We start from the raw sequence: 57,671 nt of genomic DNA on the forward strand, positions 1-57,671 counted from the left end.
GCTTTTATTTCGAACAAAACTTAACCAGCAAAGATCAACAGGCCCTATGAATTCGCTATTTTTGACAATGTTTGATCTGCTTTGGCATAACTGAGGCGGGCTAATCTTTCAGTAACATGATAACTATCAAGCCCTGATATTGCAGTAGTATTAAGCGCTTCAATATCGATATAACCATCAGCTTTTACCGCTTTATCATCCACTAAAACCTGGGTCACTTCCCCGATAATTAATATCGTGTTGTTAATTTTTAGCGGCGTGATTTCTCTTACCGATAATGAAAATTTAAGCTGACTTTCTAACACAAAGGGAGCAGCGACATCGTCTAAGTAACTTTCTGTCAGACCAACAGCATCAAATTCTGAAACCTCAGCATCATATCGCGCTGAAGTTTGGTGCGCTTGTTGGTATATATCTACACATACATGATTAAGAGTATAAACTCCTGTTTGCTCAATATTGGCTAAAGTATCCCTTGGAACAGATTGAGGATGAGTTGCTGTTTGCGCCTGTTCTTTAACCTGAACAGCTGTGGGCCTGATGATCATGCCCAACAACGCGGGCGATGCACCAATATGAAACACCGAGCTCACTATCGACACATTGGTAACCCCTTTATTATCGATAGTGCCAACCAAATTTGCACTTTTAAACCCTGACAAACTATTAATAAAGCGCGCTCGCTGTCGTGACTCTAACTCGCCTATTGCCTTTGTGCTGAAATGTTTCATTGTCATCTGTTTAACTCACTGCTTTTGATATAACTGTTTGGATTAATTGATGTATGTGACTTATCGTCCCAATTAAAGCGCGTCTAGATTAGCTAATAACCCTTGAGCATGTTCTAGAATACGAGCCTTATCAGCCTGTGGCTTTTTAAGCCAGTTGGCATACACCATTCTTGTTCGCGGATTACCATTAAAACTGTGTTGATGTTTGTCCATAAAGTGCCAATATAAAGAATTTAGCGGGCATGCATCATCAGTATCGATTTTATTGACTTTGTAATGGCAACTTGAGCAATAGTCGCTCATTTTATTGATGTAGTTACCACTGGCAGCATAGGCTTTTGAGCCAACAATACCGCCATCAGCGAACTGGCTCATGCCTCTAGTATTAGGCATTTCAACCCATTCAATGGCATCGATATAAATACCTAAATACCAATCATCGACTTCATCAGGGTTAATGCCAGTAATTAGACAAAAATTACCCGTGACCATCAACCGCTGAATATGATGGGCATAAGCATAATCAAGGGATTGTTTGACCGTATGATGCTGGCAGTTCATTTTGGTATTAGCATCCCAAAACCATTGAGGTAAATTGCGTGTAGCATCCAAATGATTTAGTTGACCATATACAGGCATATTGGCCCAATAAATCCCCCGAACAAATTCACGCCATCCCAAAATTTGCCTAACAAAGCCTTCAATTTGCGCGAGAGAAATGGGATTGTCGCCATGCAGGCTTTGCTGATAAAAACCAATAGCGGTATCAATAACTCGCTGTGGACTGAGTATTTTGCTGTTCAACGCAAACGATAGCCTGCTGTGATATAAGCTCCATTGACGCTGTGCTAACAAGGTATCTGCTTTTGAGGTCATTGCATCTTGAAACGTTCCGAAACGAATTAAGCAATTACGGCAAAAATGCTCTAGTAATTGAATCGATTGCTGGCGTGTTACAGGCCATAGTAAGCGAGATGACATCCGCCCTATTATTTTGATGTTATGCCGCGTTATCCTGTCGATAATCGCACTAACATCATTCTCGAAAATAAGCGGCTCAGGAATATCAGGCAAGTCATTTGATTTAAGTTTTTGGCGGTTATCCGCATCAAAATTCCATTTACCTCCCGCTGGCTCCTGCCCTTCCATTAATAAGTTAAACCGTTTCCTCATTTTGCGATAAAAGTGCTCCATCCTATGCTTTGTTGATGCTTTAAAATCATGACTTAATTCAGCATCAGACAGATAAAAATGTTCGCTTTCATAGGCCAAACTTTCAATTGCATGACTTGCACAAAAACAACGCAGTTGCTCCCTTAAGCGATACTCATCTGGCAACTGATATTCAAATTGCTTGATACCATATTGAATAAATAACCTATTGAGTAACTCCACAAGATCTGAATACAAAGCGGTATCATCTAAGGTCAAGTGCAATACCTGATGCCCAGCTTGCCTAAGCGCTTGTGCAAATTGTTCCATGGCTGCAAAAAATGCGCAGATTTTTTGTCCGTGATGACGAGTATAGTTTGCCTCTTGCTTTAGCTCAGCGATGAGATAAACAGTGTCAGGGTGTTTATCTGCAAACCACGAATGTGAAGCATTAAGCTGATCGCCAAGAATAAGACGTAAACGTTTCGCTTTAATCATGTTTACTCCTGTTACGCTCACCAGCACATCGCTTAGAGCAGTACTTCACATTAGCCCAGTCTTTGTGCCACTTTTTACGCCAGCTAAATGGTCGCAAACAGACAGGGCAAGTCTTATCAGTAAACGACGTTCTGCTCGCAGAGTTTTCACGACAGGCCCTATTCATGGAGAAAATCACGCTTATTTAACTTGCTCTTACTATGCGACTTTTTATCCACTAGAACATCTTCTATAGGCCTGTGTTTAATAAGCTTGGAATCAATAGGCTTGGAATCAATAAGCTTGGAATCAATAGGCTCGCAATCAATAGGCCAGTCATCAATATTTACTGAATCCAGAAGTGTTTTATCAAGGCTGCAATCATTGGGTGACGAACACCAATGAGCAATAAAATCACCGTTTGGATCATATTGCTGAGTCTGTTTTTCGATATTGAAGTGCCGCCCTCCACGAGGATCTACGCCAACTCCTGCAATGTATTGCCAATTGCCCCAATTGGATGCCACATCATAATCAATCAGCTGTTGCTCAAAGTAGGCTGCGCCAAAACGCCAATCAACACCCAGTTCATTGACTAAACAACTGGCCACAATTTGCCTGCCTCGATTTGATATATATCCAGTACCATTCAGTTGCTTCATGCAGGCATTCACTAATGGATAAGGAGTGCTACCTAAACACCATTTGCTAAATCGCTCTGGAAAAAAGCTGGTTAATGGCGGCTTAGCCGCTTGGCCTTTAAAGCGATAAAGTTGAGTTCCGTGTTGCAATGCTAACCAATGAAAATACTCACGCCATAACAATTCAAATCCTATCCAATAAGTGGAATCGTTAGCACCATGAATTTGCTCATATTGTTTAAGCTGCGCCCATATTTGCCGTGCTGATATATTTCCCATAGCGAGGAAAGGGCTAAATTTAGTCGAGTTTTCAATACCGTCTAATTCATTACGAGTCTGTTTATACTCGCTGGGATAAGATTTTGAAAAGTAGTGTGATACATGCTGTTGAGCCGCTTGCTCACCACCAGAAAACAACGCCGACTTCGTTGCTTGAAATTGGCTTAAATCGGTTACTGCACCGCTAACCAACGATAAAGACTGCGTACTAATACCATTAAATGTGTTGCAAGGTTGCTCGACTGATAGCCCTGTTTTTTCAACTTTTCGGCGAAATTGCGAGAAGCTCGTCATCGCATTTACATAAGGGGTAATTTGCTGTTGGTTGAATAATCCATTATTCCATTCTGATATTAACCGTAATTGAGGTTGTCGCTTAGCGACTTGTTGCCATATTTGCCTTTCATCCCAGCCCACTTGTTTACTGTACCCTAGGGTTTTGATGCTATTTTGCTGCACTAAATCGCTAATAACAGTAACAGGGTCGCCAATGCATAAATGCAGCTTGTGCCCTAATGATTCAAGTTGCTGCTGCAAGTCTGCTAACGATTGCAGCAAAAATGCCAGCTTATGCTGTCCCATGGATTGTTGCTGGTATCGAATGGATTTGAACCAGCGTTCATCGAACACATAAGCAAACGCTACGGGTAATTCAGTTTTCCGCTGAGACTCTGATGCTAAGATATCGACCAATAACGCATTTAGCGCCAAATTATCCTGCAAGCGGAGATCTTGAGTAAAAACAAATAAGGAGCGTTCTTCTGACAAAATATACCCAAAGATGATTCAAACATATCTTTGATACGAACCAGAAAGGGGAAAGGTTTACTTAGATGATTTAGGTTGGGCTTGGGACGTTTTATCTTGCTGTGAAATTGCAGACTCAAGTTCACGCTGATGATTTTCGTGATTAACCAGTAGCAAGGTTAAATACATTTTCGTCGGCAGTGATAACACCATACCAAAGGCAACACACATGGCGCTGAGGATAATGCCTTTAATGCCCATCAGCTCGACAGTATGATTAAAGTTATGCAGGTAAATACCGAGTAAGATAAGACTGATACCACAGCAAATACTGATCCTGAGCATTACAATCAGTGTTGATGCTTTTATCATCGCTGATTATTCCTCATTCTTATTCAGTATTGAACTTTGGTTATTATATTAGCTCAATTAATAATAAAACGATTAACTTTAATCAGCTGCTACTTAGCAGCTGATATGCAACGGTTGCTCTACTTACCCCAAGGGTTAGACGGGTCTTGTGATGGTGCAGGGCGATTGCCTTTAGGTTTGTTTTGCGCGTAACCATCCTGTGCTCTCGGCTTATCTTTGCCGTACTGCTTAGGGCGATCATTATTATTACGCTTCATTTCTTCATAGTCAGCAGTGGCTTTTTCACGCATTTCTGCAATCAACTCAACGGTTAATTCTTGTGGTTTGCGAGGCACAATACCGTCAGCAAAACCACGTTCGCGAGGCTTTAATTCAAACTGAGCCGCACTACCTTTAGGCATACTTTTAAAACGATATAAGTAAAAGCTTTCAACACGTTCTCTCGCCCATTCAGTTTTCTTTAAAAACTTAAGGCATGATTCCATGCTAGGATTATTGTTAAAACACTCTAAACGCAGCGCTGCGTACAAAATCTTCCAATCATAAAAGTCCACTAGCTCTGACACCATGGTTTCTGACTTTAAACCATGTAGTGGGTTATTTTGCTGTAATTCAATCATGAAAGATCCTATTAACTGCCAATTTGCTATCAATCGTTCGATTTAAATAATGCTAATAAGCATTGAGTAAGATAGCAATGATAGCAAGCAACTACCTAGCATAGCTATCATCAACCTATGTTTATCCTAAAAAGCCTCATCTCAACCAAAGTTAGCCTTTTAAGGCTATTCTACTGATTGAGCATTCCATCTACTCGCTATTTACGGTATAACGGCGCAATGAAAATCCCCAAACGAATCCAACCTCTGGTTGAAGAAGGCTTAGTCGACGACGTCCTGCGCCAATTAATGAGCGGCAAGGAAGCCAGTGTATATGTAGTGCGCTGCGGCGATGATATTCGCTGCGCAAAAGTCTACAAAGATGTTGATAAGCGCAGCTTTAAACAAGCTGTTCAATACCAAGAGGGAAGAAAGGTCCGCAATAGCCGCCGTGCCAGAGCCATGGAAAAAGGCTCTAAATTCGGCCGTGACCAGCAAGAAGAAGCTTGGCAAAATGCCGAAGTGGATGCCCTGTATAAGCTTGCCGCAGCAGGCGTTCGTGTACCTGAACCCTACGGCTGTTTTTCAGGCGTGTTGCTAATGGAGCTGGTTACCGACACTGACGGTTTTGTGGCTCCTAGATTAAACGATGTGGTGTTTTCTCATGAAGACGCTGTGCGCGATCATGCCAGTATGATCGAGTATGCCAAACTGATGCTGTGTGCGGGGTTGATCCACGGCGATCTGTCTGAATTTAATGTATTAGTTGATGACAAAGGCCCTGTGATTATCGACTTACCTCAGGCTGTCGATGCCGCTGCAAACAACAACGCTGTATGGATGTTCGCCCGAGATGTGAACAACATGACTCAGTATTACAGCCAATTTGCGCCGGAACTTGCCAAGACTCAATATGCCAAAGAAATGTGGGCGCTTTTTGAAGCCGGTGAACTTACGCCAGAGTCGGTACTCACAGGCGAATTTACTGAAAGTGAACATGTAGCTGATGTGGATTCAGTGCTTGAAGAAATCAATGCAGCTAAAGAGGAAGAGCAAGAAAGATTACAGCGCATTGTTGAGGCAAATGAAGAGTTTTAACTAGCTTTAGCTATTAATAATATAGCGAGGCCCTCTGATGCGTTAATAAGCAATGCCCTTATTAACGCATCCATTCAAGCTTGTTATTAAAGGTTTCAAATAAACAACGCTAAAAAGAATTCCTAACAGATTAAAATCAAAATACCAGACTGTTTCAATTGTTAATCCAAGGTTAGTGATATAGCTCAATTACTTTGCATACTTATTGGTTATTTTTTCGAGCTGATTCACATCCTTAATCAAACCAACGAACTAGCACCAGCGCTCTGCACTCTCATTAGTATTCACACTTTTTAGAAATCAGCATATGAGCACGATCGAATCAATCACCTTGGTATTAGCCTTGGTATACAGCATCAGTTTACTGTATTGGAGTAAACAAAAATGGGGCGCAGCTTTGTGTGGCGCACTGTTAATGGCAGCTCTAGTTATCAGCTTGCATTGGCCACTATTTGTCGGCCTAGGTTTATCTTTACTCTTACTACCCTTATTCAATAAGTTTCAGCCTGCGCTTGCCCAAGGCGGTGTCATTGACGGTCAACGCGTTAAAGGCAATAAAGCCAATCAATTAAAAGAAATGATCAGGCATGCCCTCGCCCTGTCGATGATGCTTGTTGGGATTCAATTTGCCATCAATGCCGCATTGTTAAAGGCTGAAATAACCCCTTGGTTAGTACGCCCTGATATTGGTGATGCCTTTTTGCCTATTGCTGGCGGTATTGAGCTTAAAGCCATTTTAGGTCTAGGGCTGTGGGATCAAAATCATCCAGCAGCTGCAGTCATGCTAGTCGTGGTATTACTGACAGGGTTATTATGCAAACGTGCATTTTGTGGCTGGGCCTGCCCGCTTGGGTTAGCGGGCGATTACTTATATAGCTTAAGAAAGCGCTTTATCAAACAGGAGCTTGCACCACCCGCTTGGTTAGACTGGATACTACGCATGATAAAGTACTTGCTATTGGCAGCACTGGTTTTGTTAGTGTTCACTATGCCACTAGCCAGCATTCCACATTACTTAGATGGTTATTATCACAAGGTTGCCGACCTTAAGATGGCGCTGTTTTTCTTAAGTCCCACTGCAATAAGCTTAATGTGTTTTAGTTTAATTCTGGCAATAGCGGCTTGGAAGCGACAGGGGTTCTGTCGTTATATCTGTCCTTATGGCGCACTGCTTGGACTGGTTAGTTTTTTAAGCCCATTTAAAATTCGCCGCACAACTGAGCAATGCCTTATTGAAGGTAAAGGCATGAAATGTGACAAGTGCACCCGCGCATGTCCCGCTAATATTATCGTGCATACCCAAACCACCATTCGCAGTGATGAGTGCCAAGCCTGCATGAACTGTATCTCAGCTTGCCCTAAAAAAGAGGCGCTACATTTTAGTACTCGATGGGGAATGGTAATGTCATATAGAGGCTTAGCAGTCCTAGTCTTGATGCTGTTATTTATGATCCCACTTTGGGCGTATGTCGGCGGATTTTGGCATAGTGAAACTCCAACAGAGATCCGAATGATGTTAATCCAACACCTCAATAGTATTGGCCACTGATTATCAAAAATAAATTGTCTAGAACAAGCTGACATAAAAAATGCCGCTAACCATTAAGTTAGCGGCATTTTATTATCAGCGGAAAAATCTAAATTGCAGTGCTTATTTACCTGCGAGTGCAGCGGCTTCAGCTTGGCTAGCTAAGTATTCATCAAAGCTGCCGTGGAAGCTGACGAGTTGTTGATCTCTTACATCAATAATGTGCGTCGCCAATGATGATACAAACTCACGGTCATGACTGACGAATATTAACGTACCTTCAAACAACTTAAGTGCATTGTTCAACGCTTCAATGGCTTCCATGTCCATGTGGTTAGTCGGTTCATCCATGACTAACACGTTGATATCTTGCATCATTAACTTGCCGTATAACAGACGGTTTTTCTCACCACCTGAACAATTTTTTGCTTTCTTGTTGGCGTCATCTTCAGTAAATAACAAACGACCTAACATACCACGTACCATAAGGTCGTTATGTTTAGGGGTACGCCACTGCGACATCCAATCAAATAGCGATAAATCATTATCAAAGTCTTTGCTGCTATCTTGCGGGCAATAACCAATTGCAGCGTTTTCAGACCACTTAATCGTGCCGTGATTATTCGCTAGCTCATTGACTAAACAACGCAGCAATGTGGTTTTACCCACACCGTTTTCACCGATAACCGCAAGCTTAGCGCCCGCTTCTAAAATTAAATCACCACCAGCAAATAACGGTTCGCCATCAAAGCCATGGCCTAATTCTTCAATCACTAATGCTTGGCGATGCATTTTTTTACTTTCATCAAAGCGCAATGATGGTGTCATACGGCTTGACGATTTCACTTCATCTAAACTGATTTTATCTAGTTTTTTAGCACGTGAGCTTGCTTGTTTCGCTTTAGATGCATTGGCACCAAAACGGTTAACAAAGTCTTGCAGCTCTGCCATTTCAGCACTCTTTTTAGCATTGCCTGCCAATAGCTGCTCTTGAATAAGACCAGACGCTTCAAGGAAGTATTCGTAGTTACCCGGATAAACACGCAGCTCACCATAATCGATATCAGCCATATGAGTACAAACTGAATTCAAGAAATGTCTATCATGTGAAATGATAATCATGGTGCACTTACGCTTGTTAAGCTCGCCTGCTAACCAAGAAATGGTATGAATATCCAAGTTGTTGGTCGGTTCATCAAGTAGCAAAATATCTGGGTTTGAGAATAATGCTTGCGCCAGTAACACCCTGAGTTTCCAGCCTGGTGCAACTTGTTGCATCAAGCCAAAATGAAAGCTTTCTTCAATACCCGCTTCTAATAGAATTTCACCAGCACGAGATTCTGCGCTGTAGCCATCCATTTCAGCAAACTCACTTTCAAGATCGGCCACTTTCATGCCGTCTTCTTCGCTCATTTCTGGCAGAGAGTAAATACGATCACGCTCTTGCTTCACTTCCCACAGTTTTGCATCGCCCATGATCACAGTATCAACCACACTGTATTGCTCAAAAGCAAACTGGTCTTGGCTCAAGGTACCGACTTTTAAGCCCGGTGTAATTGAGACATTGCCAGAGCTTGGTGCTAACGCACCACTGAGGATTTTCATGAAGGTGGATTTACCACAACCATTTGCGCCGATCAGACCGTAGCGGTTGCCGTGGCCAAATTTAGCAGAAATGTTTTCAAACAATGGCTCAGCGCCAAACTGCATGGTGATGTTGTTTGTACTAATGATAACGGCAATCCTCGGGGTAAATAGTCGAATAAATGAGCTTTAAAAGCAGCGCGGCAGTATACAGAGTATGCAGTTTTTTAGATAGAGCTAATCCCACATAGATAGCTATAGATAATGATAAAGTCTAGGTCGGGGCATTATTTAATAAGCTGAATGTGATGCAAAACACGTGTTTTATGGAAGTTAGTTAAGCTCCCTCTGTTACTCTAAGCGGGCAGCCAATTAAATCTGATTCTGCCTTCACCAAGTATCTGCATCAAATCTTGCAGTTCTTGCTTCAGCTTCAATGCACTGAGTTAACTGAATAAGTACTGATAAAGTGATATTGGGAGGTTCAGTAATTAACCGTATTAGTTTATCGACATGCTCGACCAATTGAACATCCTTAGCCTTTAAAAATGAATTTATCCTGGACGTTAGCTACCTTGAACGTTTCTATTATTGCTTTAAATAAAAGCGCATTCCCATTACAAGGAATGCGCTATAGATTACGTAACCATTTATTATCGTTAAATAGTTAAGCCTTTGGTCGCCAAAATCAGGTTTTTAGCTGCTTTAAAGTAACGCACATATCCAGTACAACGACAGACATGCTCTCCTAAGGTATCTTCAATCACCCGCTCTACTTGGTCTTTCGCGATGGGTTTTTGTTTCAGTTTTTCAATCAATGCCACTGTTTCATTAGTAAAACCAGGGGCGCACCAACCACATTGAAACGCAAAGTTTTTGATAAAAGCATCTTGCACAGGATGCAGGGCGATAATTTCACCCACGTTATTTTTGGTTGCATGGCCTTCAATGGTTCTAATATTCAGGTTATTAAAAAGCATGACATTTGCAATACAAGTCCGCCTAGTGCTTGAGGTGCCATCATCATTATCTACAATCACCACACAAGCATGACAAATACCTTCGCCACAGCCAAATTTAGTCCCAGTAAGGTTAAGGTACTCATGTAAAAAGTTGACCATTGGCATGCCTGGGTCTATCTCAAGTGGCCCATATTGCTTACCATTGATGGTTAAGTTTAACGTGCTCATGCATTGGCCTCCGAAATATCTTTAGCTGTAATAGGTAAATGGTAGAAACGTTTTTCAGTGGCTTGATAAATCGCCTCAACAACCGCGGGAACAATTGGGATCATCACCACTTCAGCTAAGCCTTTTGATTCATCACTTCCATCAATAGTCGGTAGGAGCGTGTAGTCAAGAGTCCACACACCATTGTCTTTGGCAAACGGGACTTTATAGCGGTCAATGTTCCACTCCCCATTACCCGCGCCAGTATTATCTTGTGGTAATGCTTCATGAAGTACATGGCCTATCCCCATGGTAAGCCCACCTTCAATTTGTCCTTCAACTAATTCCCGTACATGCACTTTTCCAGGTTCTATCCATGTGTGCGTTCTAAGAATGTCAACTTCGCCAGAGACCTTGTGAACAGCAAGTTCTACCATAGTTAAACAAGGAGTGTAATAACGTACCATCGCGCTATTGAGCTTTACTTCTGGATAATTGACAGCTTGTCTTTCTTGCACCACAAAGCCCTGTTTATTTTGCTTAGCTTTTACTGCGTCATTGGCGCCGATGCCGTATTCCAATGCGATGGCATCTAGTGGGTATTCTTTTTGCTGCTGATTAAGTTCAAATTTTGCTGTTGCCCATTGCCAACGATTAAAACCATGGGTCATGACACCCGTTATCATGCCTTCGGCGTGCGCTTTCTTACATATGATAGACAGTGATAAAGGCTCAGCATCTTTAGCATGCAATTGGCCACCTTGCCAGCTCACATCGGTAATGGTGATACCGCTAGAACCTTGCTTTTCCCATATCGCTTTTGCGGCCATAAACAATGACTCTTCAAATAAAATTTTGGCTGCATATTTAGTCGAATGACTTTGAAAAAAAGCTGATTGGCTTGCAGACGATGCTGATACGACCATAGGGGTCCAACGTGGGTTTTTAGCCATTTTGTCTTGATGTTCTTGGCTCATTATATACGGGCTAGCATCATCAAAAATCTCCAATGCATCAAACACTTCTATTTGTGCAATATCAAGGTTATCTGCTGCTGAGCCCAAGTATTCTGAAATTAAGCTGGCCTGAGAAGTATCAGTACCTGTACCCATTTCAACAGAGAACACTTTAACCACCACTTTTCCATCTGGCGTTACACCAACATAGGAGGACGGAGCATTAGAGCCAGTGCCGTAATCTTTACTGACAAAACCAAAACCAACGCCCATTGATTTATCTGGATTGGCTTGGTCAAACTTGGTTTTATTGGCTTGCCTGTTTTGCCACATTTCATGTTTTTCAGCCAAATCGAGCATTTCTTGGTAGCGAATATTTTCAAGTGGCACTGAACCTTGGGTATTTTTGTCACCATTAACCATGGCATTGACGCGGCGAAGTTTGAAAGGATCCACCTTCATTTCATCTGCTGCTTCGTTAAACATCATTTCTATAGATGCCATTGATTGCAAAGAACCGTAACCTCGCATTGAACCAGCCGTCGGCAAATATGATGGTAAACAGGTCGCCACAATATCATTTCTGGGAATGTAATAAATGCCTTGAATAGCACTCGCTCCCACCATGGCAACTGATGAGGAAAAATTCTCTCTACCACCACCATCTAAGTTCATACCTGCCACTAAACCTTTGAGTTTAAGGCTCGACTTATCAAATGCTAACTGATTAGTAAAATGGAACGGGTGGCGCTTAAGTCCTGACTGAAATTGCTCAAATCGATTATTTGCCAGTCTTACCGGAGCATCTGCAAAAATCGATGCAATCATGCCGTAATACGGAAAAATAGTATGGTCTTTACCGCCAAATCCGCCTCCAATATAAGGAGAATGAACCACAAGATTTTTAATCGATTGGGTTAATGGGCTTTCACTGAGTACCTTGCCAGCTTGAAGATAAAAATCTTGGGGGGACTGTGTCGTTATTACCACGTGTAAAGTTTGGCTTTTTTTATCGAAAAAGCCGTTGTAGGCTTCTGGCTCTAACATCATAGGTTCAATCGATTGTGTTTTGTATTGTTTATTTAATACAAACCAATCATCGTTAGATGTCATCTCTTGACGAAGAGTCTGCGCAAGATACATCCCTCGCTCGCCAATATCATCACTGTCTTTTACTGGGTTAGGCCAAAGCAATTTTTGCCCCTCATATTTAGGGAAAAATTGCCCCGAATGATATGTACTGTAGATATCATCATCTTGGGAGCCTTTAGTTGACTCTTCACGGACAATCCGCCAGCCAGCATAAGGTTGTTTTGAGGCAGCATTATAAGGCACGGTTTCAGGGCCATATTGCACAAAATGCTCATGAAATTGCAGCATCATTTTGGCTTTTAAAAACTGAGCAAAATCATTAAATAATAAAATGGCCACTTCATGGCCTAAATAATCAGGCGCGCTGCCTTTTTTAAGCAGCATATTATCACCGTAAAAAGGCGGTAACTTTAGATCATTACTCTCTAAATCTTCAGCTGTAATAATTTTGTAGGGCGTCAGATCTTTAGGAATAACACTGAGGTCGAGGCCTTGATACACTTTATCGGCAATGTGAGCTCGCACAATAAAAGCATGATGCTGAGTGTCTGGCCAAGACGGGATATCTTTTGCGCGATAATCACGGCCGTAAATTTTCTCGCCAGTGATTTTTTCTATCGCATCAAATCGAAATGCAGGCTTGCCATCTTGATACCAAGTTTCAGCCAGTGAAGAAGCAACACCTTTAGCCATTGCACTTTGCTGTTGCAATAACATCGGTGCACTATAAACAGTTACCCCACCGATAACGCACTTTTTCATGAAGTCCCGTCGGGATAATTCCCACTGTTTCATACCTAACTCTCCTAAAGTTACCTGATGAGTAAATATCGTTAACATTCATTTTCAAATAAAGAAATGAGCCTAAGAGAAGCAAATTACCTAAGTCCAAAATACCTAAGTCCAAAATACAAAACCAAGCAAAATAATGGCTCGTAAGCAAGTATAGACAGCTATTGAGCAACTGATTCAAATCTATTGTGATTTAAATTAGAGATGCACGATATACCTGGGAATAATGGTGATACTAAAGACATTGTCGACACACAAAGGAATAAGCATCAGGCTTAGCTTTGATGATAAATAGCCTAATTGATGCCATTCAATAAACGTAATGAACAACCAGTGACAGATGGGTTAACAACAGGCGTTATTGGGAATAATAAATGGGAGTGAAAATTCAAATAAGTGGTTCATGTTAAAGAAAAAGGTCTGTACAAGTACATATATAACAACACTTAATAATCTGATTAATCATCATATCTACCAAATATCAGTCTCAAATCGCGCTGTGCGGGCTTCAACTTCTGTACAATCGGTTAATTGCATCAATTCTGCTAGGGTAATATTAGGCGTTTGAGTAATAAGCCGTTGTAATTTTTGCGTTAAGGTTTCCAGTTTATCTTCATGGCCAATTAAACCAATATCGATTTTCTTAATCAGATAAGCAAAAGTAATTGAATCATTGGTTTTAAGCGACACTCCTATGGTTTGCACATTGATAGCATCGCCTACAAGCGTCCAGTTTCTGGAGCGCCTTACTCGTTTAAGTTCACATTGATATTGAGCGCAAATGACTTTCGCTTGATTAACACTGTCCCGTCCTATTCGGTGAATAAGTGACGGTAAAGCAATGGTAATGTGTTGAACCTTCAAAATGAGATATCGCATTGATAAGAGGTAAGTCTATTTTACTGATTTAGCCCACTGATGATAGCGCTATTAACGACTTCAATGGCCAAGCGAATCTTTATGCACATCGCGTATGGTATACATTGCGTATGATGCACATTGCGTATGATGCACATTGCGAATAATAAACATTCTCCAATAAGGTTTTACTTATAAAAAATGCCAGTCGATGAACATCGACTGGCATTTTGCTGCCACAGTGACAGATTTGAACGGTGATAGTGGAGAGTCTATTTATTCAAATCGCACTGATTCATTAAAGCGTCAGTAACTGAATTACTTAAGCTCTACTGGCCATTCTTTTTCTACACGCTTTTCAATGAATAGCTCTTTTGACGCTTTCATTGCTTCAAGGTCTAAACCAACAAGAGGCTGAACTTTCGCTTTAGTATCGTATTTAGTGGCATCGTACTTGTATTCTGGTGCGTACTTTTTCAGTAATGCATCAGCTTCAGTAATTGCAGCATCTAAAATATCGTTAGATTTCTCTAACAAACGGATGGCTTCTGCAGGGTTATGAGCATGGATACCATGTGAAGCTGTTGCACTATCCCAGAACCACTGTGCATTTCTCACTTTGGTCAATAAGCTGTTCATTTCGCCAGATAGTACTGATTTAGCTTTCAATGCGGCTTCGTAGTTACCTTTCGCCACTGCAATGCCTTTACCAGCTTCTAAACCTTCAATACCATTCGCTGACCAGATTGCTTGCGCTTTAAAGTGCACTTCAGTCAAACGTGGATCTGTGCCGTCAGCTTCAAAACGTAGCTTATTGATTTCAGCTTTACGCTCATCAAGGATTTCTTTGAAGTCTTCTGCTTCATGACAGCTTTGGCAGCTTGATGGTAATGTTTCAGCTTCAAACGTCACTTTATGATTAGAGTACTTGCCGCCCTTTTCATTTTCAGCTTTAGGCATATGACAAGTTGTACAACCAAACTCTAAATGGCTATCCATTGCATGCTCAGTACGATCAAGCATGTTTTCAAACTCTGGGTGTTGCGCTTTAATCATTGGTGCACCAGAAACAGCATTGGTCCAATCTTTAAAGCCGCGCTTATCAAAGTAAGCCAGTTGTGCTTCAGCAGCAAAACCTTCATATAAACCGTCAGTTCCTTTGTAGCCTACAAACTCTTTATAGTCTGTATTAACACCAGGTACCCAGTAATCCATTGGGTATTTAACTTTCTTCTCATCGGTTCCGTCGAAGTAGTATTCAACGTGACACTGAGCACATGTCTGACTGGCCTGCATTGTGGCGTCTTGTTTATCGAAGTCTTTACCAATCGATTTCATAGCGCGGTCGGTGTATGGACGACTTAAACGAATCTCTTCTTTGCCTAATTCATGACAATCAGCACAACCGATGGTGTTAGACATCTCGTGGCCCCAAGTTGACCATGCATTGTCTGAAAACTTGCCTTCGCCGACTTCGTCATACATGCGAGCGACATCAGGTGTTTTACAAGACCAACAGCTTGCCGCCATTGCTTCACCAACCATCTTACCGTCATGGCCTACCATTGGGTGACCAACGCGTAATGTTTTAACGATATCAGTTAATGCAAAGTGATGACCACGAGCACGATTGTAGTCTTTAGCGAAACCATAACCTGCCCAAGCGCTGACTAAGTTAGGGTTGCTTGCTAATAGATCATCTAATTCACCTGAAGCTGGTGTAGTTTCTTCAGTTTCGGCCCAAGTTTTATATTGCTCAGGGAAAGTTTTTTGCCAATTTTCACTTTTATATAAATCGACTTCGCCCGCCACACTGTAACCGGTAAAAGCAGTTGTTAGCATTACTGCGACAGCTATTTTTCTTAATTTCATCATCATTCCTCAATGGGATTATTATTATTTATAATTTGATAAATACATCTGTTCATCTCACTTACCAAATACATCAATCAAACTTTCAAAATTAAAAAATCTAATTAATTTAAAACAATTAATATCACAACAAGTTAATCACGACAGGGCTTTACAGTATTAATGTGACCATAACCAAAGCAAAGCTAATTACTTGTCACACTTCAAATTTTCATCTACAAAAGACATACCTCCTAAGGGGTATTAAATTGATTTTATTTAGATGAAATAGCGCATTAATCCATCTAACTAAAGCAGGAATATTTATACAACCAGCCACAAAAAACACATAAAGTTAAAAAAAACACATGTATACAGATAGTTAGGTTGACATCAACATTAATAAAAAACATTAATACTAACCTTAATTTAATAACAACCAGCATCGAGCAAGCTCACACTTATCTAAAAAACCAAATAAACATCAAATCAAACCCTTATTTACACTTCTATTTTTCAGTACGAAATCTATTACCTACAAGGTAAAACTTAAAACAACATTAATTTACACTTAACTTGTTAAACATCACAATAAACTTATAAAAATAAATACACTCACAAAAAAGAAATAACTAAATTAGACATAGCAACATTATTATTAAAATGAAAACCTGAAGAATGAATATACAAACACATTCATACACAAAAACTAATTAAATAGAAGATAATCAAACAGCAGCTAATTTAGAACGAATTAATTTAAAAGATACCTATATACGCTAGTAATCAAAGTTAGTAATCAAAATTAATCTCACAAGCTTTAAAAATTAAATCATTGGCTATTAAGCCTATTTAACATTAGCTATAAGCTTCAACTTCATCATTTGTATTAATTATTCTGAAAATTGAAATTCATTAAACCCTCTTCAACTGATTATATGAGTTACAACCTCATTGCCTGTGCCCATGCTATCGACTTATGCCATGCAGCCATCACTTAGACACAGCTAACAAAGCCATCGGGATAGATTTCCAATATAATCAACAAGATAGACAATCAACAAAATCAGCAAGATAGACAATCAACATAATCAGCAGGATAAATTACCAAACAACAATATACTTTGTGTAAGTCAGCTTAGAAAAATTATCAAGATTCCTGTTAACCTCCTCCTGTAAATAAAACAAAAATTTAAACAAATAAGATTCGACAGACAAATTATTTAACAAATATTTACGCTGAGGTACAAGGATGGGCATTAATTAATGAAGCTAGATTTAATGAAGTGCTAATCTATCGTTGAATTACGGAATAACGACTTGCTGATCTTTCAATTTAACAACACTTTACTCTGCTTAGAGGAGATACAATGTTTGATGTAATGCTTTCTATTTGGCATCAAGATTTTGATGTCTTATTGGAAACAGTCACAATCTATCACCTAATGTTGATATTAGCGCTCATTTTGTTTCTTGAATCTAGCTTTGTCTTTTTACCTCTTCCCGGTGATGGACTCGTGTTATTTGTAGGTAGCTTAGTGGGTTTAGGCGTTGTAGAACTTCAGCATGCCTTTCTATTATTAACCTTTAGTGCCGGGTTAGGATCTTGCATCGCCTATATTCAAGGAAGGTGGCTGTCTCATCACCCCATTGTGACTAAAATTGAAAACGGTCTGCCAGACAATACACTACAAAGAGCGTCTAACTTATTAGAAAAGTACGGCTTTTTAGCCCTGTTTATCTCGCGTTTTATCCCGTTTGTTAGAGTGTTAACGCCTATGCTGATGGGTATTAGAGAGCTTGGCGTTAAACGCACAGTGTTGATGAGTTTTACCAGCGCAATGATCTGGAGCGCGGTGCTGTTATTTATAGGTCAATGGGTGATGAATAACCCGATGCTGAGTAATCATCAGGAAACATTAAATAAAGCCTTTTTAGTCGTGAGCTTAAGTTTAATGCTCTCTGCAACGATTGCGATGTTGTTTCGGTTTTCTAGAAAATCAAAACAACAAAGTGCAAAGCAGCAGTCACCACGCTAAATATCAGAGTTTTAGTTAGAGTTTTAGCTTAAGCACTAAAACTCTGACTAAAATACCTACCGATATAATTCAATGACTTACTTGTAAAATAAGCTTTTAGCTCTGTCTGATGCCAATCTTAACCTCCTAGTACATCGATTAGTTTGCCAATAATGTCGATCTACGATTTCTGGTCAAATAAGTCCTAAATAACTCAAGTAAAACAAGCCCTTCATTAGCATTAATAATGAGACTTTCATCACACTTAGTTGTTGATTGTGCTAAGCTAAATTCGATAACAATACACTTATGTCACTCAATCCCAATGAATTTACCTTTCATTGACTGAATCGTTGTCACTAACGAGATAATGTTTGTTAGCCCTAAGGCAAGAATCCCTTATATGCAGGAGGCATAATGCAAGATTACGTAGATCAAATCGATATCAATCAATACCTACCATTAATTATAGATGTTGGCATCAATGTACTACTCGCCGCATTAATACTGATCGTTGGCCTTTATATCGCGAATAAAGCCAGTGCAATCATTAATAAAATTGGTGAAAAGTACGATAAGCTCGATAATACTTTATTCCGTTTTTTAGGCAGTGTTGCTAAATACATCATTCTCGCGTTTGTTGCGATTGCGGTACTAAATCGCTTTGGTGTGCAAACCGCTTCAATCGTTGCCTTGTTGGGTGCTGCTGGCTTAGCGGTTGGTTTAGCGTTACAAGGAACATTATCTAACCTTGCTGCTGGTGTAATGCTATTGCTATTCCGTCCTTATAAAGTCGGTGATTTTATTAGTGCAGCGGATCGTTTTGGTAATGTGCAAGAGATTGACCTATTCACTACCATTCTTAGAACTTTCGATAATCAGCATATTATTGTACCGAACAGCCAAATTTGGGGCGCACAAATCGTCAATCACTCATTCCATGATATTCGCGGTGTGGATATGCATTTTGGTGTGGCTTACAAAGAAAACACCGATGAAGTAAGAAAAGTGATTGATGCTGTACTTGCCGCTCATCCGCATATTTTGAAAGATCCGGCGCCATTTGTAGAAGTTGAAACCTTAAATGACAGCTCAGTGGATTTCTTAGTCCGTCCATTCTGTCATGGCGAGCATTACTTCGACATCCTGTATTCAATCCCTGAGCAAATCAAGAAAGCACTGGATGAAGCAGGTATTGAAATTCCTTTCCCACACAGAAAACTGATCATCGAAAAAGAGTAACAATCTTGGGATTTTGATGAAAACAGCGAGCAAGTGCCTTTGGCCTTGCTCGTTTTACCTTTAGCAATACTAAAAAATCACACATCATTAATATCAAATAGCGACTCAACTCCAATTCCATCTCTTCAGACATACTAGTCGAGTTTAGTGCTATTTTAGCGTTATAATCGCTGCGCAAAATACCAGATAACGATTTAACCCATTTTTTAAAGAAGCAGAATTAACCCCATGACGCCAGAACGTTTAGCCCGCATCAACGAAATGCTTGATAATCGCCAAGTCGACCTCACGGTTTGTCTCGATAAAGTCCATAAAACCAATAATATTGCTGCTACAGTACGTACTGCCGATAGTGTTGGTATTCATCAAGTTCATGCGGTTATGCCTGAAGAAACCCTATGGGTATCAGGTAATACCTCATCAGGAAGTCATCGTTGGGTTAACACTATAAAGCATCAAACGTTTACTGAAGCTCACGAACAATTTAAAGCTAAGGGAATGCAAATTCTTGCGACGACTTTTTCTGATACTGCGGTAGATTTTCGTGAAGTGGATTACACCAAACCCACAGTGATTGTGCTCGGTAATGAACGTGATGGTGTCAGTCCTGAAGCTATTGCTGCTGCCGATCAACACATTATTATTCCGATGGTGGGTATGGTGCAATCATTGAATGTTTCGGTTGCTGGCGCATTAATCATGTACGAAGCACAAAGACAACGTGAACAAGCCGGTATGTATAACAACAGACAACTTGATCACCAATACTGCCAAACTAAGTTGTTTGAACAAGGCCATCCTATATACGCCAAAGCTTGTCGTAGAAAACAAATCCCTTATCCAGCTATCGATGAGAACGGCCAAATTGAAGCTGATAGTGAATGGTGGGATCGCATGCGAGCGCCCGATCCTGATGCACAATCTGAAAAGGCATGAGTTAGCAGGCTTAAGTTAAACTGGCTTAAGCTAAACAAGCTTACGCATCAAGTGATATCGCACTGAAAAGCCCGCTTGCCTCCCACTGTAAAACAATAAAGCGAACCCAAGAGTTCGCTTTATTCAATCATCACTATCTATACCACTAATACTGATTAGCGATGAATCAACTTCGAAGTATCTTCAATAATATTCAGTGCCTGATCAATCTGTGTATTTGTCACATAAGGCGCAGGACCAAACCTTAGTTGGTTACCTCGACTATCACAAAGAAAGTGACTCTCACCTAACTGTTTAACCCAATCACCAGCTTTGCCTGTAGTCAAAGATAAAAATCCACCATTGGCTTGCACATCGTGAGACGGTAATCTCAGACCTAATTTGTCTTCACCTATCGCTGCAATACCTTGCCATAAACGTTTAATTTGAGCTTGATTAATCTCTCTTAAAACTTGGTCAGTTAACTGCTTCTGTTTAAAAAAATCAAACACAGCAACGGCGCGATAATGGCTGACAGGATCATATGTCGAACCAGCAAAAGCAGATTGCCCCAGACCATACCCCACTTTACCAGGTGCTTGGTCTAACACATCGAACTCAGCGTACCACCCTGTAATAATTGGACTACCTTGATAACTAGCAGGGATCCGCATCATGCAATTACCTTCACCCGCTTGGCAGTATTTGTAACCACCACCGACCACAAATGCTGATTCAATCTGCCAGTGTTGTAAATTAAATGGCACCACATTTAATGCATGATAGGCATCCACTAGGCAAGGCACGTTTAATGATTCAGCCGCTTTAGCGACTAAACCAACGTCATAGAAAATCTCACTGGTGTTAAAGAAAACTGCCGATAACATCACTGCATCGGTATCAGCATCTATCTTATCAATCACTCTTTGCGCTAACGTCTCACTTGGATGAACAGGCACGACTTCAATGGTGCAATTAAGCTCTTGTAAACGTTGTAGTTGGCGTCTTAAAGAATGAAACTCTCCATCTGTGGTGACGATTTTTAACGGTCTATTTTGCTTGGTTTTAACGTAGTTAAGATCCGATAAAAATCGTAAAATCAGTTCATGAGTTGATGAGCCTAAGGCTATTTGGCCATCTGGCTCCCCCATCAAGCTGCGATAAAAATCTCTGACGCTGTCAGCTTTCGCTAATGCTATGCCCCACTTATCATCTATGTGTTTTGCCGCATCGTCATAGCACTCTAACATGCCTTGTTTGGCCACATCTGGCCACGCTTGATGTGAATGACCAGACAGTAAAATACGCTTAGCTACATTAAATGCACAATAATGAGCTTGTAGGTTTTCGGCTAAATGCGTTGTCATAACGTTAATCTCTTAAATCAAATAATGGGCGCAGAAGATGGCAACTTCCTATAAGTGAGTGCGTAACTCAAACAACTCAGGGAAAAAACTGATATCCAATGACTTTTTCAAGAACTCAACTCCTGAAGAACCACCAGTTCCGGCTTTGTTACCAATAATTCGCTGTACTGTGTACATATGTTTAAAGCGCCATTGCTGAAAACTATCTTCAATATCCACCAGCTTTTCAGCTAACTCGTATAGTTCAAAATGCTCATCTGCATCTTGGTAAACATTAATCCATGCTTGTAGAACAGCTTGATGACTTTGATAAGGTTGGCTGACATCTCTAGCTAGCACAGACTCATCATCAATTAGGCCTTTCTGATGTAATACCTTAATGCTGACATCGTATAAGCTCGGTGCGTGTAACAGCTGATTTAACTCACTGTAAACTGCTGGATTTGCTTTATGAACCTCCAGTAAATCAGCATTTTTATTACCTAGTAAAAACTCAATTTTACGGTAACCGTAAGACTGAAAACCCGATGAGTGGCCTAATGCATCACGAAATTTAAGGTAATCAACAGGGGTTAATGTGGCGAGAATATTCCATGATTGAGTGAGTTGATTCAGAATTTGTTTAACCCGAGAAATCACTTTAAAGGCATGACCAAAATCGCCAGTGTTAATATTATCAATAGCACAACTTAACTCATGTCCCGCAAGCTTAAGCCAAAGCTCACTGGCTTGATGAATAACAATAAATAGCATCTCATCATGTTGATCAGATAGTGGTTGCTGCGCCGATAAAATCTTCTCAAGATTCAGGTAATCGCCATAGGACATATCATCTTTAAAATCAGTATGAATACTATCTTCTAGCTCTCTAAAGTTAGCTTTGGTCTCATTGTTATTATCCGCCTGACTCGCAGACTTATGACCAAGTGGGCACCCCATGTAAAACTCCTTTGGTGAGTGACTTGTGTTTAATATCAGTGAAATGCCGCTAAAGTTCGTAAATTAAGCGACAGATAAATAACCTATCACGTAGGTTAAAGACTGACTAACAAGGCCTCAATTATAGCGTCAGTTTTAATTTACATTTACAGAAAATGACTCAGAGTTGAAGGTGTACTTTTTGAAGAACAAGAGAGTTCAAACAACTCATTTTAAAGAGATACTTTAATGAGGTGCTTTAAAGAGATGCTTTAAACGGCCAGCTTGAATAAATTGGATTGATAAAAAATGACATGATTAAAATACCGCTCAGGCTGAAGGCTCACTTACCCTCAACCTGAAACACAATTTAGCAACTAAATTTAGCAACTAGAAAGTCACTTCAACTCTGCGGCCAGCTTCTGTTGACATCACTTCATATCCCCAACCGTATTGCCTTACTAACTTTTCAGTGAGTTCGAGTCCTAACCCAAAACCAAGATCATCAGACTCACTTTGATCATCCACATCAAGATTATGGTTAGTGATCGATATATGATCGTTAGTTTGCACAATCACGACTTCACCATTAAAGGTGTGCTGAAACGCATTGCGGATAAGGTTGGTAATAATAATCCGGTACAAGCCCTCTGATAACGTTAATTTTTTATCGTCCGTTTTCATACTCACTTTAACGGTTTTACCTTGTAATAAGTAATGTAGCTCTGAGCTAATCAGTGTCACTAACTCACCCACAGCCACTTCACTTGTTGGCAGTGACTTACCTTCTTGGCGATTAAGCCATAGTAAGGTTTCGGTTAAGTCTGTCATGGTGAGGCCTGCTCGCTCGATTCTATCAAGCACAGCTAATTGTTTTTCTGCAGGTAACTGTTTAAGGATCATCTTTCGCAATAATTCAGCATTAGTGCGAGTCACCGCAATTGGCGTGCGCAGTTCATGACTGGCATACCCTAAGAAGCGTTTCTCTCTGTCCAAAGTATCTTGTACTGAGCTTAAACTCGACTGGACGATTTCGGCTAAGGTATTGAGTTCGCTGTAATGAAAGTTTGGAACTGGCTTAGACAGTTGCTCTTCATCAAGGGATTTAGCCCACTCTCTGAGTTTCTCAACTGGAGAGGCAACTTTGCGCAGCACCAATAGCAATACGATGCCGAACAGTGTCATAGCGACAAAAGCCACCAACAGAATATACACAAACTGCGGCGGTTTATTATCCAATTTCACTTTGTCTTTTTTATCTAAAATTACCCCTGCGTAACGCACCTTGTTACCTGTAACTACCTTCATGGCAAAAAAGGCTCGCTTAGGATGATCGATGATGGGCACACCTTCAATTTTTTTGATCATCTGGTTAGGTTCAAGATTTTCTTTATTAAGGTTTTTTTGAATAAGAAAAGGGAGTTTCTCCCAACTAGTTGCTACCGTTAGCTCGCCGATAGTGACTGGGTTATCACCATCTAAAGCTATTTCCGATGCTTGAGAGCGAACAAAATTAGTCATAGCAACATCAAGACCCGAGAAGAAATAACTCACCGCCACAGCAGACATACCCACAATGGTGACTGTGCCGGTCAAAAACATTGCAAGTAAGAAATAAATTTTTATGCTGGGTCTTATCTTCATGATATCGGATTCCTGAGTCATTCCCCTTCGGAATGCGTTGCTGTATCAGAAATAGATTTAAGCGAAAAACCACGACCTGTAATGGTATGGATAAGCTTATCTTGCTCCTCACTATTTCCATCAACGATTTTACGTAAGTTGAACATGTGCACTTTCAAGCTATTACTGTCTGGCTGCTCGTCGCCCCAAACGTTTTGCATTAATTTTTCTCTCGAAACCACATTAGGGGTTTCGCGCATTAGGCATTCAAGTATTTTTATAGCAGTGGGAGATAATTTCAGCATTTCGCCTGCGCGAGTGGCCGTTTTACTTTGCAAGTCCATGGATAAATCTTCTACCATCAACTTAGTGACTTCACCACTTCGGCGCCGAGATAGCACTTGGGTGCGAACAATCAACTCTTCCATAGCAAAAGGCTTTATCAAATAATCATCAGCGCCCTTTGAAAACCCCACCAGCTTATCGTCCAACGTGTCACGCGCCGTTAGCATCAGTATTGGTACATCAATCCCTTGGCTACGAATACGCTCGCAAACTTCCAGGCCACTCATTTTGGGTAGGTTTAAATCCAGCACCACCACATCGTATTGGTTGGCTTCAATTAAGTTAAGACCTACTGCGCCATTAGCCGCATGATCGCACTGAATATCTTCAAGTTCGAGGTAATCAATAATCGCTGTGGCAAGGTCAATATCATCCTCGACCAACAATAATTGCAAATTATCCGACATTATTTTTCCCTTTAACACGATGGCTATTAGCAACAGGCTTAATTAGGTTAACGGTTAATACTAAGACTCAAGTTAATACTAAGGCTCAGGTTAACCTAAAGACTCATTGTAATTCAATGAGATATTAATGCTCTGGCGCTTGATCTCTTATTGCAAAAAATCGCTGTTTAAACTTGTTTATTCCACGGCCTGCATCAGCTTGGATCATTAATAATGATGGCGTAAGCACTAAGGTAATCAAGGTTGCAAACAAGATACCGTAACCGAGCGAAGCTGCTGCTGGGATCAAGAACTGCGCCTGCATTGAGGTTTCACTTAATAGCGGCGCTAAACCTGCAAAGGTAGTAATTGATGTCAGTAATACTGCACGTAAACGCCCAGTACAGGCTTGCTCAATCGCTTCTGTAATTGGCATTGATTTTTCACGCACTAACTCATTAAAGCGTGATACCAACAATAAGCTGTCATTCACCACCACACCGCTTAAGGCCAAAATACCGTTAAGTGATAAAATGCTGATGGTTAAATCATTCCACCAGTGACCCAATATCGCCCCAACAATCCCGAACGGAATCGCAATCATAATGATGACAGGCTGCACATAAGATTTAAGTGGTATCGCCAGTAAGGCAAAAATCATCACTAAGGCTAATACAAAGGTAGATTGCATTGAGTCCGTTGACTCTTTTTGTTGCTCTGCTTCACCGGTAAAATCAATTTTAACCGTTGGATAATCAGCATTTAATTGCGGCACTAAGTTTTGCTGTAATTGCGCCACTAATTCATTAGAGGCAATCACTTCTTTATCCACCACTGAAGTGATATACACAGCGCGTTGATTGTCGATGCGAGTAATTTCAGATTGCTGATAATCAGAATACACATTAGCGACTGAAATTAACGGCACCACAGTACCATCAGGCGTTCTGACATTAGCCGTGGTTACATCTGCAAAGGTTTGACGATTTTCTTCAGGGTAACGAACACGTACTTTGACTTCGTCTTTACCACGTTGAAAACGCTGCACAATATCGCCACCAAATGCTTGCAACACTTGCTTAGCTAAATCAGCTGTATCCATACCTAACGCGCGCCCTTGCGGGGTTAACTCAAATCGATATTGCGGCTCTCCTAAACCTAAGTTGTCATCAATACCACTGACGCCGTCAATGGTTTGCAACTCTTGCTTTAGTTTATTGGCCGCTTCTGCCAGCAAGTTATCGTCGTTGGCTTTAAGTTCAACTTTAAAGTTATCGACCATTTCTTTCATCGACATCACTTTAAGTTTGCTGACTCCTTCCATTTGCTCGGACATATCAGACCAAGCATTAGCAAAGTCGCGGGCGGTATAAGCCGCATCACTGTCGAGCTCAATAATCACTGAACCAGATTTATCGGCACTGGCCGTTAATTGAATGCTTTTGATATCAGAGTTTGCTTGGTCTAATTTGCCACTAATAAGTGAAGCATCACTAACGGTTTCACCCGCTTGAGCGCGCAAGGTGCTATCCAATTTAATCGCATTAGCTTCAAGTGCCATTAAGTTAGTTTGGGTTTGTCCGTAGCTACTGTCATTGACCATTCGAATATCTGCAACAACAGTATCGCCTGATATTTCAGGGAAAAACGCCACTCGCACACTGCCAGTAAATGGCATACCTATGACCAGTAAAAACAAAGCAACAAATACCATTATCACCGCATAACGTAATTTAAGCGCCTGCTTGATCACCTTGGAGTAGATGTTTTTATTGAACCAATCAAGGCCATTATCTGCACCTTGCTGAATCGTATTCCAAAAACCTTTTTTGTCGCTACGGTGAGTATTCACATGGGCTAAATGGGCTGGCAAAATCAGTTTAGATTCAACCAATGACAGTAATAAACAGATGGTGACAATCATGCCAAACTGAGCATAAATCTGGCCTAACTTGCCATCAATTGCCGCAATCGACATAAAGGCAACGACTGTGGTTAACACCCCAAAAATCGTCGGAGCAGCCACTTTGTGGGTACCAATAATGGTGCTTTTGATTGAGTCGCCGTCTTGTTTACGGGTGGAATAAATACTTTCTCCAATCACCACTGCATCATCGACCACAATCCCCAACGCCATGATAAAACCAAAGGTGGTCATTTCATTTAGGGTGAAACCTGTAAAGGTGTCAGTCATGAAAAATAAGGTGCCACAAAATACAAATGGCAAACTCGCAGCGACCCAAAAAGCCACTTGAATATTTAAAAATAACGCTAAAATGATAAACACTAATGCGATACCCGTTAGGGCATTTTTAGCCAATAAACTCAAGCGTTCGGTAATTAAGTCACTTTTGTCATACCAGGTTTCAATCTCAACATTTTCAGGTAATAAATTACTGCTACGCCATTGCTCAACCACTTGCTTAGCTTGCTCAACAATATCGACAATATCGCTGTTTTCATCCATCACCACCTGAATACCCATGGTGCTTTGTTGGTTGTAACGGGACAAACTGAAAGTATCCTCTTCAAAAGTGTCGGTCACGATAGCGATATCTGACAGTAAAATTTGACTGCCGTCAGCATGAGTTAACACAGATATTTTATTAAAGTCTTCGACTTCATATGCCTGCTCTGACACCTTTAAACGCACGGTTTTGTCCGCATTACGTAAGCTGGTAACAATGCTGCTTGATGACTCTGCATTAATGGCATTAGACACATCGGTCAAGGTTAAGCCATACGCCTGTAACTTAACTTCATTCACCTCGACTGAAATCATCGGCTCTAGGGTGGCATTAATCGATAAATCGCGGATAGCACTTTGACTTAATAAATCAGATTTAAGCTGCTCTGCTAAGTCTTGTAAGGTTTTACGATCTGCATCACCGTAGAGCTGCACCCATATCGCATGCTCCTGACGTCGTGCTTTATCAATAACAGGGTTATCAGCCTCTGTTGGCAAGTTATTGATCGCATCAACTTTGGTTTTCACATCCGTTAATAAGGTATCAAGGTCGTAGTTTGTTTCTTTTTCAATAGAAACATGGCTGCCTGAGGCGTCAGAGGTTGAGGTGATACGTTTAACACCCGATACCGTTTCTAGCGCCTCTTCAATCTTCATCGCGATACTTTCTTCAGCACGAATAGGATCGCCACTGTCGTACGTCACCGACACGGTCACTAAATCAGGCTCTAAGCTAGGAAAGGCCTCTTTGCGGATATCATTAAATGAAAATAAGCCAACGATAATCACGCCCATCATCAGCAAATTTGCCGCCACAGGGTTTTGAGCAAACCAAGCAATAATGCCTTTAGGTAAAGACTCTTTATCTGTTTGAGTAGTCATTACAGCTCCTCAACCATTGGCATTACTTTCATGCCAGCTTTGAAATTACTTAATGGGCGCTTGACGACTTGTGCAGTCGATGTCATCAAGGTTGGATTGACATAAATCTTGTTCTGGCGCTCAAATTGAGTCACAGCAAGCGTTTTCTGGAGTAGGCCTTCAGTATCAACGGTCCAGATTTCACCTTGCTGAGAACGCGCTGACGCGGGTAGTTCCCATAGATTATCCAGTGTGACACCTTCAATAGTGGCTTTAATGAACGTGCCAGGAAACAAAGGCGTATCTTGAGATAACGGTTTATCGACAACTAATACTAGTGAACGCTGACGCGTATCTTGAGTCACATATTGATGACTACGTTCAACATAAGCTGACCACTGCTGGCCTGTATGACTGTCACTACCTGTGGCCTCAATCGTTGCTGACCAACGCTCATTTAAGTTATCAGCTGATGACTCGAAAGAATCGACCTGCGGCAAATTAGCCCATTGCTTATCCGATAACGGAATTTCAATTTCTACGCGATCGACGCTATAAAGCATGGCTACAGTGCCACCCACATTAATAAAGCTGCCAAGTTGTACATCTCGACTCACAATCACCCCATCAAATGGTGCAGTGATATTAGTAAATTCCAAATCACGCTCAGCTTTAGCTAACGTTTTTTGTGCATTTTCAAGAGTGGCTGTGGCGCTGGCTAGCTGTGGTTGTCTTAATACCAGTGGTGAGCTTGGTTCGCCTTTTAAGCCAGAGCGTTCCCATTCACTTCTTGCTTGCTCGCCTTGGCGCTGCTCTTCAAGTAGTTCAAGTTGTGCAGTAGCCACTTCGGCCTTGGCTTGTGATACGGCTTGCTGATAACTGGTGTCATCAAATTTAGCGAGTAGTTCGCCCTTTTTAACAATCCGCCCAGATTCAAATGACTCAGCTAACCACTCGATACGACCACTGATTTCGCTAGCGTAGCTCAATTCAAAACGTGGCTTAGTTTCACCATAACCGGTCACTTCAGCTTGATAACTTGCCACTTGAGTTGCTTGAACCGCTACCTGAGAAAGTAAGCTCACTGGTTGTTTTTGCTCGACTACCATCTCTGATGCAGGTTTTTGCTCAGGCTTTGGTCCCTTACCCTTTTCAGATCCAGGTCCCATTTGACTACCGTTATAAGCTGCGACGACAAAAATTGAACCAGCAGCGACAGTGGTAATCACAATTGTTAAGGCATTTTTTTTAAGTTTACGGGTAATAAGTTGCTTCATGCTGATACTCCTAAACCTAGTGCAAGGCCTAATTCAATTCGGTTCAATAATCGTTGATAAGTGGTGTTAGTTAGCTTAGCTTCAAGATCATAGGCTTGCTGCTGAACAGTCAGTAAATCTAAGATGTCCACTAGACCTTGGCGATATTTTTGCTCATAACTGACAATGCTGCGCTGAGCACTTAAAAATGCATCATCAAGGTGATTTTGCTGCAAGGTTAACGAGCTTTCTTGGCCGATGGCATTTTCAACTTCGTTGACGGCATTCAGAAGCGTTTCTTGATAAACCCAGAAACTTTGCTCTGTGGTTAACTGCGCGATTTCCGCTTGCGACTTTAGCTTGCCACCTTGAAATAATGGCGCTGACATTTGCCCTAACACACTCCACAGTGGATTCGTAAGCAATGCTTCACTGGGCGTATCGGCTAAATCAGACAAACTTGCTGACAAGCTAAACGAAGGCAGCATGGCTTTATAAGCTGCATCTGTGCGTAAAGATTCTGCCTCGATGCTAAAAAACGCTTGTTGTAGATCTGGGCGACCTGACATATTTTGCAGCGGCACTGCATCTAATGGGTTGATAACATGTGGAAATGGCGAAGCCGTTGAAGCCGCATCAATAGCTGGCACCTCAAGTTCAGACTGCCACTGACCGGTAAGTAGCATTAAGCTACGCTCACTTTGAGCTAGCGATTCTTGATACTGAGCAACGGTGGCGCGAGTCGATGCTGTGCTGCTTTTTGCGTTATCAAGTTCTTCTAACGTACCTAAACCTGCTTGGTAGCGCTCAAGTACTAAGGTTTCGTTTTGAGCCAAAATCTCAAGGCGTCTTTGTTCAATATCCAACAATTGTTGGTTTACATTTATCTCAAGCCAGCCACGCATAATGTTAGCGGCAAGTAAGTTTGTCGCGGCCTCTAAATTAGCTTGAGTTGCAGCTATATCTTTACTGGCCGCAGCCGAGTTATCAGCAATTTTTTGCCAAAGATCCAGCTCCCAGCTAACAGTCACATCGGCACTATAGCTGGCATCGCTGTCTTCTGTGTTTTGTGCATCAAAAACTGCATTCACGCTAGGTAAACGGTCAGCTGATGTTACCCCATGCTGAGCATATGCAATTTTGAGAGCAATAATACTTTGTTGCAGGCTAGGACTGTTTTTCAGGGCGGCATCAAGATAGGTGTTAAGCGCAGGCACACATAATAAATCTGTCAGTAATACAGTGGTATCACTTTCCTCCTGAGTGCCAGCTGCAACCATTGCATCTTGGTTCACTTGCTGGATTAACAGTTCTATAGTCTGAGTACGATTGTCAGTGGCCTGAGTGGCAAAGTTAGCACTGTCATTGGCAGCGCAGCCGACTAAGGTCGTTAACACTAGTGCAATTATGGAATATCGAAATGTCATTGATGCTCTCCCGCTAATATTGGCTTTAGCATAACGATGAGAGGGTTAAGACAGGGTTAAGGCTTGTAAAAGGCGCGAATACAGCTGACAAAGATTGAATATTACTCACAAACTATTTAGGATCAGCCCATATACACCCAATTAAGAAGCAATACATGAACACCGAGCTATATTTTATCTACGACTCACATTGCCCTTGGAGCTATGCTGTCACTCCGTTAGTGAACGCACTTCAAGAAGCTTATCCATCGATGAAGGTACACCTTCTGCACACAGCGCTTTACGAAGGTAAAACCAGTGCAGGCGAAGAACAAATGGAAGCGGCAGAAAGAGCCAGTGGATTGAAGTTTGGTCGAGATTATATCCGCTATGCAAACAGCCCTAAAAGCTCAATCAAGACCGCCAACTTAATGGGTTGGATGCAAAGCAAGCAAGCTGACAAACAGTTACCAGTGCTAAATGCCCTGCAAAGAGCACATTTTATTGAAGGTAACCCATTAAATACTAAGCATGATTTCATGGACATTGTAGAGAAATTTAAATTGTCTCCATCGAATAAAATATTCCGCGATGAGCTCAGTATGGATGCCGAATATGTTCTTGAAGGTATTGCAGAAATTCAACAAATGATTGGCACTACAAACTTCCCTGCGATGGTGATGACAGTGGGTGATAATGCTATTTTTATCGACCATTCAAAGTACATCAGCAGTCCACATGCGGTAGTTGATGCGGTTGAAAAAGAGATAGCTTCGTTTAAGTAATCCAATAACGATTGGTACTATTCGAGTAAAAACCACGACTAACGTGGTTTTTTATTGCCTTAAATTTAACTCATGAATTACTGGCACATTACTCTCCAAATTTCTCCCCTATTCCAAGAAATACATCTCTTTTATAAATGGTTAATTTACATTTTAAATAATATTTTTTTTATTATTTAATAATCATAACCTTAAGATTAAATAATTTTAAAATCGCAATTATCTCGCCGCTAACCTGCTGATTATAAATACTGCATATCATTGAATATAAAATCACACACTTCGCTTATCAGAACAATAGTCAACGTCCCACACTGAATATTTATTCAAAAAGACTCAACTTAAAAAACAATCAAAAACCCACCAAATAATTTTTACATTAATTTTACAAATGTAACAACTAAGGATACATTGATCGCCGCAACGCACTCAAATAGAGTTTTGCGCTGCAAAAACAATAATAAATAATTTTTTACTCTGAATAACATGGAAGATAGTTATGACTAAAAACAAAGTAACAACAGCCCTCGGACTGTCTGTACTGGCACTTTCGATCTCTGCCAGTCTCAATGCAGCACCTGCCTTCACACCAAATGTGAATATTAATTCACCTCAACTCAAGCAGCAAAGTCCGCTACCTAAGCGTTATATTGTTAAGTTTAAAAATGCCAATGCTGCCGCTGCAGGTTTTTCAACCCAGGCGGCTTCTGATGGCATTAGCGATGCCCAGTATGAACCAAGAAGTAACGAGGTTTTCTCTCATTTTCGTGCAATGAACAGTGTTTCAGCCAAGGAAATGAAGCGAATTGGTCGCAGTAACAGCTATAGCGTCAAGCTCGATAGCAAAAACCTACAGTCACTCAGGTATCGTGCTGATGTTGATTACGTGGAAGAGGATGTTCAACGTCGATTACTCAGTGAAACCACTCCTTGGGGTCAAAGCTATGTGGGTGCAACTTCAGTCAGTGATAGCCAGGCTGGAAACCGTACCATTTGTATTATTGATTCGGGTTATGATTTAGGACACAACGATCTGAATGCCAACAACGTAACAGGCTCAAATAACTCAGGTACCAATAACTGGTATGAACCAGGTGCAGGTAATGCTCATGGTACTCACGTAGCGGGCACCATTGCAGCAATAGCTAATAATGAAGGTGTAGTGGGCGTGATGCCCAATCAAAATGCCAACATTCATGTGATTAAAGTGTTTAATGCTTCAGGCTGGGGTTACTCTTCAGATCTTGTCGCTGCTGTAGACACCTGTGTCAATAATAATGCTGATGTCGTGACGATGAGCTTAGGTGGTTCAGGCTCAAGTAATACAGAACGAAATGCCCTAGCTGCCCATGAAAACAATGGTGTACTACTGTTAGCAGCTGCAGGTAACGATGGTAATGATACCCTAAGTTATCCAGCATCTTATGACTCAGTTATGTCTGTTGCAGCAGTGGATAGCAATAAAGACCACGCGGCGTTTTCACAATTCACCGCTCAAGTCGAAATCTCTGGTCCTGGTGAAGCGATTTTATCAACCGTCACTCGCGGAGAAGGTCGATTAGCGGATATTACTATCAATGGTCAGTCATATTTTGATGATGGTGTTGTGCCTCACAATCGTTATGTTTTGTCAGGTTCAACCCATGTCAGCACACCATTTATTGGCACTGCAACTGGTGAGTTAGCCGAATGTTCAGTCAGCGGCAGTAACTTTAACTGTGGCAATATGAGCAATAAAGTTTGTTTAGTTGAGCGTATTGGAAACCAAGGCAGTAGCTACCCAGATATTGATGCTGTAAAAGCGTGTGAAGCTGCTGGAGCCAGTGCATCTATCGTTTACAGTAATACTGCATTACCTGGGCTACAAAACCCATTCTTGGTCGACAGCAATAACGAAGCACCTATTGTGTCAGTTTCGGTAGGCCGTGCAACGGGTTTAGCATTGCGCAACCAAGTGGGTTCGTCAGTGACTGTGACTAATACTGATAATGAAGATTATGAGTACTACAACGGGACATCAATGGCGACGCCTCATGTATCAGGGGTAGCAACCTTAGTCTGGAGTCATCATCCAGAATGTAGCGCAACTCAAATTCGCGCAGCGCTTAATGCAACAGCTGAAGACTTATCTATTCCTGGCCGAGATAACCAAACGGGTTATGGCTTAGTAGATGCTGAAGCAGCTAAAGCTTATCTAGATGCTTCATGTACTGGGCCAACCGATCCTGGTACTGGTGTAGGTGATGACGAGCTTACCAATGGCGTGGCTAAGTCTAACTTAAGTGGCGGCACAGGCGATGAGCTTTTCTACTCGATTGATGTGCCAGCTGGCGCGACTGATTTGAGCTTTACCATGAGTGGTGGTAGCGGCGATGCTGACTTATATGTCCAGTACGGCGCAGCCCCTACAACCAGCAGCTATGATTGTCGTCCGTGGAAAGGTGGCAACGCAGAGTCTTGTCCTATCGCAACCCCACAAACTGGCACTTACCATGTGATGGTCCGAGGTTACAGTGCATTTAGCGGTGTTAGCTTAGTCGCTAATTACACTGAAGCATCTGGCGGTGGTTCAGGTGGCGGCACTGATGGTGCGGCAACATATTCAAACAACACCACTTATAGCATTCCTGATAACAGCAGCGTAGGCGTTAGCAGTTCATTAACTGCAACCCGCACTGGCGATTCAGGTGAAATCACCGTAAGCGTTAATATTAGCCATACTTATATAGGCGACTTACAAGTTGAGCTTTATAGCCCAACAGGTCAAGTGGCGGTATTACACGACAATAGTGGTGGCAGTGCCAACGATATTGTTAAAACGTACACTGTTGATATGACGGGTGTTGAATCTGCAGGCGATTGGACACTTAAAGCGGTAGATAGTGCTAGGCGTGATACAGGTACTATTAATGCTTGGGAACTGACCTTTCAATAAGCCAGTTTAAGTGAGTGCTCACTGAGCTCTTGTCAGTGATACTTCATGCCTGTCAGCTCCCCTCTGGCAGGCATTTTTTGTAACTATTGCTCCCAAGCCTTTAATAAAAGTCAGGTTTACACCCACCCAGTAACTCCATTTCAGTAATATCCCATGACTAAGCAGCGCTTCTGTTACAATAGCGCGCATAATTTTCGATATGTACTCATTTGGGATCCATGAAAGAATTTATCATCATTGGCGCAGGCCAGTCTGGCTTGTCTATGGCTTATAACTTATCCAACAATAATAAAGATTACTTAGTACTAGATGCCAATGAACATATCGGCGCTCCTTGGCTTAAAAGATGGGACTCGTTAACCTTATTCACTCCAACTGAATACAACCATCTTCCTGGGATGAAGTTTCCCTTCCCTAAGGGCTATTATCCTAATAAATATGAAGTGGCCGAATACCTTAAAAGCTATGTCGAGCAATTTAAGATACCAATTGAGTTCAATCAAAAAGTCACATCAGTTAAAAAAGTGAACGGCATTTTCGAAGTCATTACAGGTTCAAGCCATTACCAAGCTAAGCAAGTAATCGTAGCCACAGGTCCGTTCCATACTCCTTATACCCCACCATGTCATCTTGATATTGCCGATAATGTCACCCAGTTGCACAGTGAAAACTATAAGAACCCATCACAACTACAGGATGGTGATTGCTTAGTCGTAGGTGCGGGAGATTCTGGGGTGCAGATTTTATCTGAAATAGCTGAGACAGGCCGCACAGTGCACTTTTCTGGCACCGATAAAATTGCCGCTATTCCGCAAACATTCTTAGGTAAAACACTCTGGTGGTGGTTCAGCAAAATCGGCTTTTTGTCTGTGTCTCGTTATAGCAAAGTCGGCAAATGGCTCAGTAAAGGCGTGCAGCCTGTTATTGGTACTGACGTTAAATCCCTGCTTGCTAAAGATAATGTGATTCATATGGGCAGAACCTTGTCGGCAGATGAGTCTCATATCACCTTCCAAAAAGGCAGTGTCAGTAGTATTAAAAATATTATTTGGGCGACGGGCTTCAAACCTAACTTTTTTTGGATTGATGGGATTTCATTTGATGAAATGAACTACCCGAGCAATTATCGTGGCGTCAGTAGTGATGTTGAAGGACTTTATTTTATTGGCTTACCTTGGCTATACACACGGGGCTCTGCCACCCTCGGCGGTGTTTACAAAGATGCTGAATATTTGATGACGCATATTTTAGATGTCAAAGCCGCTTAATCGTCACGGTTAATTTTCATAGTTAATTATCTTGGTTAGCAGCTGCCCTCATCAATAAACAAAAAACACGGCAATTGCCGTGTTTTTGATTATTAAATACTTTGATTCACCTGTGGGCAGAGTTTGAAAGCCGCTTAAAAGCCACTAACGAACCTTAAAGTTCCCTTGGGTATTTTTAACCATCAACATGATAATTAAGGCGGTTAGTGCACCACCGACGTGGGCAAAATGAGCAATATTACCGATAGAATACTTTGTCACGCCAAAAAATAAATCACCTAAAATAATCAATGGTACAAAGTACTTAGCACTAATCGGTACCGGCAAGAATATCAGTGATAATTTCGCATTTGGATATTGCATTGCAAAAGCCACTAACACTCCATAAATAGCTCCTGACGCCCCTACTGCTGGGGTATGATAAATGGCCATTAGCTCGATTAACCGATCTTTACCGAGTGCTGTAATCAAATTTTGATCCGCCATGCCCTGAGATAAAATCGCGTCGATATGTGAGCTGCCATAACCCAGCGCCATGATCTCATTAATAATCATGTTGAACTGATAATAATTAGCAAGGGTGTATATCACCGCTGCGCCTATTCCAGTCGCAAAATAAAACAATAAGAACTTAGGTGTTTGCCAAGTTTGCTCTAACGGTGTGCCAAAAGACCACAATGCAAACATATTAAACAGAATATGAGCAATGCTGCCGTGCATGAACATATGCGTAAAAGGCTGCCAAATCTGAAATTGATCGTTAAGTGGAAAGTACAACGCCAGCGACTGTAATTCGGTCACATTTGCGAACTCACTTAAGATAAAAATAACCGCATTAATTACCATTAAATAAATAATGGATTGATTTCTCGCAGGCATAAATATGCTCCTAATAAACTCTAATAATCCATTATTTAGATAAACTGCCTGAACGGCCAATAGCCAGTAATAACTTACCAACAAGAAAACTACCAATGGCAGTGATTCCTGTGCCCAGTATAGAAATGCCCTCATATAAAGGAGGTACGTTACTGCTCAATAGCATACAACCGCCTAAGAAAATCGCGCCACTTAACACCCCAAAAACTAAGCGATTGATAATAGTATCAAGGTTGCGATGATTAAGGTTTACGTCAAAGTGACCACTGCTGATTTGATGGGTTAATTTGTCGATTTCATCAGGTAAACCATTGATCACCCGCTGCCAACGAGTCGAAATAGTTTGTGCTTGTTTTAATGCATGTAGTGGAGACAACTGCGCTAATTTTATTTTAATTGCATACGGTCTTATCGCATCGCCAACGCTTTTATTACTGCTTAATAATTTCGATGAGCCTTCAAGCATAATTAACACGCGAAACAGCATCGACACTTCTGTGGGGATCACCAACCTATGCTGTTTAATGATCCGAATAAATTCGTTTAACACATCTACGATGGAGACTTGTTTCATGTCCACCTCAAGGTAGTCATGCACAAACTCGCTTATATCTTTCTCAAGTAGTTCATGATCTAGCTGCGGCTGGCTCTGACATAGTCTAATGACATGGTAAGTAAGCTCTTTCGGGTCTTTATCTGCCAATGCAAGCAATAACTCCTGAAATCGTTGCTGCATGTCTTTGCTCAGCCTTGCAGTCATTCCCCAATCCAGTACCCCAAGACGATTATCTTCTAGTACCCAGATATTGCCTGGGTGAGGATCTGCATGGAAAAAACCTAACTCAAAAATCATATCTAAATAGACTTTAATGCCCACATCAGCAATCTTACTGGTGTCGTATTGTCCCTGCTCCAATGCAGTTTTGTCGGCAATACTAAAGCCTTTTAAGCGCTCCATTACCAACACTCGTTTACTGGATAACTGCTGATAAACATCGGGAATATGAACGTGCGGGTTGGCTTCAAAAAACTGACTGGCTTTTTGCATGCTACGCGCTTCTTTAACGTAGTCGAGTTCATTCAGTAATGACTTAGTAAACTCTAAAATCAAGCTGGTAGGCTGATACAGTCTGAGCTCTTCATGATATTGCTCAACAAGTGAAGCTAACATCTTAAGGATTTCTACATCTGCCAGAATCTTATCTTCAATTCCTGCATGTTGTACTTTGACGACCACTTCATCACCGTCTTGAGTGGTCGCAATATGCACTTGGCCTACAGAGGCTGATGCTAATGGAGTGAAATTAAAATCGATGAATAATTGCTCGAAAGGTATACCAAACTCAGCTTCAATGGTTTTCTTAATTTCAGCTTCTGGATCTGCTGGAGTGCCGGCTTGAAGTTTAGTCAGCTCTTCGGCAATGTCTTGGCCGACCAAGTCTGCTCTGGTACTCAATATCTGGCCCAGCTTGATAAATGCTGTACCTAATTCACTAAAAGCTAAACGCAAACGAACAGCAACAGAAAGCGAGGCGAGTTGTTGGCCATTTTCATTAACGAATACACTTTTAATAAAAGCGGGGTTCTCTTCTCTTATCCAATTAGCCAAACCATATTTAACTAACACTGTAATAATTTGCTTCGAGCGAGATGAATGATTCATTAACTGTTTAACATTGAATAACTTCATCGATAATCTCATCCTGGTATCAAAGGCCAAAACAATGACCTTATATTGCTAACCAGATTATCCCCAAGCGCAGCGAGTGTACAGTCGTCAGCACGCATTTTTGGTGCGCTAGAGCCTAATTAAGCACCAAGGCGTGTTATAAACTAAGTGATTCAATTTACGTGCGTATTTTGCAAGGCTATTGCCAGCACAATGAGCATAAAATGGCTTAGCTCGCCAATAGCACGATGAATAAGATTGTTGAAATCAATGATGAAAAATGAACAAAGTAGTGAACAGAAAAGAGTGGTAAAAAGAGTAGTGAACAGAAAAATGTGCCGATAAATGAGGGGGAAATGACTTTTTACAAAAGAGCTTATTCAAGGATAATGATGAAGTGAACCCTCACGATATTATCGCTGAACTAGACTCTATTTTAGGCTCTAGTTAAGACTCTAGTTAAGGCTAGATGAGAACCACTTTTGACGATTCTCACAATAGCTTTAATTAAACACTTTAATCTCAAGTCTTTAATCTACAGTCTTTAACCTAAAGCCTTAAGCTTAACCCATTCAATTAAGCAATACTTTGCACCTGTGAAGCCAGCAACCAAATCGCTAAGGCAAAAAATATCAGTCCCATAAACTTATTTTGATAAGTTCTAAATTTATCATTTTTAAGCAGTGGCTTACCTAGGGTTCCCACTAATGCCACCAGCAATAAATTGAATAATAACCCCATTACGTTAAGCAGCAGGCCTAATGCTAACATCTGCTCGCCTGAACTAGCACTAAGCTGAGTAGAGACAAATTGCGGTAAAAAGAGCACGAAGAAGATTAGCGCCTTAGGGTTAAGCAAATTACTCATTACTGCTCGGCGATACAATAATTTGGCTAAGTTATTTTGTTGTTCTATTTCGGGCGCATCAGCCGCACTACTACGCATACAATCCCAGCCCATTTTTAGTAAATACGCACCGCCCAATACTCTTAATACTTCTAAAGCAAAAGGGTTCATTGCCACCAAAGCTGACACGCCCATAGCCGCTAGTAAGGTTAAGATTAACCCCGATGTTGCGTTACCAAAGCTAGCGTATACGCCCACTTTACGGCCATAGCTCAAGCTAGAGCTGGCAATCAACAGCATGTCTGGGCCAGGAATTAATAGCAAAGCAACCACAGTGGTTAGATAAACAGGAAGTAGGGCCAGATCGATCATGATGAGTATTAGGTTCGTGATTAAACAAGGCGCGGATTTTACAGCCTTCCAACATGAATAAAAGTCATGTTGTTGTTAAATGAGAGCTAACATTGGCAAATTTTGTTTACAGCTGATGCCCACTACTTAAAAAGCCAGCAATAACCTGCATAAATCATACTGGATCCCCCTTAATTCGGCTTAACTTGGGGGAGTTTCTTAATCTGTTGTTTAATACTCCATTTAAGCATCATCGGGCCCACTAAGGTGGTAATCGCAATAATCACCACTAACTCAGTAAATAACTTACTATCAATAATACCCATTTGATAACCAAGCTCTGAAAATACTAAGCCCACTTCACCTCTTGGGATCATGGCGCTGCCTACCACAGCTTTGACTTGCCATGTTCTGCCGCCAAACCAGCCTGCGAGCAATTTACTTAAAATCGCTAGCAGCGTCAGCCAAACCAACAGCATGATCCCGCCAGAGCTATAATCTAGCTGGCTTAAATCTAAACGAATGCCCACGTATACAAAAAATATCGGTGCAAACACATCGACCATGGTTTTAGTGGATATTTCCATCTTGTGAGTAAAAGAAAAAGGGTTCACTAAATAGCGATTAAACGGTGAGGTAAATTGCCGGCTTAACGCTAACCCCACAGCAAAACCACCTAATAGTGCAGGCGCACCAAACCAATGTGCTAACCATGAAAATAGGCAAATCAACACCATGGTGATGATCACTTCATAACCTGATTTATCAGCAAAGGGTTTGAGTGCACGAGCCAGATACAGCAAACCCCGTGTCACTGGCGGTGTTAAGATTAAAAAAAGCAGCACTTTAGCAGTCAGTATTAACGAACTGGCTAAATCAAACTCTCCAAAGCTTGCAAAGTTAAACAACAGACTTAGCAAAATAACGCCAGCGATATCATCAATAACCGCAGCACCTAAAATCACATTACCAACGTCAGTTTGTGCTTGCTGGGCTTGGCTTAGCACCCGTAATGAAATACCGATGCTGGTTGCTGTTAACGCACAGCCTAAATACAGCGCAGTAAAATATGAATCCGTCAGGTAATAGGCGCTACTGATTCCAATCATAATAATTGGAATGACGATCCCCAAAACAGCGACTAGCGCAGCCCGCCCTCCCGCTTGAGATAAACGCTTAATTGACGTTTCGCAGCCAATGGAAAATAACAGTAAAATGACCCCGAGTTCAGCCAAAACCGCCAGTGTCGCATTGGGCATGACAATGTTGAGAAATGTAGGTCCCAATAACAGCCCAGCTAGGATTTCACCGACGACAGCAGGCAATTGAAGCCGCTCAAATATGCTTCCTAAAACCTTACCGCAAAGCAGAATTAAGCATAACGCGATAATAAACTGCTCTACTGTCATACACGCCTCCTAATCGCTGCGCCTTTGATTAAATATTGAGCTTATCAATGATAAAGATCAAGGAGTAAATCAGCTGTTTTGGTACATTTGACTTAGGTAATGTATGAAGGAATATATCAGGAGGTTGCCATGGATAAGCTATATATTATTGCTCAAAAAAATCAGCAACAAGCCAATGCGGTGAGTGCGGGAATTGAGCTAGCTAAAAAAATGAATCTACAGCCTGAAATAGCAGCCTATAGCTACGAATCATTCAGCGGTGATGCCTACTATAATCCACGAATCGCCGCCGATGTACGTCAGCAAATTCTAGCTACGCAGAAGCTAGAGCTAGAACAACAACTCAGCGACATAGCTGCTGACATGACTCCAACGGATATGCACTTCAACACCTCATTCAAGATCCCATTCAACATCACATGGTGTAAAGATTTAGCCGAGCATGCCTGCCAGCAGGCTAAACCTCAGCAATACGCGATGATGTTAAAGGCTATCCATGAGTCCGATTATTTTCTGCCTGCTGATTGGCAACTGATCCGCCACACTAAAGTACCATTAATGCTGTTAACTCATAATCTGCTTACTAAAGCAGGGACAATTTTAATGGCGGTGGATTTGGGCAGTAACAAACCCGTTAAAAAAGCACTCAATCAAGCGGTGATTAACCAAGCACGCCGTCTAGCAGAAGTCACAGGTCACGAGTTGCACCTTGGGTTTGTAATCAGAATTCCTAAAATACTACGCGATATGGATATATTAAATAGCCGCGTACTGATTAAAGAAGCTTACGATAAGCATCAACAAGCCATAGAACAAATTGGTATTGATAGAGACCATGTTCATATTTTGGCAGGTAACCCTGATATGTGTTTGTTTGAACTCAGCTGTCGATTAAATGCCGAATATTTAGTGATGGGCGCTGTGCAGCGACAAGGCATTATGGGCAGAGTGATAGGCAATACAGCGGAGGCTATTTTAGCTCGAAGCCGTAGTCATATTTTATTAATTCCTCAGCAAGCCGTTGATTGATTAACTGGTTGATTAATTGATTAATTGATAAGGCGCCAAACTAACCCACCATTAAGTTAGACACAAAAAAGGCTTAGTCATGATTACTAAGCCTTTAAAATGCGAAATTTTACCGTACTACTTAACGGTAAAATGCTTCAACTGTGCCTTTAACTGTCATTAATAAAGGTTGACCGCGACGATCTAACGCCTTGCCTGCTGGCACTTTAACCCAACCTTCACTGATGCAGTACTCTTCAACATCAAAACGTTCTTTGCCATTAACTTTGATGCCAATGTCATTTTCAAAAACAGCTTCAACATGATGTGGGCTGCGTGGATTAACAGAAAGGCGATCAGGTAAAGCGGGTTGTGAAGTTGTATCGTTCATGAGCATGCTCTGTAGTAATAGAATCTAGCGCTATTGTAGGCAATACAGGCGCTTTGCTCAAGTGTAGCCATCATATACTCATGAATAAATGCTGCAGCAAGGATGTTTGATTAACGGTGTCAGTGTCACCTATACCTCTAGGCGTCGTTTAAAACAGACATAACAATAAAAGTCACCGAAAATCATCGATAAACTCACTAACAAAACAATGATAAATCGAGTAGAGCTTTACCAGAAAGCAGACGATTAAAAACGGATTTAAAATCTTAGTTTAAAAGTCACGTTAATAGGCAAATTACTGCTTCTAGCTAGGTGGGCAAGAATTAGTGCCAACGAAGGTTAACGACAAGTTAAATTCGTTAAAAAACTTTACATCTTTTTGACTAAATGAGTATTGACACAGAAGTGCAAGATGGAGGATATTCTCACCTAGAATTATTGAAGGTAAATCACACTTTATAAATAAATAATTTGCTAAAAATAAATAATGTTTCAGTAGCGTATTGAAACAGCACTCAACTGCTGTTATCGGACAACTATAATAATAATTATTGGAATAATTTTAATTGCCGGTGACGCAATATTTACTCATTTTTGGGGACAAGCACATGCTATTTGAAGGTAAGTTAATTTCTGACTGTCCAATCCGTCAAAAAATTCGCGATTTTTATCGTATAGATGAAAACATCGCAGTAGATCATATTCTCCCTCTAGCAGAAATTAACGTTAGCGCCCGAAGTAAGGCGTGGGAACGCGCACGCCAAATGGTCTTGAAAATTCGTCAAGATCAATCAGGCAATGGTGCAATCGATGCCTTACTTAATGAATATTCACTTTCAAGTGAAGAAGGCGTGGTATTGATGTGCTTGGCAGAAGCACTTTTACGCGTACCTGATAAACATACCCAAGATGTGCTTATTCGCGACAAAATCTCCCAAGGCCATTGGAGCAACCATTTAGGTAGCAGTGACTCATTATTTGTGAATGCTTCTTCGTGGGGCTTATTAATCACAGGCTCAGTGGTAGATTATGCCGATAGACGTACCAAAGATCGCTTTGGATTATTGAAGAAAACCATTGGCCGCCTAGGCGAACCCGTCATTCGAAAATCAATGAACTACGCCATGAAAATCATGGGCAAGCAGTTTGTGATGGGTGAAACGATCGTCGCAGCAACTAAGCGTGCTGCCACAAAAGAGCAACAAGGTTACGTGTATTCCTATGACATGCTAGGTGAAGGCGCTCGTACTATGGACGATGCCAACCGATATTTAGCATCGTACCAAGACGCCATCGAAACCATTGGTAAAGTCGCCCAAGCGTCTGGTAAAAATGATCCTAGAAAAGTCCCTGGCATTTCAGTAAAACTTTCCGCAATTCATCCTCGTTACGAATTTACCCATAAATCACGAGTGATGAATGAAATAGTGCCAAAACTTAAAGCCCTATGTTTACAGGCCAAAAAGTACAATATTGGTTTGACTGTTGATGCTGAAGAATCAGAACGATTAGATATCTCACTTGATGTTATCGAAGCCGTATTTAGCGACGACGATTTAGCGGGTTGGAACGGCTTTGGTATTGCCTTACAAGCCTACCAAAAGCGCGCTATTTTTGTGGTTGAATGGCTACGCGAATTAACCGTGCGTGTTGGCCGCAGAATGATGGTGCGCTTAGTCAAAGGTGCCTATTGGGATACCGAAATTAAGAATGCCCAAAAGGATGGCCATAGTCACTTCCCTGTATTCACCCGTAAGTCATCGACTGATGTGTCATTCCATGCCTGTGCCAATAAATTATTAGGCTACCGAGACACTATTTATCCACAGTTTGCGACTCATAATGCTTATACAGCAGCCACCATCGTAGAACTTGCAGGTGATGATAAAGAAGGTTTCGAGTTCCAGTGCCTGCACGGCATGGGTGATTCACTTTATGATCAAATCGTCAGTGGCGAACACATTCAATGCCGCATTTATGCGCCTGTGGGTCACCATGAAGATTTACTCGCTTATTTGGTTCGTCGTTTATTGGAAAACGGTGCCAACTCATCATTCGTTAATGCCATTGTTGATGAGTCAAAACCGGTTGAGTCACTACTTGAAGACCCAGTAGAAAAAACTCAGCGATTAAAAGAGAAATACAATCAGCAAATCCTTAAACCGATTGCTTTATATTACAGTGAAGATGGCGAAAATCGTGATAACTCAAAAGGTTTAGATTTAACCAACATCAACGAGATCACGCCACTAAAAGAGTCACTTGATAACTGGTTTACTAACAAACAACTTAACGCTAATGATGTGCCAGAAGGCGCTGTGGCGGTGAAAAATCCTGCCAATCATAATGAAATCATTGGCTACCACCATTTCCATGATAAAGATGCCATGCTGGCGATGATCGACACTGCGCAAACTGCATTCGATTCATGGTCACAAGTGTCTGTCATTGAACGCGCTGCGTTATTAACCCGTATCGCAGATATCCTAGAGCGTCATACCGATGAACTGATTGCCTTATGTATAAAAGAAGCCGGTAAAGTTGCTCAAGATGGTATTGATGAAGTACGAGAAGCTGTCGATTTTTGCCGTTATTACGCTAACCGAGCCATTGAATTAGCTGAAGATGACCGCTTAGAGCCGCGCGGCGTGGTGTTATGTATTAGCCCTTGGAACTTCCCACTCGCTATTTTCTTAGGCCAAGTTGCAGCAGCGATTGCCACCGGTAATACCGTGTTAGCAAAATCAGCAGAACAAACCAGCTTAATTGCTCTGCGCGCCATTGAACTGATGAAGTATGTTGGTCTGCCAACTGGTGTAGTTCAAGCTGTGATTGCTCCAGGTAGCCTAGTCGGTAGTGTTATCCTGCCAGATGAGCGCATTCAAACTGTGATGTTTACAGGCTCAACTGAAACAGGTACTAAGATTTCGCAAATCTTGTCTGAGCGCGGCGGCCATCAAGTGCCTTTGATTGCTGAAACTGGCGGTCAAAATTGTATGATAGTTGATTCAACCGCCCTACCAGAGCAAGTTGTGGATGATGTTATATCATCTGGCTTCCAGTCTGCAGGTCAACGTTGTTCGGCGCTTCGCGTGTTATTTTTACAAGAAGATATTGCTGATAATGTCATTACCATGCTCAAAGGCGCACTGGCTGAATTACATGTTGGTAATCCTGAGTTCCTCAGTACCGATATTGGCCCAGTTATCGATCAAAAAGCACTGAGCGCATTAAACGCCCACAGTGATTACATGAAAGACTATGGTAAGTTGCTATATCAATGCGATATATCTACTGAAGTCGCTGACAATGAACACTTCTTCTTTGCGCCGCGCCTTTATGAAATCAATGATATTAGTGTATTAAAGCGTGAAGTATTTGGTCCATGTGTCCATGTGGTTCGCTTTAAAGGTGATGAAATCGAAAATGTCATCGATAGCATTAATGGCACAGGTTTTGGTTTAACCATGGGCATACACACCCGAATAGAGCACAGAGCAATTGATCTCGCCCGATTATCACGCGCTGGTAATGTATATATCAACCGCAATATGATTGGCGCCATTGTCGGTGTACAACCATTTGGCGGTCGTGGTCTTTCAGGGACGGGGCCAAAAGCTGGTGGGCCAAATTATCTATCACGTTTGGTAAAAGAAAAAGCCACACCAGATGTCGATGATTTTGACCTATTACCGCCACAAGCTATTGAAAAAGATTGTGATGCACAGTCTATATCCGAAGCAACATTGTTGATGGATAGAGCCAATGGAGTTGAAAAACAGTGGCGTTTAACGGACTTAAACACCCGTACCTCTTGCGTACGTCAGTTACTGGCTAAAATCGCCCATGTTGATATTGTTGACGACTTAGCAGACGATTTAAATTACACCTTGAAGGTTTCTCGAGATCAATTAATCGATATTGAAAAACGCTTGAAAAAGCCAAAAGTACTGCCTGGGCCAACAGGTGAATCTAATATCCTTTACTTGGAAAATCGCGGCAATATTATTTGTTTTGCCGATGAAAACGTCAGCTTCCACTTCTGGGTACTCTCAATCGTAACCGCATTGGCAACAGGTAATACAGTTATCACCGTGGTGTCTGATTTATACCATGATGAAGCATTGGTATTTAGAGATAAGTTGATAGCAACTGGCGCAGACAAAGATATCTTCCAAGTGGCAAGACATCGTCATTTACCGACATTATTGGCTCATCCTAAATTATCGGGTGTGGTTATTGATGGTAACTGCGATCGTAAACACTACATCAGTGAGAAATTAGCTGAACGTCAAGGTGCGATATTACCTGTGATCAGTTCTGAGTATTTCGATAACTTGATCCAGCGTCTACTGACAGAGAAAACCGTGAGTATTGATATCACGGCATCGGGTGGTAACACCTCTCTGATGACGTTGGTTGAAGATGATTAATACGCTTCAAAGTAGCTTACCCATAAACAGGTAAGCGTGTATTAGCTGTCATAATAAAAAAGCGAACCACTCATGGTTCGCTTTTTTAATGCATTTATTAAAAGCCCAAATGACTGGTAAGCAGTGACTCAACTTAGCCGACATAAGCGAACGATAAATAACATTAGTGCACTAAACGGCAGCCACACACTGTATTACTTGGCTGAAATAACACCACGGCAAAATCCTTTGCTTTATCTTGTTCAATAATCTGCAAGCTAAGGTTATGCATTCCGTCTCTGCTTAAGTTGAGGTTACTGACATAAGAAAGGTAGCGATAGTGCTCAGGAACCTGTTGATGTTCAGCTAACGGGCTTTCTTGTTTGGTATTCACTGAAATATCGTAAATCATGTTTTCAGTATCAATGCTGTTAACCTTGCCTTGCATTGACACTGTACCAGCTGAACTGCCATCGATATTAAAATAGCGATAATGCACTTGAACCTGGCCATCTTTAGATAATAGATCCACAAGTAAATAATGATTACTATCTTGTTGATCATTATGATGATTAAACAGCTCAGAGCTGCAACTGAGCATAAAGCTTGGCGAGCTAGAAGCGGTAAGATTTGCTATCACACCGATACAACTCAACAGTATGGTCAATATGATGATATTGATTACCCAACGCCAATTTTTAACCATGTGAGCACCTCTTAAAAGTACAATCATTGTTAATCCAGCACATAAAATTAATCACAGATTTCAACTCCTTTTAGCCATGCTTGGCTAACAAATTTCTTGGGTTGTCGTAAGTCACTAATTTTTAGATTACGGATAACAGATTGGCCATAATGTTCGCCACGTAAGGTAATATTTAGCACCTGTTCGTCATGGGAAAGAGACAAAAAAACACGCTTCCAAGACGTTGAGTCACATTGCGCTAGGCTTTGCTGTAATTGCATCCCCTGCTTTTTTAATAATGCTAAATTGGTTTTAGAACTAGAATATAAAATCACATCAACTGTTTGGCCTGAAGTCAGTTTTACTGTTGCTGTGCTGTTAGGTAAAACAGGTAACGCTTTAGGTGGCGAGAAACGGATAAACATCAAGCCACTAATTAACAGTGCAACTGCCAAAGTGATAATAGCGATGATGGCAAAGCGTTGAGGGTGAGAAAAAAAATTCACCGATTGCTTACGACTTCGGTGATGCTTTAATAAGTACCCTTGCCCTTTGACAGTCTCAATCAATGACTCATATTGTGGGCCTAAGAATGCTCTTAAGGTAAAAATAGCATGGGTAACTGATGCATCACTTAATGGTTGCTCTTGGCCATTGCCAGTTTTTAATAATGGCTTAGCCACCACTTTACCCTGGTAATCAATTAACAATGTAAGTACTTGTAACTCAGCACGAGGAAGGCGCCAAACTTCATCACTTTGGTTATTAACTAATTCGCCTTTATTAACATCGAATTTGCAATGCCCTAATTGCATCACTTTCCCCACTAAAACGCCTCATTAACCCAGTCTAAAACAACCCATAGATAATTCTGTGATCCTGCTTAATTTAGTGCTTTTAATTGCAATTTTTATGAAGTAAAAAGCAATGAACAACAACAAAATGCGACGTAAATCACACAAATTAACAATATAAATGCAACGTAACGAGTCGTTAAAACTGCCTTTAATGTTAATTAATTTAAAAAATAACGTGATCACAATCACGTTAGCTGCCAACTCAACCCAAAATTCACATTGTTTACTCACTTTACAAATGCAATCAACTGCGAATTTAAAGTCCATTTCACAGCCTATATTTCTTCGCTTTACATCACAAAATTAATCCCCCCATCACTTACATTAGATTCATCGAGCAGCGCATTAGCCTCAGATATAGAAACATTGAAGCAGCGCTAAATGAGATAACTCGAACCAATTTAAAGATATAAGCAAGTCATAAAAACAAAACACAAACTGAGCAACAATAACATTAGATATAGGGTGATTATTATGAGTATGAACAGACGCCAAGCATTAACCCAAATCATTGGAATGAGCACTGTTGCAGCCGGTGCAACATTAGTCGGAACATCCGCTTTTGCAGCTACAGATGCTGATGGAAACTTTAGATTAGAACTCGGTGACAAATTAAAGTATGTACCACTAGATGCAATGGCCACTGCAAAACTGGCTTATGAAACAGGTGGCGGGTGTATGCATCAAGTATTTCATTCCATCGTCACTAAACTAGCCGAATCTTCAAGTGTTGATGCAGAAAACTTTGCCTCAATTCCTACGGCATTAGCAGGCTATGGCTGGGCAGGTATTGTCGGGCAAGGCACCATTTGCGGTAACTTAAACGCAGCAGGTATGTTGATCAACATTCTCGGCGATATTAATGACCAAAATTCAGCCGTTATTTCGGCCTCTTTCCGCTACTACGAAAGAGAAGATTTACCACTATCATCTGACGAGTTTGTGGCAGGTATTGGCTCAACAGCAGAGAAAAGCGAGCTTGTGGGTAAAACTTCAGTGGCCAACAGCCCATTATGTCATTCATCAATCAGTAATTGGTCAGGTGCTAACGGCGGTAAACCTTTCGTCGAAAAAGGCGAACGTTGTAAACGATTATCAGCCAGTATGGCTTACTACATTGTTGACTTACTTAACCGCGCTTATGCTGGTGAAGTCATTGGAGCTCTACCTGAAGCGATGGCTTCAGAAGAAACTCAAGCCTGTCAAACCTGTCATGGCACAACTGAAACTATGGGCTCAGCTGCCAGTGTTAAAGGTGACTTAGAGTGTCAAACTTGTCATACCGGACATTTCAATTAAGGAGCTCATTATGAAACTTAAATTATTGAGCGCCTTGCTGGCTAGCTCCCTACTGCTTATAGGGTGTGGAAGTGACGACGATACCAGTGCACCGGATCCAGTCGATCCGCCTGTAGTTGAACCACCAGTAACCGATCCTGTTGATCCACCAGCGAGTGAAGTGGTGAAGATTGATGATGCCGATATGATAGTGTTAACGGTTGATGAGTTTGATGCTGCCACTGGCGCATTAACCTTCACCCTAGATAATGGCGATGAAAAAGCCATCACCGATGCCAGCACTTACGACATTATCTACTTAGGTTATCCCGATCCTAATGCATCATCATCTAACGCTAAAGCTTGGAAACGCTGGCATGTTAGTCAAACGTTTAGCTGTGATCCTACAACTGAAGATGAATGCAGTGGCGTATTAACCGAAACCGAAACTGAAGGACAATACACTTTTAACGCGATAGACCTAGATCTTGAAAGCAAAGCCTCAGCAGGTGCTGTAGCACTTTATAAAGTCGCAATTCAAGTTCATGGGGTAAAGGCCACTAATGAATTCGAGCTCATTCCCGCAGGAGAATAGCCATCACCCGGCCTGATCCGATCCCCATAAAAGGCATTAGGCATTCACAGCCGTAGCGGTTTGCTACGGCTTTTTTTGTTTGGTGCACGATCTAAACCAAAGCCAACCTCATAGGTTTAAAATTCAATTACTTAACCATAAATCATAACCTTAAAAGGCAACGACCAACTTAAAACTGAGTTTAGACACAATTAGTAAGTCCAAATTGACAGAAGAAAGTGTTGGCTATCATCAAATATATTCAATTTCATCTCCAATAAATTCAAAAAATGTCTGCTAAATAGCAACGTAATTTATTTATAGAAAAGCTAAAGGCAGGATAGCTTTTAATTAAATTTCAATTAGATAATTCAACCTTTACCTGTTTTTTATTTGTTAAAACTGTAAGATAACCGCTGCCAAAAAGTGAACAAGCCTAATGCACGTTTTTTGGAAAAAATATTTAAACCACTCATTAATACACGAGTAAGTAGAAACTATGTTTTTTTATATAACAGGGTTATGTGTACTCATTATTATTTTGTGTGCAGCTCTTTACGTCATCTATCAAAACTTGAATAGAGACCGTTTAAAGAAAGCGCGAGAATATAATGTGTTATTTGATGAAGATACAGTCGTTGATGAGTTAATCACTCAACTGATTGAGAAGAATCAACATCAAGAAAATGAAGAAAAAAAAACACAAAGTAAGCAGGACATACTTGCCACCTTTATCGATTTACATCGTTCTGGCAGTTTCTGCGCTCACCTGAGCGAGGAAGAAATCACTTACTTCGTTAAAAAGAAATTACATATGGAGAATGAAAGACATGGAAAGTCAGTCACTAGAGACTAAACCCAATTTAGCAAGTCGAATCGGACGTCGAAATATTATTTTAATCGCAGCATTTATTACGGTTATTGCTGTAATTGCTATCTTAGTGTCTCAAATGATTGCATGGAATGAAGCGGACGAAAGATTAGTTCATCAATCTGCATTTACCGGAAATTTAACGGTTATCAACCAAGCTGGTCCATACTTTAAAGCCTTTGGGACAATATCGGCCTATAACAAGGTTATCTCAATCAACTTCACCGGTGATAAAGCGGCTACTGCGAGTGCATTGGTTCCATTAATTCCTATTCGCTTTCTTGATACGACTACTGGTGATGCCAGAGGTGTAGCTCGTTTTAGACTACCAGGCAATGTGCCTGCTAATGAAACTGGGCAACTTAGAGGGTTATTGAAAATTCATGAAGAGTTTGGTTCTCAAGAGACATTGGTATCTAACCTTTTACTGCGTGCGACCACTGAAAATGTCAAAGCGTCAGCCAGAATGATGTCTGTTGAACAGCATTATTCGGGTGGTAATGGTCAGTTAAGCCAGGACTTTTCTGATCAACTAGTGAACGGGATTTTTGTTACTGAGCAAACATTTGGCTCTAACCGTAATGATAATTCGAATGAACCTAACGAGTTAAGTAAGCAGCAGCGAGTAACAATTAAAATCAAGCAAGATAATGAAGGTCATAAGTTACGTAATGCACCAATATTAGGCTCGTATGGTATTACAGTTGTAGATGCCAGCATCATTGATATTGAATACGAAAGCAAAGTGAACTCTCGACTTGAAGCGCAAAAGCAAGCTGCTGCTGACGAAGCGCTTGCAAGACAAAATCTGAAAAAAGCTGAACAACAGGCTCGCACAGAAGTTGCTTTGGGTGAGCAGGCCATTGCTAAGCAAAGAGCAGAGTCTGAAAAGCTAAAAATCAAAGAGCAAATCGATGCCGAAAGAGTTAAAGCTAATGCGATTATTTCTGCTGAGCAACGTGTAGCCGTTAAATCTCAGTTAGCGTTAGAGCAGGCTGAAATATTAAAGCAACAGCGTCTAGAAGCTATGGGGATGGATGTTCTTGCAGAGGCTCGTCAGCGCGCAAAATCTGCCGCATTGGATCCAAAATATGTATTTGATGAAACTTTGAAAGCCGAGGTTAAAATTCAAACAGCATTGTTTAATAGTCTCGGTAATAGTCGTTTAGTGCCAGAGATTGTGATTGGAGGCGGCCAAGGTGAACAAAATAATGGTTCTGAATTTATGCGTTTACTTGCCGCTGATGCCGCATTAAACCTTAAGAAACGTCTAGAAAATAAATAGCTCGTTTACGTTTTACTGGAACTAGTGAGATAATTTCTCACTAAAGTAAAATTGATTCAGGTGTAATAAAAATGCCATCCAGTGAGTACTGTGATGGCATTTTTGTCAGTATTGGTTTTAGCTGTATTTATATTTGCGAAAGAATGCAGCTACAAACTATCTTACTGTTGATAACTGAAATGTTCGCTTGTCTATCACCAAAGTATTTATAACATCCAAAGTAATTCATCAATTATCATAAGTAGCTAATTCACTTTACGGCAAGGTGCCGTTTATGAAAGTTTATCGATTTGACTCAACAGCTCGAAGTAAGAATGCTGTCGCTGCTTCAGCGTAATGCTCAATTTCACTTCGTGTCGGTGCAGCCATGCCCATTAACACCTTATTTCTATGGTTTAATAACATCCCTAGCCACAGCTCAACTGTGGTTTCAATGTCAGTGACGTTGAATCTTTGTTGGAAAAACTCAATTAATTGATATTAAGCCTGCAATTAAACGAGAAGTGAGCAATCAATAAAGTCACTTAATCGTCATTGATATTGCATGCCGGTTTAAAATACGAACCATAAAAGCCACGAAAAACCTATTATCGTTAGTCATGGCTTTACGCTTTTTCAGCCACCTGTTTTTGCGATTTTACAACTCGTGCAGATTTTACTTTCACTTGCGAATTTTTAAGTTGATACATCTTGATGTCTGCAACGTTAAACAAGTCATTAATAGAGTAATCCTTACTGTCAACGGCAACATGCCCCCAAGCAAACTCCAATTGAAACTTGTTACCTCGATAATCGACCGTACAACAATGGTGCTTTATTCGTTGAATAATTTTGTGAACAAAATCGTCAATATCACATTGCTCAGGAACAGAAAAAACCAGCACAAATTCATCACCACCAATCCTGGCAATGATATCTGCACTCTTAAGCTCTTTTGAAAGGTAACTCGAAAATGTCTTCAACATATGGTCACCTGCAAGGTGGCCAAAATTGTCATTTATCTGCTTAAAATTGTTTAAATCTAGGTAGATGAAGCACAGTGCTGAATCACAGTCACTATTGTTATCATCTAAATTTCGCAGTTTCTTTTCTAATCCATAGCGATTAGATAACTTGGTGAGATGATCTTGCTGAGATTTATCGAAAAAATGCATTCTCGACACTGTGAGAGCGGTTTGTTCAGTTATGACATCGAAGTAATTCAGCTCAGTCGGCGATAGAATGACGGTTTGTTCGCCAAAACTACCAAAAGCCATCACTCCAAGTGCTTTGCCATCAACAAATAATGGATAATTCACTACCGTTCGAAGGTTGAGTAACGGAGTAACATCTTTATTTGCCTCGGGCTCAATCAACAAATCTTCGGTATAAAAGATTTTTCGTTGGCCAAGCATCTTCTTGAAAATAGGATCATCATTGTAGTTAATGTGAGGCACTATAGTAGACATGATTTCAGCGTTAGGACCAACACCAGCCACATGATTCAGCCACCCCGTTCGTTTCGCATCGGTGATATAAATCCACACATCGGTCAATTGAAACAATGTACTGGTTTCTGTTTGTAAGAAAGCTGCCATTTCCTTGAGGGAACTGACCTTATTCAATCCTTTACTCACACGTACTAAGGAGTCAAAAAGTTCCGCATATTGCGCGTTTGTTGTCATGCTTTTTATTGGTTTCATAGCCTTCTGATACTGTTAATCAAAATAGAACATACAACAATCACTTCCATGGCCTTACTTGCTTTGAAAGCTAAACATTTATCAACCTAAACTTGAGTTAATTCAAGTCAATTAACTTGTGTATTAAACTACACCATCAAGCCTAGCTTTCATTATCCCATCCTATTTAAATTAACAAAAAACCGCTAGAAAATTATGAGTTTATTGATAAAACTTAGATTTAAATCAAACTTTTATAACTATCTAATCAAACCGTATCCATGCCAATTTACACGCGACGTTAACTCAACGCTCATGCAAAAATTAGATAATTATTGATTCAGGGTAACTCAGAAAATAACCCGATAATGCTGCTATTAATTTGATAAAATTTACCATCACAAGAATTATTGTTATTAACAGCTGCACCTTTACAAGCACTGAATAAGAGAAGTAAGTAAGCGCCCTATGACTGAAAAAGAATCTTTGCTGCAAAATCTATTAGATATATTGATAGTCCAACGCCAAACGGCACTGAGTGCAGCTGAAGATGCCCATAATGACGCCACCAATGAACAAAGCGTGGCAGAAACTCAATATGACACAATCGGTTTAGAAGCCGCTTACTTAGCACATGGACAATCTCAACGAGTCGCTGATATTGATATCATGATAAAACGCTTAACGGCGCTTCCTCTTAAAGACTTTACGGCCGAAGATGACATCAACCTTGGTGCGATAGTGACCTTAGAAGCTGGCATGAATTGCTGGCTATTGCCTGTTTGTGGCGGCATAAAACTCGACGATGGAAACATTGTCGTCATCACTCCACAATCACCTTTAGGACAGAAACTAGATGGCGCGATGGTGAATGAAAAGCTTAATGATGGTCGCTTGATCTTGGCAATTAGATAAACTTAAGTTATTCAACCTGCAATAAACATCCCGAAACTAAACGACATACCAATCATGTTACGATTATTCGACTCTGGTTTTTGAATCCGGTTTTTGAATCTGGTTTCCGACTTTGTTTTTCGAATCTGGTTTTCGAATCATTGAGCTTCATCATTTTCAAAAACTAATCTGCCATAATATGATCTCAGGCAAATTACTCATTGCTAATACTTGTTAGGATCGCCGCAAATTTTAGTGGGTAATAAACATGCAATTAGATTTAAATGGTATGACGCCAAAACAATTTCTCGAACAGTACTGGCAAAAAAAGCCACTGGTGATCCGTCAAGGTTTTAAACACTTTGAAGATTTGCTATCACCAGAAGAAATGGCAGGGCTGGCTTGTGAAGATGTGGTTGAGTCTCGCCGTGTATTTAAGAAAAATGATCAATGGCAGGCTGAATTTGGCCCATTTGAATCTTATGAAGAACTGGGTGAAACAGACTGGACCTTAATCGTTCAAGCCCTAAATAACTGGGTGCCTGAAGCTGAAGAACTGCTTAAATGTTTTGATTTTATTCCGCGCTGGCGTTTAGATGACGTGATGGTGAGCTATGCCACACCTGGCGGTGGAGTGGGTCCACACATTGATCTATATGACGTATTCATTTGCCAAGGTTCTGGCCGACGACGCTGGAGAGTTGGCGATCTTGGTCCACACAAAGAATTCTCTGCACACCCAGCACTACTGCACACCGAAGCATTCGATCCGATTATTGATGTTGAGTTGCTTCCAGGCGATATCCTATATCTACCACCAGGCTACCCTCATGACGGTGTGACACTTGAACCATCAATGAGCTTTTCTGTGGGTTATCGAACTGCCTCAGCTAAAGACATGGTTAGCGCAATGGCAGATCACATCATCGACAAAGACTTATGTAACGATCAAATAGCCGATCCTGATCGCGTTATCAGTGAACATTCTGGCATAGTGAATAACAGCGATCTTGAACGTATTAAGCAACAACTGCTTGCTACCCTTGATGACACATTAGTCAGTGAATTTAGTGGTCGTTACCTAACACAATCTAAATGTGAGCTAGATTTACCAGAAGAAAGTTTAGGGTTTCAAACCCTAGATGTCACAGAGCAACTTAAACTACAACCTTTAGTAAAGCTTGGCGGCCTGCGCACGCTGTACTTTGAAACCAGCGTTGCTGACGGTGTGCTGTATATCAATGGCGAGCAACTTCAATTATCAGCAGATAAAGAAGCCTTAATTGCACTGCTATGTGATACCCAAGAGTTAACCGCACAAGACTTAAGCCCATGGCTAAATGATGATGAAGTGGTTGCGCAATTAACCCACTGGGTTAACGCAGGCTATTGGTATTTCGACGAAATCGAATAAAACTTGCTTAAGAGTGTCGCAATGAATATTGCGGCACTATAAAAAATGCGTCACGATGAATATCGTAAAACCATGAATTAATACTTAGCTAAATAATCACAGCCCCTACTTCTGCATCAACAGCAATCGCTGGCAGAGTTTGACAAAATCCGATGAAGTCACAATCCCCAGTACCTTATTTTCCTCATCAACCACCGGTAAACAACCTAGTTTATTATCAATAAAATACTGCACGACAACGGTCAGAGGTTCATCTAAACCTAACTTTTGCGCCTCGGTTTCCATGATATCTGCGATGGGCGTATAACGCTCTTTTCTATCGAGTGCGCCTTGACCGTACTTGTTCAAGGTATTTAACACACTTGCTATCATCTTTTTGTGTGTCAGTAAGCCGATGAACTCTCCTGTTGTTTCACTGATAACAGGTAAATGACGCACATTACGACTTTGCATCAATAAGTGGGCATCCTTTAAGCTAGCCTGATGACTAATACAAACAGGGTTGGGTGTCATAATGTCGCTTACTTTCATCGCTTTACTCCTTAAGCTGTGACTTAATAAAGATTAATCAAAATAGGCAGAAATAGCTAGATGAAGCACTTAGTCGCTCATTTAATATTTAACGAATTAAATAGAAAGCGGACTTTTGTAGGAAATAATCAGATAAAAATATGAAGCCGAGTATAAGGAGAATGCAAACAGCTTAGAGATAAACACCAGTGATCTAGTTAACAGATTAAATCGCTGATGATGACAAGGCATAGGTTGATTTTGTAACTGTGAATTGAGTCAGATTCATTGAAAAAAAATGGTGATAAGCTCATGCCATAATATTTTATGGAACTGATATGTTTACCCTTTTTCGGCAACGGACAATATATGTTTTTACCATTCTGACGCTGTTCAGCCAGTTGGTATTTGCGAATACGAATTTTATGATGCCAAAGGTAGGCAATCTCGCTCACTCTGACAATGTAATCAGTTCTGAAACCAATGGCATCCATGACAGACAGCTGGCACCGACTTTATTAACAGCCTGCAGTTCTGCAAACCATCTACATGAAACTCTATCCAATAATAAAGCCCATCATTGTGATGGTTTAACCCCCTGCTCATCGGATTGTGATAACTGCTTTTATATCAGTATTGCTGACACTCTGTTGATGCATGAACCTTGGCAAATTTCTCATCATCCAGATAATAAAATTGTCAGCCTTACCCCCTACTTTCAATCAATATTGCCAACGCAGCACCTAAGACCTCCCATTGCTTAACCTTAACAGTAGCAACAATTAGTCACTTTATTTATAAATCACGGACACTGACATCATTCAGAACAACGAGTCCGAATCTTTAATGGGAATAAGCAATGAAAAACATAATTTATATCGTCCTAAGTCTCTTTTTAATCAGCTCGACGGTACAATTGGCCACTGCGGCACATCATAATGTTGCCGAGCAGCAACAGT

General features: G+C 40.9%; 46 protein-coding genes. 17 read left to right on the forward strand and 29 right to left on the reverse strand.

Annotated features, from left to right (window positions below):
• Positions 1-44 precede the first annotated feature (44 nt).
• The 6 genes from LMH66_RS07385 to LMH66_RS07410 form a co-directional block, all read right to left on the reverse strand.
• Positions 45-731, reverse strand: coding sequence for a flavin reductase family protein (locus tag LMH66_RS07385; RefSeq protein ID WP_229369191.1), 687 nt, complete (start codon positions 729-731; stop codon positions 45-47).
• A gap of 72 nt (positions 732-803) precedes the next feature.
• Positions 804-2,381, reverse strand: coding sequence for a cryptochrome/photolyase family protein (locus LMH66_RS07390; protein WP_229369112.1), 1,578 nt, complete (start codon positions 2,379-2,381; stop codon positions 804-806).
• Positions 2,374-2,547, reverse strand: coding sequence for a DUF2256 domain-containing protein (locus tag LMH66_RS07395; RefSeq protein WP_420709408.1), 174 nt, complete (start codon positions 2,545-2,547; stop codon positions 2,374-2,376). Before LMH66_RS07395 ends, LMH66_RS07390 begins: the two co-directional genes overlap by 8 nt.
• On the reverse strand, positions 2,540-4,048 hold the full coding sequence (locus LMH66_RS07400) for a DASH family cryptochrome (protein WP_229369113.1): 1,509 nt from the start codon (positions 4,046-4,048) through the stop codon (positions 2,540-2,542). Before LMH66_RS07400 ends, LMH66_RS07395 begins: the two co-directional genes overlap by 8 nt.
• A 57-nt stretch (positions 4,049-4,105) precedes the next feature.
• Positions 4,106-4,396, reverse strand: a complete 291-nt coding sequence (locus LMH66_RS07405; RefSeq protein WP_420709409.1) for a hypothetical protein — start codon at positions 4,394-4,396, stop codon at positions 4,106-4,108.
• Positions 4,397-4,518: 122 nt separating this feature from the next.
• Positions 4,519-5,019, reverse strand: coding sequence for a VF530 family DNA-binding protein (locus LMH66_RS07410; RefSeq protein WP_229369114.1), 501 nt, complete (start codon positions 5,017-5,019; stop codon positions 4,519-4,521).
• Positions 5,020-5,238: 219 nt separating this feature from the next.
• On the opposite strand from LMH66_RS07410, the gene LMH66_RS07415 reads away from it, so the two are divergent.
• The gene (locus tag LMH66_RS07415; RefSeq protein WP_229369192.1) at positions 5,239-6,096 is read left to right on the forward strand and encodes a PA4780 family RIO1-like protein kinase; all 858 of its coding nucleotides are present in this window, start codon (positions 5,239-5,241) and stop codon (positions 6,094-6,096) included.
• Between the two features lie 307 nt (positions 6,097-6,403).
• A complete protein-coding gene (locus LMH66_RS07420; protein WP_229369115.1) occupies positions 6,404-7,645 on the forward strand; it encodes a 4Fe-4S binding protein in 1,242 nt (413 codons plus the stop codon).
• A gap of 102 nt (positions 7,646-7,747) precedes the next feature.
• Here the strand turns inward: LMH66_RS07420 and LMH66_RS07425 are convergent, their stop codons facing one another.
• From LMH66_RS07425 to LMH66_RS07450, 6 genes are all read right to left on the reverse strand, one after another.
• Complete coding sequence (locus tag LMH66_RS07425; RefSeq protein WP_229369193.1) at positions 7,748-9,358, reverse strand: ABC-F family ATPase; 1,611 nt, start codon at positions 9,356-9,358, stop codon at positions 7,748-7,750.
• Between the two features lie 240 nt (positions 9,359-9,598).
• The gene (locus tag LMH66_RS07430; RefSeq protein WP_324295166.1) at positions 9,599-9,766 is read right to left on the reverse strand and encodes a ribosome recycling factor family protein; all 168 of its coding nucleotides are present in this window, start codon (positions 9,764-9,766) and stop codon (positions 9,599-9,601) included.
• Between the two features lie 101 nt (positions 9,767-9,867).
• A complete protein-coding gene (locus LMH66_RS07435) occupies positions 9,868-10,398 on the reverse strand; it encodes a (2Fe-2S)-binding protein (protein WP_229369116.1) in 531 nt (176 codons plus the stop codon).
• On the reverse strand, positions 10,395-13,220 hold the full coding sequence (locus tag LMH66_RS07440; RefSeq protein ID WP_229369117.1) for a xanthine dehydrogenase family protein molybdopterin-binding subunit: 2,826 nt from the start codon (positions 13,218-13,220) through the stop codon (positions 10,395-10,397). Before LMH66_RS07440 ends, LMH66_RS07435 begins: the two co-directional genes overlap by 4 nt.
• 468 nt (positions 13,221-13,688) lie before the next feature.
• Positions 13,689-14,081 (reverse strand): ribosome recycling factor family protein, encoded by a 393-nt coding sequence (locus tag LMH66_RS07445; protein WP_229369118.1) that lies wholly within the window; start codon positions 14,079-14,081, stop codon positions 13,689-13,691.
• A 312-nt stretch (positions 14,082-14,393) separates the two neighbouring features.
• Positions 14,394-15,947, reverse strand: coding sequence for an ammonia-forming cytochrome c nitrite reductase subunit c552 (locus tag LMH66_RS07450; protein ID WP_229369119.1), 1,554 nt, complete (start codon positions 15,945-15,947; stop codon positions 14,394-14,396).
• A gap of 1,349 nt (positions 15,948-17,296) precedes the next feature.
• Between LMH66_RS07450 and LMH66_RS07455 the strand changes: the two genes are divergently transcribed.
• From LMH66_RS07455 to trmH, 3 genes are all read left to right on the forward strand, one after another.
• Positions 17,297-17,965: a DedA family protein gene (locus tag LMH66_RS07455; protein WP_229369120.1), complete on the forward strand. Its 669-nt coding sequence runs from the start codon at positions 17,297-17,299 to the stop codon at positions 17,963-17,965.
• Between the two features lie 396 nt (positions 17,966-18,361).
• Positions 18,362-19,186 (forward strand): mechanosensitive ion channel family protein, encoded by an 825-nt coding sequence (locus tag LMH66_RS07460; RefSeq protein ID WP_102529323.1) that lies wholly within the window; start codon positions 18,362-18,364, stop codon positions 19,184-19,186.
• Between the two features lie 228 nt (positions 19,187-19,414).
• Positions 19,415-20,122 carry a tRNA (guanosine(18)-2'-O)-methyltransferase TrmH gene (gene trmH, locus LMH66_RS07465; protein ID WP_229369121.1) on the forward strand — a complete coding sequence of 236 codons (708 nt, stop codon included), beginning with the start codon at positions 19,415-19,417 and terminating at the stop codon, positions 20,120-20,122.
• Between the two features lie 155 nt (positions 20,123-20,277).
• On the opposite strand, the gene LMH66_RS07470 is transcribed toward trmH, so the two are convergent.
• From LMH66_RS07470 to LMH66_RS07500, 7 genes are all read right to left on the reverse strand, one after another.
• On the reverse strand, positions 20,278-21,468 hold the full coding sequence (locus LMH66_RS07470) for a kynureninase (RefSeq protein WP_229369122.1): 1,191 nt from the start codon (positions 21,466-21,468) through the stop codon (positions 20,278-20,280).
• Between the two features lie 48 nt (positions 21,469-21,516).
• A complete protein-coding gene (gene kynA, locus LMH66_RS07475; RefSeq protein WP_229369123.1) occupies positions 21,517-22,407 on the reverse strand; it encodes a tryptophan 2,3-dioxygenase in 891 nt (296 codons plus the stop codon).
• A 369-nt stretch (positions 22,408-22,776) separates the two neighbouring features.
• Positions 22,777-24,030: a sensor histidine kinase gene (locus LMH66_RS07480; protein WP_229369124.1), complete on the reverse strand. Its 1,254-nt coding sequence runs from the start codon at positions 24,028-24,030 to the stop codon at positions 22,777-22,779.
• Positions 24,031-24,047: 17 nt separating this feature from the next.
• Positions 24,048-24,761, reverse strand: coding sequence for a response regulator transcription factor (locus LMH66_RS07485; RefSeq protein ID WP_229369125.1), 714 nt, complete (start codon positions 24,759-24,761; stop codon positions 24,048-24,050).
• Positions 24,762-24,885: 124 nt separating this feature from the next.
• Positions 24,886-28,089 (reverse strand): efflux RND transporter permease subunit, encoded by a 3,204-nt coding sequence (locus LMH66_RS07490; protein ID WP_229369126.1) that lies wholly within the window; start codon positions 28,087-28,089, stop codon positions 24,886-24,888.
• On the reverse strand, positions 28,089-29,345 hold the full coding sequence (locus LMH66_RS07495; RefSeq protein ID WP_229369127.1) for an efflux RND transporter periplasmic adaptor subunit: 1,257 nt from the start codon (positions 29,343-29,345) through the stop codon (positions 28,089-28,091). Before LMH66_RS07495 ends, LMH66_RS07490 begins: the two co-directional genes overlap by 1 nt.
• Positions 29,342-30,751, reverse strand: a complete 1,410-nt coding sequence (locus tag LMH66_RS07500) for a TolC family protein (protein WP_229369128.1) — start codon at positions 30,749-30,751, stop codon at positions 29,342-29,344. The genes LMH66_RS07495 and LMH66_RS07500 overlap by 4 nt, the downstream gene beginning before the upstream one ends.
• A 155-nt stretch (positions 30,752-30,906) precedes the next feature.
• Between LMH66_RS07500 and LMH66_RS07505 the strand changes: the two genes are divergently transcribed.
• The 3 genes from LMH66_RS07505 (at position 30,907) to LMH66_RS07515 (ending at position 35,718) form a co-directional block, all read left to right on the forward strand.
• Positions 30,907-31,515, forward strand: coding sequence for a protein-disulfide isomerase (locus LMH66_RS07505; RefSeq protein WP_153913967.1), 609 nt, complete (start codon positions 30,907-30,909; stop codon positions 31,513-31,515).
• A 499-nt stretch (positions 31,516-32,014) separates the two neighbouring features.
• Positions 32,015-34,450 (forward strand): S8 family serine peptidase, encoded by a 2,436-nt coding sequence (locus LMH66_RS07510; RefSeq protein WP_229369129.1) that lies wholly within the window; start codon positions 32,015-32,017, stop codon positions 34,448-34,450.
• A gap of 218 nt (positions 34,451-34,668) precedes the next feature.
• Positions 34,669-35,718 (forward strand): flavin-containing monooxygenase, encoded by a 1,050-nt coding sequence (locus LMH66_RS07515; protein ID WP_229369130.1) that lies wholly within the window; start codon positions 34,669-34,671, stop codon positions 35,716-35,718.
• 144 nt (positions 35,719-35,862) lie between these two features.
• On the opposite strand, the gene LMH66_RS07520 is transcribed toward LMH66_RS07515, so the two are convergent.
• The 4 genes from LMH66_RS07520 to LMH66_RS07535 all read right to left on the reverse strand — a co-directional run bounded on the left by LMH66_RS07520 (position 35,863) and on the right by LMH66_RS07535 (position 40,872).
• Complete coding sequence (locus LMH66_RS07520; protein WP_229369131.1) at positions 35,863-36,597, reverse strand: rhomboid family intramembrane serine protease; 735 nt, start codon at positions 36,595-36,597, stop codon at positions 35,863-35,865.
• Positions 36,598-36,628: 31 nt separating this feature from the next.
• The gene (locus tag LMH66_RS07525) at positions 36,629-38,287 is read right to left on the reverse strand and encodes an ABC1 kinase family protein (protein ID WP_157936239.1); all 1,659 of its coding nucleotides are present in this window, start codon (positions 38,285-38,287) and stop codon (positions 36,629-36,631) included.
• Positions 38,288-38,842: 555 nt separating this feature from the next.
• Complete coding sequence (locus tag LMH66_RS07530) at positions 38,843-39,484, reverse strand: LysE family translocator (RefSeq protein ID WP_198589607.1); 642 nt, start codon at positions 39,482-39,484, stop codon at positions 38,843-38,845.
• 170 nt (positions 39,485-39,654) lie between these two features.
• Positions 39,655-40,872: a cation:proton antiporter gene (locus tag LMH66_RS07535; protein WP_229369132.1), complete on the reverse strand. Its 1,218-nt coding sequence runs from the start codon at positions 40,870-40,872 to the stop codon at positions 39,655-39,657.
• Positions 40,873-41,001: 129 nt separating this feature from the next.
• Between LMH66_RS07535 and LMH66_RS07540 the strand changes: the two genes are divergently transcribed.
• Positions 41,002-41,901, forward strand: coding sequence for a universal stress protein (locus LMH66_RS07540; protein WP_229369133.1), 900 nt, complete (start codon positions 41,002-41,004; stop codon positions 41,899-41,901).
• A 121-nt stretch (positions 41,902-42,022) separates the two neighbouring features.
• Here the strand turns inward: LMH66_RS07540 and LMH66_RS07545 are convergent, their stop codons facing one another.
• Complete coding sequence (locus tag LMH66_RS07545; RefSeq protein WP_102529336.1) at positions 42,023-42,271, reverse strand: DUF3297 family protein; 249 nt, start codon at positions 42,269-42,271, stop codon at positions 42,023-42,025.
• Between the two features lie 608 nt (positions 42,272-42,879).
• Here LMH66_RS07545 and putA point away from each other — a divergent pair.
• A complete protein-coding gene (gene putA / locus LMH66_RS07550) occupies positions 42,880-46,704 on the forward strand; it encodes a bifunctional proline dehydrogenase/L-glutamate gamma-semialdehyde dehydrogenase PutA (RefSeq protein WP_229369134.1) in 3,825 nt (1,274 codons plus the stop codon).
• Between the two features lie 163 nt (positions 46,705-46,867).
• Here putA and LMH66_RS07555 read toward each other — a convergent pair whose 3' ends face one another.
• Entirely contained in the window at positions 46,868-47,389 is a 522-nt protein-coding gene (locus LMH66_RS07555) for a hypothetical protein (protein WP_229369135.1), read from the reverse strand.
• Between the two features lie 47 nt (positions 47,390-47,436).
• Positions 47,437-48,195 (reverse strand): winged helix-turn-helix domain-containing protein, encoded by a 759-nt coding sequence (locus LMH66_RS07560; protein WP_229369136.1) that lies wholly within the window; start codon positions 48,193-48,195, stop codon positions 47,437-47,439.
• A 504-nt stretch (positions 48,196-48,699) separates the two neighbouring features.
• Between LMH66_RS07560 and LMH66_RS07565 the strand changes: the two genes are divergently transcribed.
• From LMH66_RS07565 to LMH66_RS07580, 4 genes are all read left to right on the forward strand, one after another.
• Positions 48,700-49,524 carry a cytochrome c3 family protein gene (locus LMH66_RS07565; RefSeq protein WP_102529341.1) on the forward strand — a complete coding sequence of 275 codons (825 nt, stop codon included), beginning with the start codon at positions 48,700-48,702 and terminating at the stop codon, positions 49,522-49,524.
• A 10-nt stretch (positions 49,525-49,534) separates the two neighbouring features.
• Positions 49,535-50,098, forward strand: a complete 564-nt coding sequence (locus LMH66_RS07570) for a hypothetical protein (protein ID WP_102529342.1) — start codon at positions 49,535-49,537, stop codon at positions 50,096-50,098.
• Positions 50,099-50,576: 478 nt separating this feature from the next.
• Positions 50,577-50,933 (forward strand): methanolan biosynthesis protein EpsI, encoded by a 357-nt coding sequence (locus tag LMH66_RS07575; RefSeq protein WP_229369137.1) that lies wholly within the window; start codon positions 50,577-50,579, stop codon positions 50,931-50,933.
• Entirely contained in the window at positions 50,908-52,233 is a 1,326-nt protein-coding gene (locus LMH66_RS07580; RefSeq protein WP_229369138.1) for an SPFH domain-containing protein, read from the forward strand. The genes LMH66_RS07575 and LMH66_RS07580 overlap by 26 nt, the downstream gene beginning before the upstream one ends.
• A 282-nt stretch (positions 52,234-52,515) precedes the next feature.
• Here LMH66_RS07580 and LMH66_RS20405 read toward each other — a convergent pair whose 3' ends face one another.
• Positions 52,516-52,638 (reverse strand): hypothetical protein, encoded by a 123-nt coding sequence (locus tag LMH66_RS20405; RefSeq protein ID WP_267869115.1) that lies wholly within the window; start codon positions 52,636-52,638, stop codon positions 52,516-52,518.
• 200 nt (positions 52,639-52,838) lie between these two features.
• Positions 52,839-53,915 (reverse strand): sensor domain-containing diguanylate cyclase, encoded by a 1,077-nt coding sequence (locus LMH66_RS07585; protein WP_229369139.1) that lies wholly within the window; start codon positions 53,913-53,915, stop codon positions 52,839-52,841.
• A 447-nt stretch (positions 53,916-54,362) separates the two neighbouring features.
• On the opposite strand from LMH66_RS07585, the gene LMH66_RS07590 reads away from it, so the two are divergent.
• Both LMH66_RS07590 and LMH66_RS07595 read left to right on the forward strand, forming a co-directional pair.
• Positions 54,363-54,809 (forward strand): hypothetical protein, encoded by a 447-nt coding sequence (locus tag LMH66_RS07590; protein WP_102529346.1) that lies wholly within the window; start codon positions 54,363-54,365, stop codon positions 54,807-54,809.
• Positions 54,810-55,056: 247 nt separating this feature from the next.
• Positions 55,057-56,202 carry a cupin domain-containing protein gene (locus LMH66_RS07595; RefSeq protein ID WP_229369140.1) on the forward strand — a complete coding sequence of 382 codons (1,146 nt, stop codon included), beginning with the start codon at positions 55,057-55,059 and terminating at the stop codon, positions 56,200-56,202.
• 105 nt (positions 56,203-56,307) lie between these two features.
• Here LMH66_RS07595 and LMH66_RS07600 read toward each other — a convergent pair whose 3' ends face one another.
• Complete coding sequence (locus tag LMH66_RS07600) at positions 56,308-56,733, reverse strand: HPP family protein (protein WP_102529348.1); 426 nt, start codon at positions 56,731-56,733, stop codon at positions 56,308-56,310.
• Between the two features lie 317 nt (positions 56,734-57,050).
• Between LMH66_RS07600 and LMH66_RS07605 the strand changes: the two genes are divergently transcribed.
• Positions 57,051-57,476, forward strand: coding sequence for a hypothetical protein (locus LMH66_RS07605; RefSeq protein WP_229369141.1), 426 nt, complete (start codon positions 57,051-57,053; stop codon positions 57,474-57,476).
• Positions 57,477-57,671: the final 195 nt, after the last annotated feature.

The sequence above is a fragment of the Shewanella sp. 10N.7 genome, from assembly GCF_020806285.1.
Taxonomy (GTDB): domain Bacteria; phylum Pseudomonadota; class Gammaproteobacteria; order Enterobacterales; family Shewanellaceae; genus Shewanella; species Shewanella electrodiphila.

Coding starts and splice junctions, on each gene's coding strand:
- LMH66_RS07385 (WP_229369191.1), bottom strand. CDS start 731: ATGAAACATTTCAGCACAAAGGCAATAGGCGAGTTAGAGTCACGACAG.
- LMH66_RS07390 (WP_229369112.1), bottom strand. CDS start 2,381: ATGATTAAAGCGAAACGTTTACGTCTTATTCTTGGCGATCAGCTTAAT.
- LMH66_RS07395 (WP_420709408.1), bottom strand. CDS start 2,547: ATGAATAGGGCCTGTCGTGAAAACTCTGCGAGCAGAACGTCGTTTACT.
- LMH66_RS07410 (WP_229369114.1), bottom strand. CDS start 5,019: ATGATTGAATTACAGCAAAATAACCCACTACATGGTTTAAAGTCAGAA.
- LMH66_RS07415 (WP_229369192.1), top strand. CDS start 5,239: ATGAAAATCCCCAAACGAATCCAACCTCTGGTTGAAGAAGGCTTAGTC.
- LMH66_RS07420 (WP_229369115.1), top strand. CDS start 6,404: ATGAGCACGATCGAATCAATCACCTTGGTATTAGCCTTGGTATACAGC.
- LMH66_RS07435 (WP_229369116.1), bottom strand. CDS start 10,398: ATGAGCACGTTAAACTTAACCATCAATGGTAAGCAATATGGGCCACTT.
- LMH66_RS07440 (WP_229369117.1), bottom strand. CDS start 13,220: ATGAAACAGTGGGAATTATCCCGACGGGACTTCATGAAAAAGTGCGTT.
- LMH66_RS07450 (WP_229369119.1), bottom strand. CDS start 15,947: ATGAAATTAAGAAAAATAGCTGTCGCAGTAATGCTAACAACTGCTTTT.
- LMH66_RS07455 (WP_229369120.1), top strand. CDS start 17,297: ATGTTTGATGTAATGCTTTCTATTTGGCATCAAGATTTTGATGTCTTA.
- LMH66_RS07460 (WP_102529323.1), top strand. CDS start 18,362: ATGCAAGATTACGTAGATCAAATCGATATCAATCAATACCTACCATTA.
- trmH (WP_229369121.1), top strand. CDS start 19,415: ATGACGCCAGAACGTTTAGCCCGCATCAACGAAATGCTTGATAATCGC.
- LMH66_RS07470 (WP_229369122.1), bottom strand. CDS start 21,468: ATGACAACGCATTTAGCCGAAAACCTACAAGCTCATTATTGTGCATTT.
- kynA (WP_229369123.1), bottom strand. CDS start 22,407: ATGGGGTGCCCACTTGGTCATAAGTCTGCGAGTCAGGCGGATAATAAC.
- LMH66_RS07480 (WP_229369124.1), bottom strand. CDS start 24,030: ATGAAGATAAGACCCAGCATAAAAATTTATTTCTTACTTGCAATGTTT.
- LMH66_RS07485 (WP_229369125.1), bottom strand. CDS start 24,761: ATGTCGGATAATTTGCAATTATTGTTGGTCGAGGATGATATTGACCTT.
- LMH66_RS07490 (WP_229369126.1), bottom strand. CDS start 28,089: ATGACTACTCAAACAGATAAAGAGTCTTTACCTAAAGGCATTATTGCT.
- LMH66_RS07495 (WP_229369127.1), bottom strand. CDS start 29,345: ATGAAGCAACTTATTACCCGTAAACTTAAAAAAAATGCCTTAACAATT.
- LMH66_RS07500 (WP_229369128.1), bottom strand. CDS start 30,751: ATGACATTTCGATATTCCATAATTGCACTAGTGTTAACGACCTTAGTC.
- LMH66_RS07505 (WP_153913967.1), top strand. CDS start 30,907: ATGAACACCGAGCTATATTTTATCTACGACTCACATTGCCCTTGGAGC.
- LMH66_RS07510 (WP_229369129.1), top strand. CDS start 32,015: ATGACTAAAAACAAAGTAACAACAGCCCTCGGACTGTCTGTACTGGCA.
- LMH66_RS07515 (WP_229369130.1), top strand. CDS start 34,669: ATGAAAGAATTTATCATCATTGGCGCAGGCCAGTCTGGCTTGTCTATG.
- LMH66_RS07520 (WP_229369131.1), bottom strand. CDS start 36,597: ATGCCTGCGAGAAATCAATCCATTATTTATTTAATGGTAATTAATGCG.
- LMH66_RS07525 (WP_157936239.1), bottom strand. CDS start 38,287: ATGAAGTTATTCAATGTTAAACAGTTAATGAATCATTCATCTCGCTCG.
- LMH66_RS07530 (WP_198589607.1), bottom strand. CDS start 39,484: ATGATCGATCTGGCCCTACTTCCTGTTTATCTAACCACTGTGGTTGCT.
- LMH66_RS07535 (WP_229369132.1), bottom strand. CDS start 40,872: ATGACAGTAGAGCAGTTTATTATCGCGTTATGCTTAATTCTGCTTTGC.
- LMH66_RS07540 (WP_229369133.1), top strand. CDS start 41,002: ATGGATAAGCTATATATTATTGCTCAAAAAAATCAGCAACAAGCCAAT.
- LMH66_RS07545 (WP_102529336.1), bottom strand. CDS start 42,271: ATGAACGATACAACTTCACAACCCGCTTTACCTGATCGCCTTTCTGTT.
- putA (WP_229369134.1), top strand. CDS start 42,880: ATGCTATTTGAAGGTAAGTTAATTTCTGACTGTCCAATCCGTCAAAAA.
- LMH66_RS07555 (WP_229369135.1), bottom strand. CDS start 47,389: ATGGTTAAAAATTGGCGTTGGGTAATCAATATCATCATATTGACCATA.
- LMH66_RS07565 (WP_102529341.1), top strand. CDS start 48,700: ATGAGTATGAACAGACGCCAAGCATTAACCCAAATCATTGGAATGAGC.
- LMH66_RS07570 (WP_102529342.1), top strand. CDS start 49,535: ATGAAACTTAAATTATTGAGCGCCTTGCTGGCTAGCTCCCTACTGCTT.
- LMH66_RS07575 (WP_229369137.1), top strand. CDS start 50,577: ATGTTTTTTTATATAACAGGGTTATGTGTACTCATTATTATTTTGTGT.
- LMH66_RS07580 (WP_229369138.1), top strand. CDS start 50,908: ATGGAAAGTCAGTCACTAGAGACTAAACCCAATTTAGCAAGTCGAATC.
- LMH66_RS20405 (WP_267869115.1), bottom strand. CDS start 52,638: ATGTTATTAAACCATAGAAATAAGGTGTTAATGGGCATGGCTGCACCG.
- LMH66_RS07585 (WP_229369139.1), bottom strand. CDS start 53,915: ATGAAACCAATAAAAAGCATGACAACAAACGCGCAATATGCGGAACTT.
- LMH66_RS07590 (WP_102529346.1), top strand. CDS start 54,363: ATGACTGAAAAAGAATCTTTGCTGCAAAATCTATTAGATATATTGATA.
- LMH66_RS07595 (WP_229369140.1), top strand. CDS start 55,057: ATGCAATTAGATTTAAATGGTATGACGCCAAAACAATTTCTCGAACAG.
- LMH66_RS07600 (WP_102529348.1), bottom strand. CDS start 56,733: ATGAAAGTAAGCGACATTATGACACCCAACCCTGTTTGTATTAGTCAT.
- LMH66_RS07605 (WP_229369141.1), top strand. CDS start 57,051: ATGTTTACCCTTTTTCGGCAACGGACAATATATGTTTTTACCATTCTG.